We start from the raw sequence: 41,061 nt of genomic DNA on the forward strand, positions 1-41,061 counted from the left end.
CAGATACAGGCCGACCCGTTTGAGTTCATCGGGGTCCATCGTGCGGGCGGCCTCGGCCATCAACTGCTCACCCTGAGCCCACACTTCGAGGATGCCGCGGATCGTGCCGGGCAGATTCCTCAACGTGGCGTCGATGAGCCAGCGATACCTCAACGAGCCTGCGCGACAACACCTCACGGACCGCAACGACCTCTTCCGTATCAAGAGCCATGCCCTCGATACGGTTGATGAGATCTGCCACCCCCGATGCCATACAACAGTTCTATCAGCACCCACCGACAAGCCGTACCGTCCAACACTTTCGGGCCCGCTCGACGAACGGAAGGGCACGGTCAGCGGTCGTTACGGCACGCTCGGCGAAAAGGGCACGGTCAGCGGCGGTCGGACAAGAGGATCAGGAGGAGTTCGGCTCGGGTCCGGGCGTCGGTGAGGTCGACCCGGAGAAGGCGTTCGATGCGGTCGATCCGATGACGAAGTGTGTGCCGATGGACACCGATCGCCAGTGCCGCCGGTTCCCATTGGCCGTTGGCCTGCAGATAGGCCTGCAGGGTCGCAACGAGGTCGCTCCCCTGGTCCCGGTCGTGGTCGGCCAGTGGGCCCAGACGCGATACGCGGGCCCCGCTCAGCGCTTTTCGCACCGGCTCGAGCGCCAACAGCGACCGCTGGGCCAGCAAATCCACCACTTCACCCTCTGCCGCGACATCTGCGGCCAACCTGGCGTGCCGTGTTGATTCGGCTATTTCATCCACTGGCACAACCGAACCCAGCCCGCCACGACAACCCCTGGCCCCGACAACACCGAGGACGGATTCGGCAAACCGTCGCTGATCCTCCCCGCGCACCAGGACCACGATCTCCTGGCCCACGTGGTGCACAAACACCGGCCGCCACCGCGACTGCAGTTCGACGCCAACCGCCATCGCCGCCTGCTTCGCCGCCGCGACACTGACAAACGTGGCTGTCGCCACGCGCACCCGTCCCTCGCGATCGGCTGCACGCAGCACGATGTTGCGGGCCGCGGCCGGCGGTGGTCCCGCCATCGCCATCATCAGGGCATCGGCATGCAGCGACTGTTGATCACGTTGTACCTGAATCGGTTTGGCGTGTTCGAGGCTGAGCAGCGAGGACGCGTGCCCGAGCAGAACCCGTTCGAGATCACCGAGCGGCACCTCACTCAGAACCGCCAGGTAGCCGAACACGCTGCCGCCGACGCTGATCCGCTGGATCGTGACCGTGTGATCGCCGGTGATGGTGACACCGCTGGCAGCATTCGGATCACGGGTGATCTCGCCCCGCACCAACGCCAGATGGTCGGGATCAGGGTCAGCGGGGCGGGAACTCACAAGTGCCCCTTCATGATCGAGCAACAGCACGGTGGCATCGATCGCATCGGCCAGCTCCCGGACCACCGCGGGCATACCACCGGAGATGATCGCCCGGGTTATCCGGGGCTGCGTATGGGACGCACGGACGAACTGGTCGAACCGCTGCTCCGCGATCCGATCGAGAACCGCTCGTGCGATAGCCGAGAACGGCACCGGAAAGGGGACTTCCACCAACGCGATCCCGAACTCGTCTGCGGCATCGATCAGGTCGCGCGGCACGGCGTCGAACCCGAATCCCACCCCGAAGCCGACACCGGCGACGCCGATCCCTTGAAGGCCCTGCAGATAGTCGAACCGCTCAGCGCGAGTGGCCGGCAGCCGAAGGCCCGTCGTGAGCAGCAGTTCGCCGCCGGCCAGCCACTCTTGTGGCGACGGGAGTTCTGAGGTCAATGCGCAATTGATGTCGCGGTCGATTGCTTCGTGGCCCCCGACGAGCGTCAGATCGAGGTCGCGCAGGGTGAGCAACCACCTGACCGTTGTGCTCACTCTCGGCGACCTCCCGGTTTCTCCTCCGCCCGACAACGCCCCGACCTGTGACTACCTGGCTCCGATTGTACAGATTGTCCATCCGAGGGGCATGGTTTGGACATCTTGTCAGGATCGTGTCATCAACCCGGCAGCGAACACTGGAGTCCGTAGTAGTTTCCATCCGCCCGCAACCGAGAGCGACCTGGTGAAATGGCACACGAGACCCTGAAGAACTTCATCAACGGCGAGTTCGTCGCCTCTGCTTCGACCGAAACCATCAACCTCATCAACCCCACCGATGAGTCCGTGGTCGGGGTCTCGCCGATCTCGACCCAGTCCGACATCGACGCCGCGATGACCGCCGCAGCGGCTGCCTTCGAAACGTGGGGCAAGACAACACCCAAAGTCCGGCAGAAGGCACTCCTCGACCTCGCCGACGCCATCGAGGCGAACTCCGACGCACTCGTCGCGGCGCAGGCCCGCAACACCGGGCAGCCCGACGACCAGATCGCCGACGAAGAGGTCACGGTCGGCGCCGACCAGATCCGCTTCTTCGCCGGCGCCGCGCGCCTGCTCGAGGGCAAGTCGGCCGGCGAATACATGGACGGCTTCACCTCGTATGTCCGCCGCGAACCGGTGGGTGTCGTCGCACAGGTCACGCCGTGGAATTACCCGCTGATGATGGCGCTGTGGAAAGTGGGACCGGCGATCGCGGCCGGCAACACCGTGGTCATCAAACCGTCCGACACCACACCCGAATCGACCCTGGAGCTCGCGCGGATCTCGAAGGGCATCCTGCCCGACGGCGTCCTGAACGTGGTTCTCGGGAACGGTGCGACCGGAGCGGGGATCGTCGGGCACAAGACTCCGAGCATGGTCTCGATCACCGGATCCGTTCGGGCCGGCATCGCGGTGGCGGTCTCGGCAGCGCAGAACCTCAAGCGCGCCCACCTCGAACTCGGAGGCAAGGCCCCAGCCGTGGTCTTCGCCGACGCGGACCTCGACAAGGCCGTCGACGGGATCGGCGACGCATCGTTCTTCAATGCGGGCCAGGACTGCACCGCGGTGACCCGGATCCTGGTGCACTCATCGATCCACGACAAGTTCGTCGACGCCCTCATCAACAAGGCCAAGGACACCACAGTTCCCCCTCTCAACAACGTCAATCACTTCACCAAGGTCACGGGAATCCTCGATGCGGTACCCCCGCACGCCACCGTGGTGACCGGAGGAAAACGCAAGGGTGACAAGGGCTTCTACGTCGAGCCCACCGTCATCACCGGTGTGCACCAGACCGACTCGCTCGTCCAGGAGGAAACCTTCGGACCGGTGGTCACGGTGCAACCCTTCGACACCGAAGCGCAGGCACTCGAATTGTCCAACGATGTCGCCTACGGGCTGGCCTCCAGCATCTGGACCACCGACAACGCGACCGTGGGACGAATGAGCGCGGGTCTCGACTTCGGTTGTGTCTGGGTCAACTGCCATATCCCGCTGGTCGCGGAGATGCCGCACGGCGGGTTCAAGAACTCCGGCTACGGCAAGGATCTCTCGGGCTACGGCGTCGAAGACTACACCCGGATCAAGCACGTCATGAGTTCGGTGGAATGAGTATGACAACCGTGAATGCACAGTATCGCCTGCCCCAGCAGCGCAATCTGGTGACCGAGATACCCGGTCCGAAATCGACTGCACTGCAAGGGCGTCGGGCGATGGCTGTGGCCGGAGGAATCGGTTCGACGGTGCCGGTGTACGCCGCGGACGCCGACGGCGGCGTGATCGTAGACATCGACGGAAACTCCTTCATCGACTTCGGATCCGGGATCGCCGTGACCACGGTGGGGGCCAGCAACCCCGCGGTGGGCGACGCCGTCGCCGAACAGGCCCGGCACTTCACCCACACCTGCTTCATGATCACCCCCTACGAGGGGTACGTCGCAGTGGCCGAACGCCTCAACCACCTGACACCCGGTGACCACCAAAAGCGCACCGTGCTCTTCAATTCGGGCGCCGAGGCCGTCGAGAACGCCATCAAGGTGGCCCGCCTGGCAACGGGCCGAGACGCGGTGGTGGCGTTCGACCACGCCTACCACGGCCGCACCAACCTGACGATGGGGCTGACCGCCAAAACCATGCCCTACAAGTACGGATTCGGTCCTTTCGCGCCGGAGATCTACCGCGTACCGGCGTCCTATCCCTACCGCGACGGACTCAGCGGTCCAGAAGCAGCCGCCCTGGCGATATCGCAGATGGACAAGCAGATCGGGGCCGACCAGATCGCCGCGATCATCATCGAACCGGTGATGGGCGAGGGCGGATTCATCGTTCCGGCACCGGGTTTCCTGCCCGCGATCGCGAACTGGGCACGATCCAACGAGATCGTGTTCGTCGCCGATGAAGTCCAGAGCGGTTTCGCCCGAACCGGCGCGTGGTTTGCCAGCGAACACGAAGACCTCATCCCCGACCTGGTGGCGATGGCAAAAGGCATTGCCGGCGGAATGCCGTTGTCGGCGTTGACAGGTCGCGCCGACCTGCTCGACGCCGTCCACTCCGGCGGGCTGGGCGGAACGTATGGCGGCAATCCGGTGGCCTGTGCGGCGGCACTGGCGGCGTTCGATGTGATGGCAGAACTCGATCTACCCGGACGGGCCCGCGACATCGAGGTCATCGCCGGAGGGCGACTCCATGCGATGGCGGCGGTGACCGAGGAGGTCGGTGAAGTACGCGGGCGCGGTGCGATGTTGGCGATCGAGCTGGTGCACCGCGGCGGCAAGGATCCCAATCCGGAGCTCGCCCAGGCGTTGGTCACCGCATGCCTGGCCAGAGGCGTCGTGCTGCTGTCCTGCGGCACGTACGGCAACGTGATCCGGCTCCTGCCACCGCTGGTGATCAACGACGAACTGCTGCACGACGGACTCGATGTGCTCGAGGACGCACTGAACGAACTCACCAGCCGTTAGGAGCCGTGCGTGTCAACAGCATCGAAGACTCATCCGCTCGATCCGCTGCGCGAAGACGAGTTCCGGGCCGTTGCCGCTCTGCTGCAACGCGACCAGGGCGTCGGTGACGGCTGGAGATTTGCCTCGATCGAACTCCTCGAACCCGGCAAAGCCGCCCTCGCCGACCACGCTGCCGGCGGTCCGGCCCCCGCTCGCAAGGGCATCGTCACCTGCCTGGACAGCAACCGCAACGCCACCTACAAGGCGGTTGTCTCCCTGACCGACGACACCGTCGAGTCGTTCACCCACATCCCGGGGGTGCAACCCAACTTCACCGTCGATGAGTTCGAGGAATGCGATGAGGTCCTGCGCAAGCACCCCGATGTGATTGCGGCTCTGGCGGGTCGCGGCATCATCGACCTCGACCTGGTGTTCATGGACACCTGGACCTACGGCGACGCGGTGGCTCCGGAGAAGTACCGGGACCGCCGGATCGGTTGGTCCGACACCTGGGTCAAGAGCGAGGCCGGCGCCAACCCGTATGCACATCCGGTCAGCGGACTCCATTGCGTCATCGACCTGAACACCATGGAATTGCTCGAGATCGAGGACACCGGCAGTGTGGAACCGCCCGAGGTGATGGGCGAATATGTCCCCGCCCGGATCCCGGAACGTCTGCGCGCCAAGTCGACACGCGAGCCGCTGAAGCCCCTGGAGATCACGCAGCCCGAAGGCCCGTCGTTCACACTCCACGGCAATCTGCTCACGTGGCAGAACTGGTCGCTGCGAGTGGGTTTCAACCACCGCGAAGGCATGACGCTGCACGCCGTCACCTACAACGACTGCGGTCGGGTGCGGTCGGTGGCGCATCGGCTCTCGTTCGCGGAGATGATGGTCCCCTACCGGGATCCGTCCGAAGACCACTACCGCAGAACGGCATTCGACATCGGCGAGTGGGGTCTGGGTTTCATGACCACCTCGCTGGAACTCGGGTGCGACTGTCTCGGCGAGATCCGGTACCTCGACGCCGTCCTGCACAACAGCAAGGGTGAGCCCTACACCATCAAGAACGCGATCTGCATCCATGAAGAGGACAACGCCGTCCTGTGGAAGCACGTCGACCACGACGCGGGCGCGGAGGTCCGGCGGATGCGCCGGCTCACGGTCTCGTTCCACGTCACCGTGGCGAACTACGAGTATCTGGTCTACTGGCGCTTCTACCAGGACGGCAACATCGAATGTGAGGTCCGGGCCACCGGGATCATGGTGACCACACCGATCGCGGCGGGCGCAGCCCATCCCAACGGCACCCTCGTCGATGAACGGACCTACGCGCCGTATCACCAGCACTTCCTGACCGCGCGACTCGACCTCGACGTCGACGGCACCGAGAACACCGTGTACGCCAGCGAGACCGAGATCGAGCCGATGGGTCCGGGCAACCCCCACGGCCTCTCGCTCGTGCAGCGCAATACGCCGCTGCGCACGGAAGAGGAGGGCAAGCAGGACATGAACTGGGCGACGCAGCGCACCTGGAAGGTGGTGAACACCAACACCACCAACGGTTTGGGAACCCATCCGTCGTACAAACTCGTTCCCGGCGATGCCATCCCGGCCATGTTCGATCCGGCGTCCCCGATCTTCCAGCGCGCGCAGGTCATCGGGCATACCGTCTGGGTCACCCCCAACCATCCCGACGAGCGTTGGCCCGCAGGTGAATTCGTGAACCAGTCGGCCACCGACACCGGACTCGGCGAATGGACCAAGGCCAACCGCAGCATCGACAACACCGACGTGGTGCTGTGGTACACCTTCGGTGTCCACCACATCACCCGGCCCGAGGACTGGCCGATCATGCCCGCCGACACGGTGTCGTTCTGGCTCAAACCTTTTGGCTTCTTCGACCGCAACCCGTCACTGGATGTCGAACCCAGCCCCAACTCGCATTGTTCAACCGAATCCGCAGGAGGCCACTGCCATGACCGATAAGACCGCTGATCCGATCGCCGACCACCGCGACCTGCTGGCCACGGTGCCGGCCGGGCTGTGGATCAACGGCAAATCCGTGAACTCGTCCGACAACACCACGTTTTCCGTCGACGACCCTGCCACCGGCACCTCTCTGCTGCAGATTGCCGACGCGACGCCGCAGGACGCGAAAAACGCTCTGGAGAACGCCCTCTCGATCGCGGACGAATGGGCCCAAACCGCTCCACGGGTCCGCTCGGAGATCCTGCGGTCGACGTTCGAGTTGATCCGCGAGAACGCCGATGACATGGCGATGATCATGACGCTGGAGATGGGTAAGGCCCTCCCCGACTCCAAAGCCGAGATCAATTACGGCGGTGAGTTCTTGCGCTGGTTCGCCGAAGAGGCGGTTCGGATCGCCGGACGATTCACCCAGTCACCGGCCGGCACCGGAAACATCCTCGTGAAGCATGCCCCGGTCGGAGTCGCCCTGGCGATCACCCCGTGGAACTTCCCACTGGCCATGGGAACCCGCAAGATCGGCCCGGCCCTCGCCGCGGGCTGCACCATGCTGGTGAAGCCCGCGAAGGAAACCCCGCTCACGATGCTGTACCTCGCCAAACTGCTCAGCGAGGCGGGTCTGCCCGACGGCGTGCTCGCGGTCCTTCCCACCAGCAAGGCCACCGACGTCACCGAACCGCTGATCGCCGACCCTCGCGTCCGCAAGATCAGCTTCACCGGATCGACCCCGGTCGGCCGGACACTACTCGGAGATGCCGCGGAGAACGTCCAGCGCACCTCCATGGAACTCGGCGGCAACGCACCGTTCCTGGTCTTCGCGGACGCCGACATCGATCTCGCGGTCGAAGGCGCCTTCGCTGCCAAGACCCGCAACGGCGGCGAAGCCTGCACCGCCGCCAATCGCTTTCTGGTGCACGAAGATATCGCCGAGGAGTTCACCGCCGCGCTCACCGCGAAGATGAAGGCCATGGTGCTCGGCCCGGGCTACGACCCGAAGACAACACTCGGTCCGATGGTCAACAGCAAACAGCAGCAGTCGATCGCCGCCGCCGTGGCCGACGCGGTGGCTGCCGGAGCCAGGGTTCGACTGGGCGCCGATCCAGCCGACGACGCCGGCTGTTACTACCCGGCCACCGTGCTCGACCAGGTTCCCGCCGATGCCGAGATCGCCAAGAACGAGATCTTCGGGCCCGTCGCCGTGATCAGCACCTTCACCACAGAGGACGAGGCCATCAACGCCGCGAACTCCACCGAATTCGGCTTGGCCGCTTACCTTTACACCACCGACCTCGATCGGGCCCTGCGGGTGGCCGACAAAATCGAGTCCGGGATGGTCGGCGTCAACCGGGGTGTCATCTCCGATGTCGCCGCACCGTTCGGTGGCGTGAAACAGTCCGGGATCGGACGCGAAGGCGGCTCCGAGGGCATCTACGAGTACCTGACCACCAAGTACATCGCCCTGACCTAGGCCCGATGATGTGTCCTTCTGGCGGTGCCCACCTGCGCAAATGCTCGCCAGAAGGGCACATCATCGGGGGTGAGGAGAACTCATGAGCAGGTGGAGGATGCCCGCGGAAACCGCTGCGCAGGAACGGGTCTGGATGGCCTTCCCGGTCGAGGGTTATTCGCTTGGCGACACCGCGGAGGCCCGTGACCAGGCGCGCACCACCTGGGCCGCCGCCGCACATGCCATCGCGGAGTTCGAACCTGTCACGATGATCGTCGACCCCGGCGAGATCGGGCCCGCCCGCGACCACCTCTCGTCGGCGATCGAGATCGTCGAGGCTCCGCTCAACGACGCCTGGGCGCGCGACATCGGCCCGACCTTTGTCCTCGACGACAACGGCGCCCTCGGGGCGGTCGACTGGATCTTCAACGGCTGGGGCGCGGCGTCGTGGGCGCAATGGGACAAGGACCAGCACATCGGGAAGCTGATCGCCGAGCACTCCGGTGCCGAAGTGATCGATTCACCGATGATCAACGAGGGTGGTGGCATCCAGGTAGACGGCGCCGGATCCGTTCTGCTCACCGAGTCCGTGCAACTCGGGGACGGCCGCAACAGCACCTGGACCAAAGCGGAGGTGGAGGCCGAACTGGCCCGGACCATCGGCGCAGTCCGGCCGGTCTGGTTGCCCTACGGTCTGACCCGCGACAACAAGAAGTTCGGCACCCGTGGTCACGTCGACATCGTGGCCGCGTTGCCGTCGCCGGGTGTGGTGCTGGTGCACGACCAGCAGAACCCGGACCACCCCGACTTCGAGGTCAGCAAGCAGATCAAGGCCACGATCGCCGCCGCCGAACCCAACTGGGAGATCATCGGGGTGCCCGCTCCCACGGTGCTGACCGACGACGAAGGCCCCGTCGACTACAGCTACATCAACCACCTCGTTGTCAACGGCGGTGTCATCGCCTGCAGCTTCGGAGACCGCCACGACCAGCGGGCCGCCGACATTCTTGCCGAGGTCTACCCCGGGCGGACCGTCCGTAGCGTCGACGCCCGCCCTCTCTTCGAACGCGGCGGCGGGATCCACTGCATCACCCAGAATCAACCCGTCTCCCGATAATGGTGGGTTCGGGCGAGGCCGACCTGGGAGTTTGTTCACCAAGACCCACCACTTTCGGACAGATCGAACGTTGACGACGCCAAGTCAGCGGACGGACTGTCAGTTGCAGCAAAGCTCCCGCACAGGAGATTGTTGCGCAATGACATCGACGACTCCCCGCACCACTGATGAACCGGAGACTGCATCGGGCACCTACGGCGACAAGGTTCTCGCAGTGGAACCGGGTGGCAACGAGTTCATCCCACTCGATGCCCGCCACGGAAAGCCCCGCGGCCTGTTCTGGACCTGGACCGCACCCAACCTCGAGTTCGCGACGATCTTCCTGGGGATCCTGGCGGTGCTCTACTTCGGTCTGAGCTTCTGGCAGGCCATCGCCGCGATGGCCCTGGGCAACCTGCTCGGCGCCGCGGCCCACTTCGTGTTGTCGGCGCGGGGACCGCTGCACGGTGTTCCGCAAATGGTGCTCGGCCGGCTCGGATTCGGGTACCGCGGGAACATCGTGCCGGCCACTTTCATGGCGGTGATGTGCGGTATCGGCTGGTTCGCCACCAACAGTGTCAGCGGCGCTCTTGCCCTGAACACCCTGATAGGTGTGCCGTCGGTGATCGCGCTGCTCATCATCGTTCTGCTCCAGACGGGCTTCGCGTTCTTCGGCCACAACCTGGTCCAGAGCTTTGAGCGGGCCGCAGCGCCGGTCCTCGCGGTCATCTTCGTGATCGGTGGCATCTTCATCTTCAGCAAGGCCGATCTCGGGATGCCCTCCCTCGACGAGAGCGGGGGCTCGGTCGGCGGATTCCTGCTGACTGTCGGTGCGGCCTTCGGCTACACCGCGGGCTGGACGCCATACGCCGCCGACTTCACGCGCTACCTCCCGGTCAACGTCTCGAAAATCCAAACCGGACTGTTCGCTTCCGGCGGGCTGTTCATCTCCACCACCGCCCTGATGGCCATCGGTGCGGCATCGGTCACCATCGGGTTCGACGCCGACCTCAACTACACCGACGCGTTCACCTCGTCGATGCCGTCAGCCGTGGCCAACCTGACGTTGCTGGCGATCGCTGTCGGTGCCGTGGCCGCCAACGCGATCAACCTCTATTCGGGTGCCATGGCCTTTGTGACCATGGGATTCAAGTTCTCCGTCGGCATCCAGCGAGCTCTGGTCACCGCAGTGTTCGGTGTGGTCGGATTCCTGGTGGCGTGGTGGGCGCTGGCCGATGCGGCCGCGAACTACGAGACGTTCCTGCTGATCGTCGCCTACTGGATCGGACCGTGGCTGGGCATCATGTTCGCCGACCAGCTGTTGCGCCGCAACCGGCCGATCGCCGGATTCCTCTACAACACCGGCTATTCCAACTGGGGCGGGCTCGTGGCCTTCCTGGTCGCGCTGGTCACGTCGGTACTGCTGTTCGGCAACCAGGAACGATGGGTCGGCTACGTCGCCGAATCGGTACCCCAGTTGGGTGACATCGCCTTCTTCGTCGGCTTCGTGATCGCCTTCGGTGGCTACATCCTGTTGTGCAGCAAGAAGATCAGCAAGGACTACCAGAGCCTCTGATCAATCAGCACTGCGACTCAGGTCAGCACTGCGACGGCCCTGTGCGCGATACGCGCACAGGGCCATCAGCAATCCCGGATAGGTTTGTGGCGCGGTGAAATCGAATCCGATCAGCCCGCGGATGCGGTCCAGGCGCTGATAAAGACTCTGCCGCCCCAGATTCAACGCCGCCGCCGACCGCGTTGCACTGCAACCATGTCGGAGATGAGTTTCCAGCGTGTGCGTCAACTCGGAGCCGTGCTCGGTGTCCCAGGCGATCACCGGGCCGATCGCGGCGGCGGCCAACTCCGACCGCACCGCATCCGGCAGGGTCTCCACCGCCAGATCCGCGGCCAGTGCCCGCACCGAGGTCACCGCCTCCGAATGGTTGCCAGATCGCCGATCGGCCACCGCCAGCGACAATGCGTGACGAACCCGAACCAGTCCCGACGAGAGCTCGTGCGCATCGAGACGGCATGGATCCCCCACCACCACAGTCGCTTCCCCGGATCCACTCGCGTAGGCGTCCACGATCTCGGTGACGGCATCGCCATCGGGCCTCGACGGTGCGATGAGGGCATACGAGGTGGCGTGGACCTGGGCGTGCATCGATTGCGCCGAAATACGTTTGGCCGCAGATGCACTGAGCTGTGACGCCATCCGCGGTATCGGTACGTCCACCGCCACCGGCACGAGCCGCGCCGTCTTCGACGGCCGAAACCCGGCGGCCCCCAACCTCATCACCAGATCCGACCGGCGATCGATGCGGGCGTCGAGGAGATCGGAGACCAACGACGACGCAGCCCGATGCGGGAGACCGCCGAGTTCCCGCGACAACGAGAGCGTCACCCCCAGCGGTCCGGCCCCGACCTCGAGCATGCTCACCAGCGCTGCCGGGTCCAGCTGGGAGCCCGGCCCCGCCACCAAGGTTGCGACGAGTTCACCCCGCATCCCAACCGGCACCGCGGCCACCTGCGCGTCCACTGCCTGCCACGCCGAATGATCGTCGTCGACACCCTCGGCGGCCATCAATGCGTTACCGCTCCCGAGGAGTACCAGCGGGCAATCAACCGCGGCAGCAAGGCGTTTCAGAATCGACGGTGCACCGTTGCCGGCCGCCATCTCCGCGTGCAGCGCCGCACCCAGATCACTTCGTCGGCGCAACAGATCCACTTCGCCCGACACCAGATCGGTATTGGCCGAACGGCACAGATCGATGAACGGGACCACCGTGCGCAGCGCGATGAGAGGAAAGTGCACCGCCGAGGCCTCGCGCACCATCTCGTCGGGCATCTCGTCGAAGGTCCGGCCCATCTCGATGGCCACCCCGGCGACGTTGCGCTGCGCGAGTTCGCGAATGTAGTGCCTCCGGGTCCCGGCATCGACCCCGGCCAGCCCGAGGCCGGTGGTCAGCAACAGCTCGCCACCGGACAGCAGTGGCCCGATCTCGAAGATCTCACTCGAATGCACCCAGCGGACCTCGTTGTCGAGCCCGTCGTAGCCGCTCAGAACCTGCGGATCGGCCGACACGAGGTGTCGGTCGAGGACGTCGCGCAATGTCAGCACCATCGTGTCCCCTTTCGGAATCGACGTCTTTCGGAATCGGCGTCGGCGATCAGACGATTTGCACGTCCATCAGCAATGCTGCTGCGACACTATGTCAGTTGCCGAGGCGCTGCTTCCCAGGCACCGTTACTGACATGACGGCATCCCTCGATGTTTCCCCGACCACCATGCTCGAGATCGCGTACGCCGAGGCCAGGGCAGGCCTGGCCGAAGGCGGGATCCCGATCGGCGCGGCCTTGTTCGCGGCCGATGGGACGCTGCTCGGGCGCGGCCACAACCGGCGGGTCCAGAACGACGACCCCTGCGTACACGGCGAGACCGACGCGTTTCGCAACGCCGGCAGGCAGACCGACTACCGGTCGACGATCATGGTCACCACCCTGTCGCCCTGCTGGTACTGCTGCGGCCTGATCCGTCAGTTCAACATCGGCGCGGTGATCATCGGCGAGAACACCACCTTCCGCGGCGGCGAGGACTGGCTCATCGAGAACGGCGTCTCGGTGACCGTTCTCGACGATCCGCGATGCGTGTCGATGATGACCGAGTTCATCGACCGCAATCCGTTGCTGTGGAACGAGGACATCGGGGTGGCGGAGACGGAGCCGAAGGCGGAGCTCGACCCAATGATGGTGAAGACAGATCCGAAACTGGTGGAGGGCGAGTTGTGAGCAGTCCCATTCTGACGGTTGACATCTCGCAGTGGCGGTCCGGTGGCGAGGCTGCCTCGGCACTGTGTGCCGCCGTCGACAAGAGCCTTCAGCAGGCCGGATTCCTCTTGGTCACCGGACACGGCATCGACCCGGAACTCCCCACGTCGTTGCGGGCGGCCGCACGGGAGTTCTTCGCGCTGCCAACCGAAGTGAAGGAGAGGTACGCCGTGGCCGTCGGTGGCCGCGGCTGGATCGGTCCGGGCATGGAGGCCAACGGATACGCCGAAGGTACTCAGACACCACCTGACCTGAAGGAGACCTACAACTGCGGCGCGCAGACCCCGGTCGGCGATCGGGTCGTCGACGCGCTGTGGTTCCCGCCAGATGTCTGGCCCGATGAGGTCCCGCGCCTGCATGAGTTGTTCGTCGAGTACTGCCGACAGATGAAGGCCCTCTCTGATGACCTGTTGGATCTGATGGCCGCGTCACTGGGTCTGACCGGTGAGGCCAATCCTTTTCTCGGCCTGACCGATCGCGCGACATGGACGTCGAACATCAACCACTATCCCGCGATCACCGCGACCGGTCCCGTCGAGGACGGTCAGTACCGCATCGGACCACACACCGACTTCGGCACGGTGACCGTGCTCGATCGTGAGCCGGGTGCCGGCGGCCTGCAGGTCTACAGCACCCAGGGCGGATGGGCCGACGCTCCGTACGATCCGACCGCCCTGACGATCAACATCGGAGATCTCCTGGAGTATTGGACCGGAGGTCGCTGGCCCGCCGGACGCCATCGCGTCCTGCCGCCGCAGGTCGATGCGCCCGATGAGGATCTTGTCTCGCTGATCTTCTTCTATGAGGCCAATCACGATGCGGTGGTGACGCCACTGGAACCGCCGATCGGCACGGAATCCGGGCAATCGCCGGTGATCTCGGGCGATTTCATCCTCGAGCGTCTGGACGCCATCACGGTTGCCACCACTCCGTGATGGTGGGTTCCGGCGAGGTCGACCTGCCGGGTTTCCTCGGCGGAACCCACCAGTTTCGGTTTGGGTGAAGTGGCTGCCTGGGTAGCCTCGAAAACATGACTGCCATCGAAGCCGGTTCCGACGATGTATCCGCCGATCTGCCGGGCACCGAAACCCCCGACGACGACGTCGATCTGCTCGTCGACAATCTCCGGATCGCCCTCGACGGTCGGTGGCGGGGTACCCGGGAGCACGTCCGAGAACAGCTGAACCGCGCCGACCTGCTCCCCGATCCGTCGCGCACCCTGGATCAGGCCCGGGCCCGCATGCTCGAGATCATGGGAGAGCTGACCGAGTTCGGTTTCGCCCGTGCCGGATTCCTGGAACAGCACGGCGGCACCGGCGACGTCGGCGCGTCGATCACCGCCATCGAACTCCTCGGCTACGCGGATCTCTCGCTCATGGTGAAGGCCGGTGTGCAATGGGGACTGTTCGGCGGTGCCATCGAAAACCTCGGCACACAGCGGCACCACGAGAAGTACGTCGAAGGCCTGATCAACCTCGACGTCCTCGGTTGTTTCGCCATGACGGAGACCGGCCACGGTTCCAACGTCCAGGCCCTGCAGACCACGGCCACCTACGACGCGGCCACCGACGAGTTCATCATCCACTCCGAATCCCATCTGGCGCGTAAGGACTACATCGGCGGTGCAGCCGAACATGCCAAGGTCGCAGCGGTGTTCGCGCAGCTGGTCACGGGCGGTCCGGGTGAGGAGCCCACCGACCGTGGGGTGCACTGCCTGGTGGTCCCGATTCGCGATGCCGACGGCAACGACATGCCGGGCGTCACCACCAGCGATTGCGGCTACAAAGGCGGCCTCCCCGGCGTCGACAACGGGCGCATCACCTTCGACCACGTGCGTGTGCCGCGGGAGAACCTCCTGAACCGCTACGCCGACGTCACCCCGGACGGCACCTACACGTCACCGATCGACAATCAGAACCGTCGATTCTTCACGATGCTCGGCACACTCATCCGGGGGCGGGTCAGTGTCGCGGCCACCGCCGGCGCGGCCGGCCGCAAGGCGCTGACCATCGCCACCCGATACGGCCTGGCGCGCAGGCAGTTCGAATCTCCCGACTCCACCGACGAGATCATCGTCATGGACTACCTCGCGCATCAGCGCAAACTGCTCCCCCTCATCGCGAAGTCCTACGCATTGGCCTTCGCCCAGAACGAGATCATCGAAGAACTCCACGAGGTGCAGTCGGCCGAGAGTGCCGATGAGAACCGGCAACGTGAACTGGAAACCGCGGCAGCCGGTTTGAAGGCGATGACCACCTGGCACGCCTCGAACACCATCAACGTCTGCCGCGAGGCCTGTGGCGGTGCCGGCTACCTCGACGAGAACCAGCTGTCGATGATGCGCGGCGACATCGACGTGTTCACCACTTTCGAAGGCGACAACACGGTCCTGACGCAGTTGGTCGCCAAGGAACTGCTCTCGGCCTACGCCGACGACGTGCGCGGGCTCAACGCGGTGGGCTGGGCACGGTTCATCGCCGGCATGGCCCGCGACGTCTTCCTCGAGAAGTCCGCGGCGCGCCAGGTGGTGCAGACGCTGATGGACGGCAGCGACGAAGATCCCGAGCAATCCGACCTCACCAACCGTGGGACGCAGATCCGGCTCCTGCGAAACCGCGAGGACCACCTGCTCCGCACCTGCGCCAACCGGTTACGCCGCGCGACCGACGAGGACAAAGACCCCTTCGAGGTGTTCAACAACGCGCAGGACCACCTGCTCAAGGTCGGCACCGCGCATACCGAACGGGTGGTGCTCGAGGCATTCATCGAGGCGATCGATCGCTGCGACAGCAAAGCCGGCACCGATCTGCTCGGAAAGGTCTGCGACCTGTTCGTCTACTCGACGCTCGAGGCCGACCTCGACTGGTTCCTGATGCACCGTCACATCTCGGTCGAACGCGCCAAGTCCATCCGCCGTGGTGTCAACGATCTGTGTGCCGCGCTGCGTCCGCACGCCCGCACCCTGGTCGATGGATTCGCGGTACCCGAGGAACTGTTGCGGACCGTCATGCTCGAGGATCAGAACACGTGAACAGCCGGTAGGGCCCGCTCGACGGACCGTAGGGCCCGCTCGACGGTTGGGCGGGCGGCGTGGATGTGGGTGGGGGCCGGCGGTCAATCGGGGTGGCCGGTCAGTCGGGGGTGTCGGTGTCCGGGCGTTTGGGGCCGAGGCCCATCTGGACGGCCTGATGGGCCTGCTGCAGTTCCGACCGGAAGCGGTCCACGTCGCGGGCCCATGCCTGCGCCAGCCGGCCGCCGACCAGTTTGACGCCGACACCGCTACGTCGGCGGGGCACCGCTGACAATTCGCCGAGCGCCGGGGCGCTCTCCCATTTCGCGTGCTCGGATCCGTGGCTCTGCGGGAAGATCTCCTCGATCTCGTCCAGACGGATGGTCTGGGCGCCCTGGCGCAACGATCCCTCGGTGAGCCGGACGCTGACGTGGGCGCGTGCGGCGTAGACCTGCAACACCGAGAACCCGCCGATGAGAAGCGCGAAGGCCAACAACGCGGGCCAGTGCAATTTGCCCCCGCCGAAGATCTCCATGATGAACACGGTCAGACACAGCACCGGACCGATGGCCACCACCCACCAGGCACCGCCGGGCTCGTAGAAGAGCGTCTCGCCCTCCGCCGGATCAACTTCGTGTTCGTCGCTCATTTGCTTTCGAACCAGGGCTCCGACGAGGGACGGTAAGCCATCATCGACCCGGCGAGTGCGACGACACTGAACAGCAGGGGCAGCGCTGCGACCGCCTTGATCAGGAACGACGCGATGATCCCCAGAGCGACAAGCATCAGGGTGAACATCACCAGCGCCGAACGCCAGCGCTGATCACCGGGGACGACCTTTCGCGCGCCTGCGATCAGCACACCTCCGACGGCGACGAAGAAGACACCGACTGCGATGAATCCGCCGGCATCCTCCATCACGCTCGCGATGATCAGCCAGATCCCGTAGAGGGTCATCAGCGCGCCGCTGACCGTCCACAGCCAATAGGCGCGCATGACCAGTTTCGGCGGTGCGGCCGGCTCGACAGGCTTGCTGCTCACGTTCGGTCTCCCGGGTCAGAACTGTTGTTTTCTGGACTGTGGTCATCGGAGCCGCCCGGCGGCCGGTATCCCGCGGGCGGATACCCGGATCCGCCGCCGTACGGCGGGGCCTGCTGGTCGTATCGGGGTGGTCCGTACTGCGGCTGACCATACTGCTGCTGCCCGTACTGCTGCCCGTGGTAGGGCTGCTGCGGATACGGAGTGGTGTAGTACGAGGGCGGCTGCCGCTTCTTCTCCTTGCGCCACCGCGCCATGTCTTTGCAGTACTTGTCCGAGTCGCGATGCATCAGCAATACACCGGCACCGAGTGCGGCGACACCGCCGATCACATGCGGGACCATCACCCAGGTGTCGGAGCCGTCGGCGAAGAACGCCATCACCGCCTGCACCACCAGGAAAAAGCTGAAGAACCCCAGCACCAGGCGCGCCCAGTTGAACCCGATCCGGGCCACCCAGGTGAGCGCTGCGAACACCGCCGCCAATCCGACCCCGGTCACCACGATGACGGTCCAGATGACCCCATCGGGCAGCTGAGCGTCGGGATTGTCTTTGGCGACGTCGTCGGCGGCATCGAAGAACTGCTTGTATTGCGACCCGAAGACGACACACTGGGCCACGATCACCAGGATCCACAGCTCGGTGGCGATCGCCATGGCATTCGGTATGGCCGGTTTCGTGGACGAGGGCTCCGACCCGGCGCCAGGACTCTGGCCGGCCGGGGGCCCGCCGTGCGGGTTCTGGCCATAGGGCGAAGGGGGCACGGACATGCGACCCAGCCTAGTTGGCGCGTCTCACGCCGGCCTTCCCGAGTCGCCGACCAGGCCCGTGATCTGCCCTCGGCCGTCCGCCATCCAGAACCGGTAGGCATCGACGCTGACACCGAGGATCGCGGAACTGACGTCGACCGGGACCCCCTCGCCGGCCAGCAGACGCACCAACGGAAACCACCCCACCTCATTTCTGGGTGCGTCCGGCATCAGTTCCGCCGCCCGGTTCCGGACCGGCCCGTCAAATGCGCGCCGCAACTGATCGCTCGGCGGCGGATTCCGGCTTCTCCGCGTCGATGCCTGCGGCCTGGTTCCGGCCAGCGGCTGCTTCGGCGCCGAAGCACTACGAACGCGGTCCACCGGGTATTGCACCAAGGTGTCGTCGGCCAGCCACCGGCGATAGTCCATCGGATCGAAGTCGAGGACGGCGGCGGACGCCTCAACCGGTATGCCATCACCGCGCAGATGAGTCACGAACTGGTACAGGTCATCGCGGCTGCGCAGCGGGCCGGCGGCATCCCGCCTGCGTTCGATGGATCTGGCAAAAGCCACTTCAAGACGATTTGGTCGGTCAGACACAGATGTTCCCCCAGAACCCCGGTCACGCCATCGGGCCCCACCCCGACGAACGCTTTGATCAATAGCCAGCTGTCAATGTAGCGCAGACGCGACTTCGTGTGCCCAATACGTGAGCACGATGTCAGCTCCGGCCCGCCGAATGGCGAGAAGGGACTCGGCGATGGCGGCATCGCGATCGATCCAGCCCCGCTCGGCGGCCGCGGTGATCATCGAGTACTCACCGGAGATCTGATACGCGGCGACCGGCACATCCGACTCGTCGGCGATGCGGCGCAGGACGTCGAGGTACAGCATCGCCGGTTTCACCATCACGATGTCGGCGCCCTCGGACAGGTCCAGGTGCAGTTCGCGGGTCGCCTCGCGCAGATTGGCCGGATTCTGCTGGTAGGACTTGCGGTCGCCCTGCAGCGACGACCCGACCGCCTCGCGGAACGGACCGTAGAACGCGGACGAGTACTTCGCGGTGTACGCCAGGATCCCGGTGTCCAGGAAGCCGGCGTCGTCGAGCGCAGTCCGGATCGCCGCGACCTGGCCGTCCATCATCCCGCTGGGACCGACCATGTGCGCCCCCGAGCGCGCCTGGACGACGGCCATCTCGGTGTAGCGCGCGAGGGTGGCGTCGTTGTCCACAGCTCCGTCAGGACGCAGGACACCGCAGTGTCCGTGATCGGTGAACTCGTCGAGACAGGTGTCGGCCATCAACACGGTCGAATCGCCGAGGTCGTCGCGGAGCTGCCGCAACGCCACATTGAGGATGCCGTCGGGGTCGGTACCCGCGCTGCCGACAGTGTCCTTGTCCTCCGGCACCGGTACGCCGAACAGCATCAGCCCGCCGACACCCGCCGCGACCGCAGCTTCGGCGGCCGCCCGCAATGAGTCGACGGTGTGCTGGAGCACCCCCGGCATCGAACTGATCTGACGGGGCTCGTCCAGCCCGTCGGCCACGAACATCGGCAACACCAGATGGCGTGCCTCGAGCGATGTCTCGGCAACAAGCCGGCGAATGGCCGGGGTGTTGCGCAACCGACGGGGCCGATCGCGAAGGACAGGACGATCGAAAGGTGCGGTCATGAAACCAACCCTACGAGCGCGAGCGACGGGCCTTCTTGCGCGGAGGGGGCAGTGCACCCTCGGCACGCAGGCGAGCAGCGTGTTCGGCCAGCGCGTCGACGAGCTCCGGGACCGAGGCGTTCTCCGGCCGCACGTCCACACGCAATCCGAACTCGGTGGCGGTTTCGGCGGTCTTCGGGCCGATGCAGGCGACGATCGTGCGCGCATGCGGCTTGCCGGCGATACCGACCAGGTTCCGGACGGTCGAGCTCGAGGTGAAGCAGACCGCGTCGAACCCACCGGTCTTGATCATCTCGCGGGTCTCGGCCGGCGGCGGCGCTGCCCGGACGGTGCGGTACGCGGTGACGTCGTCGATCTCCCAGCCGCGGCCACGCAGGCCCTCGGACAGGGTCTCGGTGGCGATGTCGGCGCGCGGCAACAGGATCCGGTTCACCGGATCGAACACGTCGTCGTACGGCGGGAAGTCCTCGAGCAATCCCAGCGACGACTGCTCACCGGAGGGCAGCAGCTCGGGGTTGATACCGAAGCCACGCACCTTCTCAGCGGTCGCCTCACCCACGCAAGCGATCTTGACGCCACTGAAAGCTCTTGCGTCCAAACCGAATTCGGCGAACTTGTCCCATACCGCGCGAACAGCGTTGGTGGAGGTGAACACCACCCACTGGTAACGGCCGTCGACCAGACCCTTGACCGCACGCTCCATCTGAGCGGGGCTGCGGGGCGGCTCGACCGCGATCGTCGGGACCTCCATCGGGATGGCACCGTGTGTCACGAGCCGCTCCGACATGTCGCCGGCCTGGTCCTTGGTGCGCGGCACCAGCACGGTCCAGCCGTACAGCGACCGCGACTCCCACCAGTTCAGCTTCGCGCGCTGGGCGACAACCTTGCCGACGGTGACGATCAGCGACCCGGTCAGGGCGCTGCCGCTCTCGTTCAGGGTGGCCAGCGTCGCCTCGATCGTGCGCTGCTGGCAGGTGGTGCCGTTGACGGTGATCGCGGCCGGCGTCTGCGGGGCCAGACCGTTCTCGGTCAGGGCACTGGCCGTCTCGGCGAGATGACCCGACGTCGCGTGCAGCACCAGCGGACCGGGAGCGGCGGCCAGAGCCGCCCAATCGACCACTCCGCGGACATCGGCCACGGCATGGCCCGAACCCAGCGGCATACCCGCATAGCTCGGCACAGCGGCCGTGGCGGGCAATCCCGGGATGACCTCGAACTGGACCTGCGTGCGGGCCACGGCATTGACCTCGGCCAGCACCGAATCGGTGGTCAGCGGATCACCGGCGACCAGACGGACCACATCGTGGCCTTCCCGCGCGGTGGCGACCAACGTCTTGGCGACCTCGTTCGGATCACCCAGAGCCGGCCGCACGTTGTTGACCTGGTTGTTGTCGTCGTCGGCCGGGTCGGAATCAGGCTGTTGCGCACCCTGCTGATCCGCACCCTCGCCCGCGGCGCTAGTGTCTTGCTTGCTCGGTTTGACAACACCCGAACGCGACGATCCCGACTTCGAGGAGGACGGGTCACCGGATCCGGCACCGATCTGCTCGACGACCGCAGACGGCACGTCAGGATCGATGAACACCGTGACGGCGTTCTCGATCGCGGTACGTGCGCGGACGGTCAGCAACCCGGGGTCGCCGGGTCCTGCCCCGACGAAGAGGATTCGTCCGGGCGTGATGACCTTTTTGGTTCGGCTCATGTTCAGCTCTCCTGCCCCGCTCGGGGCTGTAGCTCGGCCCGCCGGTCCTAGAGAAGCTTTTTTGCTCCCAGTTCCAGCAGTTCTGCGGCAAGTTCTCGGCCGAGTTCGGTCGCTCGCGAGACCGGGCCCACCACCGAGGCCCGGACGGAATCCGATCCGTCCTCGGCCACCACCGTCGCGCGGAGCGACAGCTCGGTGAAGATGCGCCCGCTTTCGTCGATCGACTCGACCACTTCGGCCATCGCACCGATCGGTGCGGTGCACCCGGCCTCCAGGGCCGTGAGTACCGCACGTTCGGCGTCAATCGCCGCACGGGTGGACGGATCATCCAACTCGGCGAGAATGCTCACCAGTTGGGCATCGTCTTCGCGACACTCCACGGCCAAAGCGCCCTGTGCAGGCGCCGGCAGCATCTGAACCGGATCCAACGCTTCGGTGACCTCATCGGTCCGTCCGATTCGTACGAGTCCGGCCCGGGCTACTACCACCGCGTCGAGTTCGCCGCTGGCGACTTTGCCCAACCGAGAATCAAGATTGCCTCGAAGGGGGCGGATTTCCAAACCGAGACCCAATGCCCTAAGCTGCGCGGCACGTCGCGGGGCCGAGGTACCGACGGTGGCGCCGGGAAGGAGTTCTCCGAGCACCTTGCCACCCGCTGCGACCAGCGCATCTCGCGGATCTTCACGCGGCGGGATCGCTGCGATGACCAGACCCGGTTCCGGGGCGGTCGGGAGATCCTTGTACGAGTGGATCGCGACGTCGACCTCGTCTGCGGTCAACGCCTGGCGGATCGCGGTGGTGAACACCCCGACCCCGATCTCCAGCACCGGTGCGGCCGACAGGTCTCCGGCGGTCTTGATGATGACCAGCTCCGCCGGATGCCCGGCAGCGATCAACGCATCACGGACGGTGCCCGCCTGGGTGGTGGCCAGCAGAGAACCCCGGGTGCCGATCCGGATCGGATTGCGGCGCGTATCAGAACTCAATTTTCTCAAAGACCCTTTCGGGGGGCGTCGGGCTCACCAAGACCGACTTCGGGCGTGGAAACCGATTCTGCTGCACCGGGTTTGAGCTCGAACAGCTCACGCAGCGCCTCGGCGTACTGATCACCCTGCGGAGTGCTCGCAAGTTGTTTGACGCGCACCGTCGGCGCGTGCAGGAGTTTGTCGACGACCCGGCGGACGGTCTTCGCGACCTCGTCGCGCTGCGGATCGTCCAGCCCCGGCAACCGGCTCTCCAGCCGCAGGATCTCCCCTTCGACGACCTCGGCAGCACGCTGGCGCAGCGCCGTCACCGTAGGCGTGACCTCGGCCTGACGCTGATGGGTCATGTAGTCGGCCAGCTCCGCCAGCACGATCTCGCGGGCCGCCGCCTCATCGGCGTCGGCGGCCTTGGTCGACTCGTCACCGCGCAAACCCTCGATGTCGATGATCTGCACATTCGGCAGCCGTCCGGCCGCCGGATCGACGTTGCGAGGGAGTCCGAGATCACAGATCACCAGCGGGCCCGCGGCGGTCCGCTTGGCCAGTGCCGAGTGCACCTGTCCTACTCCCACCACGGCGCCGATCGTGCCGGTACAGGTGACCAACACATCGACATCCGCTAGGGCGTCGGTCAGATCATCCATCGGGACGGCACGCGCAGCGACGCCGTGATTCTTGACGACGTTGCCGGCCAGATGCTGCGCCTTGTCGTGGGTCCTGTTGACCAGCGCGATGTCGGATACCCCGGCCCGCGCCAGATGCGCGGCGGCCAGACCACCCATCGCACCGGCACCGAGCACCACCGCCGATTCGATGTCGCGGCCGAGGACGGCACGGGCACGATCCAGCGACACCGACACCACCGAGGCACCGGCCCGGTCGAGGCCGGTCTCGCTGTGGACCCGTTTGCCCACCCGCAGGGCCTGCTGAGCGAACTCATGCAGGACGCGCCCGGCCGAACGGTTGGCGTCGGCACTGGCGTACGACGAGCGGATCTGACCGAGGATCTGCTGTTCGCCGACCACCATCGAATCGAGTCCTGCCGCCACCGAGAACAGGTGCTCGACAACGGCCTCTGAGTAGCGGACATAGGCGTACCGGGTCATCTCGTTCACCGACATGCCCGAATGCCTGCCCATCACCTCACCGACCGCCTCGAGAGCCGGATGGAAGGCGTCGACAACAGCGTAGATCTCGACGCGGTTGCAGGTCGAGACGATCATGGCCTCGCTGATCTGCGAGCTCTCGAGGAGTTCGTCGATCAGCTTGGGCCGGTCGTACTCGGTGACCGCCAGCTGCTCCAGGATCGATACCGGTGCACTCCGATGCGATACGCCGAACAGGAAGATACTCACACGCCCACCGACCTCTTGTTCGATCGCGTCCGGGGCCCCTGAGCCCGTCCGCGCTGCAACTGATTGGGTTGCGCCACTTCACTTTCGGCACTCTGCCGACGCGCAGCATTGAATGCCATCACCTGTAGTTCGAGGGCGAGGTCGACCGGTCGCACGAACACGTGCCCGGGAACCTGCGGGGTGATGGCGGTGAAGTTCAGGATCTGCTGTACCCCGGCGGCCACAAAGGCGTCGCAGGTGATCTGGGCGTGGGCGTCAGCGGTGGCGAGCACCGCGATCTCCACCCCGTGCTCCACACAGATCGCGGCTATCGCGGCGAGGTCGCCCACGACCATCTCGCTCTCGTTGCCCGCGACCGTGGTCCCGACCAGATCGGGATCGGCGTCGACCAGCGCAACGATCTTGATACCGCGGCGGTCGAACCCGGCGCGGCTGACCAGTGCCCTGCCGAGATGTCCGGCGCCGGCGAGCACCACGTTGTGGCTGTGCTCGACGCCCAGCGTCAAAGCGATCCGGGCGATCAGGCGGCTCACGTCGTAGCCGACACCGCGCACGCCGCCGGATCCAACGTGGGACAGGTCTTTGCGGAGTATCGCGGGATTCACACCGGCGGCGGTCGCGAGCTGGTTCGACGAGACGACCAGGTTGCCGGTCTCGCTGATGGAGCGCAGTACATGCAGATACGTGGCAAGCCGGGCCACCGAGGCACCCGGAATGTCGGGCTGCCCCATCGTGGGACTTTTCGCCATGCCGACCGTCTTTCTGATCTGGGCTGAAGTGTCCGCGGCGCCTGCGGGCCAGAGCCCGGCCACGACCACTTTTGGTTACGCGAACGTAACCACTCGACGGTCTACGGTACCGCTTGTGAATCGATTCACAAACTCGGCTGCCACCAGGCTTTCTCCCGACCGGCAAATAGCCTGGCCATACGTCTGGACTACTGTCCAGCGCCTTGCCGCAGATCTGCTTCCAACCTCGGTATATCAACATCCCAGTAGCTGTGCTCACGTCCGTCGAGCAGGATGACCGGCAGGCGATCGCCGTATTCGGCACGGAGAGAGGGATCGGTGGCCGCGGCCTCGTCGACGTCGATCTCTTCGAACTCGGCCCCGAACTCGTCGAGAAGCGGTCGCAGATCGGCCAGGGCACGGGCGCAGGCGGCACAACCCGCCCGGGAGAGCAGCGTGATCGTCACGTAGCCAGTGTTGCACTGCGCACCGACTACGCTTGAAGCGGACCGATCAGGGAAGGCGATGGGAGTGACACACATTCCAGGCGACGGGTACACCGGCGACGAGGATTCAACGACCGCCCCCCACACAGAAGACACCCGCGACGACAACAGCGACGAGGTCGGCGGGGATCACGAGGCCCGGCATCACCAGGCCGACGGTGATCACGAGGCCGACGGGGGCATCGCTGACGACGGTGAGGACGACGAGGACGACTCATCCGACGACGACTTCGTCCCTGGGAAACCGGCCACGCCGTCAGGGCCGCTGTCGCCGCTGGCGAGCCGGGTCGGACGCTTTCGGCAGTCCGCAGCCGAGCTGCGCCAGTCACTCGCCGGTGAGGCGAGCGCCCAGGCCGCGTATTCAAAGCTCCGCGAACAGCCCCTGCGCGTCCCCGACGAGGGCATCGTCGCCACCGTCGAGGTCGACGAACCGGGTGTACCCACCGACGTCCCGCCGGACCTGACCGCGGCCGCGTTCTTCGACGTCGACAACACCCTGGTACAGGGTGCCTCGATGATCCACTTCGCCCGCGGCCTCGCCGCCCGCGACTACTTCAGCTACCGCGACATCATGGACTTCGTCTGGGCCCAGGCGAAGTTCCGCATCACGGGCCGCGAGAACTCCGACGACGTGGCCCAGGGCCGCGAGAAGGCGTTGTCGTTCATCGCCGGCCGGCAGACCGACGAGCTCGTCCGGCTCGGTGAGGAGATCTTCGACGAGTACATCGTCGACAAGATCTGGCCGGGTACGGCCTCGCTGGCGCAGATGCACATCGACGCCGGCCAGCAGGTCTGGCTGGTCACCGCGACGCCGGTGGAGCTGGCACAGACGATCGCCGACCGCCTCGGACTGACCGGGGCGCTGGGCACCGTGGCCGAGAGCGTCGACGGAGTCTTCACCGGACGGCTCGTCGGCGACATCCTGCACGGGCTCGGTAAGGCCCACGCTGTGCGGACCCTGGCGATCCGGGAAGGCCTCAACCTCAAGCGGTGTACCGCGTACTCGGATTCACACAACGACGTGCCGATGCTGTCGCTCTGTGGCACCGCGGTGGCCATCAACCCCGACACCGACCTCCGGGAGGTCGCCCGCGTGCGCGGCTGGGAGATCCGGGACTACCGCACGGCCCGCAAGGCCGCCAAGATCGGTTTACCGACTGCGATGGTCCTTGGTGCCGCCGGCGGTGGCGCGGTGGCCGCAGTCAGACGTATGCGCCGCTGACACCCCCCGCACCGCCCGGAAGTGGTGGCTTTTGGCGAGCGTTTGCCCAGGTCGACCTGACCAAAACCCACCAAAATCGGGAGTCAGCCGAAGTAGACGCCGCCTCGACGGCTGAGCATCTTGAAGAGGGTCTGCTGGATTTCTTCACGTACATGGTCGGTGAGGTCGAAGACGACCATCGGATCGTCGGCGGCCTGCTCCTCGTAGTGACCCGTCTCGATCGGCGTCCCGAAATGGATCTTCCATTTCGACGGCAGCGGCACCAGCCCCAGCGGACCGAGCAGCGGGAACGTCGGCGTGACCGGGAGGTACGGCAGACCCAGGAGCCGGGCCAGCGGCTTGAGGTCGCTCAGCATCGGATAGATCTCTTCGGAGCCGACGATCGACACCGGGATGATCGGGACGCCTGCCCGCAGTGCGGTGGTGACGAACCCACCGCGACCGAACCGCTGCAGCTTGTAGCGGTCTTTGTAGAGCTTGCCTATACCCTTGAACCCCTCGGGCCACACCCCCGTGAGTTCGCCGCCCCGCAACAACCGCTGGGCGTCGGCGGTGCAGGCCAGCGTCGAGCCGGTCCGTCGGGCGATCTCGCTGATGAACGGGGTGTTGAACACCAGGTCTGCGGCCAGCACCTTGAGGTGACGTTTGGCCGGGTGATGATCGTGCACCGCGACCGCGGTCATCAGCGCGTCGATCGGGATGGTTCCGGCGTGATTCGCGACCAGCAGTCCCCCACCGTCCATCGGCAGGTTTTCGATACCGGTGACGTCGACGCGGAACCACTTGTCGAACAGCACCCGCAACGCCGGCAGCCAGACAGACTCGGTGAAGTGCGGATCGAACCCGAAGTCGTCCACCTCGTAGTCGCCGGTGACCCGCTGCCGGACATATCCGGCCGCACCGACGATCGAGTCGGCCACCGCGCCGCGCACACCGTCGAAGCTCGGTAGCGACGACGACGGCTCCGGATCGCTGAACTCACCGGCCGCCAACTTCGCGCCGATGTCGGCACTGATCGGTGTGACCGGCGCCTGATGGAAGTCGTCGGTGTTGGGATGCCCGACGTGGGAGTGGCCGTTGGCCGACGAACTCTGTTGCGTTGGTTTGGATTTGACCCCGCCCGCAGTAGCCTGCGAAGGATGTCGGCGGCGCTCGCGGCCATTCGGCCCAGGTGAACTCGAATAGAGCTGGATCACCTTTGCCGTCCGCGCATCAGACGTTCGGTCCCTACCGGACACCAGCACACACCTCCCTCAAGCTCACCGCTTGCCTCCCCTGTATGTCGCATTCAAGACACAACATATTCGATTGTCCCCGCCTCGACGTGTTCTGCGCCACCCGAGAAGAAAGTTCACCGATACCAAATCCCGGGCGAACTCATATCAACGAGAGCGCGGCGCCACGAACCCACCGTTCCACGCGATACCAGGCGTCCGGCGAGATCACCGGTTCCAACGGTTTGCGCGACAAGAAGTCATCAAATGTTTCGATGCTCGTGTAAGCCGGGACGAAACCGAGTTCGGTCCGCATCCGCGTTGTGTCGAGGACCCGACCAAACGTCACGTAGTCGGTCTGATCCAACTGCATCGACGACACCCGCATCCCCCGGTATACACCTGCCACCGTGCCGAGCATCGCCGACGGGACCGGGAGCCCGATCCGGCCGGCGCGACGCACCGCCTGGGTCATGGTCAGCACCCCATCCGCGGCGACGTTGAAGATCCCGGGGCGAGCGGCCAGCGTGGCGTGTTCGAGAGCCGACAGCGCATCCTCCTCGTGCAGGAACTGCAACCGCGGCTCGTGCCCGATCACCACCGGGATCACCGCCGACGAGAAGTACTTGCTCATCCGGGTGGCGATCTTCGGACCGAGCATCGCGGTCAACCGCAGAATCGTGACGGTCATGTCCGGACGGCGGCGCCCCAGCCCGCGGGCATAACCTTCGACGTCGATGAGGTCGCGGGCGTACCCGTTGGTGGGTTCGACGCGGGCGGGGGTCTCTTCGGAGAAATGGGCCGGGTCGGCGGAACTGGCACCGTAGATCATCCCTGCCGACCGGACAATGAACCGCTTGACGGTCGGGCTGCGCTGCGCCGCCGCGCACAGCTGCATCGAACCCATCACGTTGAACTCCTTGATCGCGGCCGAATGCCCGACGGTGTCCATCACGGAGGTGGCGGCGTGCACGATCGTGTCGACACCGGCCTGATCGATGAGCTTGGAGATGCTCGACCGGCGGATGTCGGTGCGAACGAACTCTGCGCGGCCGAATCGCCGCTGCATGTCCTTGGACGGGACCAGCGAATCGACCGCGACAACTCGCTCGATGGCCGGATTCTGCGCCAGGCGGGTGGTGAGGTAGCCACCGAGAAATGTCGATGCGCCGGTCACCAGAATCACCCTCGGTGCCGGCTTCGCGTCGTGCTCATCCTCCGCCATGCGCCCAGCGTACGGAAGTTGGCCCCGGTCCTGCAGCGGGTTGACATCACGCTAATCCGCACTCGGTTTTCACAGCGGGGTTCAGAGCAGGTTCAGGACGTCACGTGCACGATCCGGCGAGGCCAGAAATGACAAAACCCGCCGACACAGCGGCGGGTTTCATCAAGGGCGAGAAGAACTCACTTACCGAGTTTCCTGCGCTGCACTCGCGTGCGACGCAGCAACTTGCGGTGCTTCTTCTTCGACATACGCTTGCGGCGCTTCTTGATCACTGAACCCATCTGGGAACTTCCTCACGATCTGACCTGATGGTCCTACAGGTTTTGGCCGTCCACACAGGCTGGCTCACTTACTTCGCGCGCCAGAACACCGGCGAACGGGTCGCCTGCAAACCTTACCGCCAGAGCGACCAGTGACGAAATCCACTCCGGATCCTTCGATCCGCCGAGCAGTGGCTGGAACGCATGTTGGCAGGTCAGCACTTTACGGACCGCAGATGTCTCCACGGCCCGTGTCGGGCGACTACTGCAGCCGGGGCCTAACCGGCGTCGAAGTACGACGTCTCGAGATAGTCGTGAACCGCTTTCGCGTGCACACGGAATGAGCGACCCACACGAACTGCAGGCAATTCACCGTTGTGCACCAAGCGGTACACCGTCATCTTGGAGACCCGCATCAATGTTGCGACCTCGGCGACGGTGAGGAACTGGGTTCCGCCACCGGCATTGTCACCTGGCTTGTTTGCAGATGCCATGAAAATTCCATACCTCCGGTGCACGCGTCGCGGCCGCAGGCTTCCCCTCCTGCGGACTCCAGACACGCACGTGCTTCACGCAGCTTAGCGTGGCGGGTGGGGTTAATGCGACGTGAGTGGGCAATTGTTTCCAATCGATGGCCCGAAAATGGCCATTGTCCCAACAAAAAACGGGCGGTGACCGCACCAAGACATCCGCTTGGTGTGTGGCCGCCGCCCGCGTGTCGGGGTCCGGTGAAAATCGTCAGATCAGTCGGTTTCGATCGCGGAGAGGACCGCTTTACCGATCGCTTCGCTCTTGGCCGCGCTGGCCAGGACCGCCTCGGAGACCGCATGCCGGAGTCCGAACCGCTCGAACTCGCGCAGCGCCGCTGCTGTGGTTCCGGCAGGTGAGGTGACCGCGGCCCGCAGATCCACCGGAGAGACACCGGAATCGGTGAGCAGCACACCGGCACCCCGGATGGTCTGGGCGGCGAGCTCGGTGGCCATCGCCCGGGTCAATCCCAGGCTCACACCGGCATCGGCCATCGCCTCGGCCATCAGGAACATGTAGGCAGGACCGGAACCGGACAGCGCGGTGATCGCATCCATCTGCTTTTCCGGGACGACCACCACCTTGCCGACGGTCTCGAGCAGCGAAACCACGGTCGAGACATGCTCCTCGGTGGCATAGCGGCCGCCGGACACACCGCACATCGCCTCGCCGACGAGCATCGGGGTGTTGGGCATGACCCGCACCACCGGCGTACCGGCCGGCAGCGCGTTCTCGTATTTCGCGGTCGGCAGCCCACTGACCAGGGTCACGGTCAGACGCTCCTGCTCGCCTTGGTCCTCGACCTCGGCGATCACCGCCAGCACCTCGTCGACGTCGCCCGGCTTGATGGCCAGGACCACGATCTCGGCGCTTTCCACCGCGTCGGCGATACCGGTGACGCGGACGCCGTAGTCGTCGGTCAGCTCTTTGGCCCGAGCGGCGAACTTCTCGGCCACAACGAGGTCTTTGACGGGCTTACCGGTGCGGATCAGACCGGCCAACAGGGATTCCCCGATGTTGCCGCCGCCGACGATTGCGATTCGCTTGGTCATGAAGTCACTTTCTCACGCAGAGGATTGATGGAGGGCGGGTCAGTTGGCAGCGGGGATCAGGGCCAACTGACGGGACTGCACGACCACGTTGCCGGTCGAGTCGATCACGACGTGGTCCTGTTCGAACCAGCCGTGTCCGACCTCGGTGCTCGAGGCCTCGAGCCGCAACCAGCCGGGAGCCGGATTGCGGCGCAGGTAGGTCGTCAGCTGCATGGTCGGCGCCCAGCCGAACAAGCCCAGATTCATCACGACCGGGGCACTGAGGTCGCCGGCAAGCACCGCGAACAGGCCGTCGGGTGTCGTGGTCTTCGGGCGCACCCACATCCGGAAGACCGGGTCGCCCTTCTGACCGCGGGCGAATGCGATGGACTTCTCGTCGATCGCGATGTCGAGGACGGCACCGAGATGCATGATCTCACCCATCGGGCTGTCCTCGATGTAGACCACGTCGTCACCGGGCTCTGCGGGCAGCTCGGTCAGCGACGACGGCGCCGAATAGTGGCTCTGGGTGTCGGGGGTACCGAGGGTGACCGTCGAATGGACCAGATTTCGGCCGTTCTGGTGGACCTCGACATCCACGAGCGACACCCGGCGGCCACGCTTGCGCACCCAGACCTGCAAAGTGATCACGGCGGGTTCCGGCGCGCCCAGGAAGTTCGTGGCAACGGCAACCGGCGCAAGCCCCGGCGAAGCCGGCTTGTCATCTTCACTGCCTTGTCGAGCTCCGCCTCCGGCTTCGTCTCCGGGTGCTGTCGCGATGAACCCGGCCAGCGCCGCGTTGGCGGTGAGCATCTGCAGGGTGCCGCCATGGACCTTGGGGCCGATGGTGAAGACGGGATCGATCGAAGCGGTGTACTCGATCCGGTCCGACGTCGGGGTTCCGACCTGCCGGAGGGTGTTGACAACGTCAAGGCTGGGCACAGACAACGTACAAATACTCCTGTGGTTACGCCCGCTCGAGATTCATTCTTGCGAAATCCAGTGAGCGGGAAAGGATCTCGCGGCGCTCAGCTTTGGTGTTCACCGAACTGCTGCTGACTTCCAAAATGGCCGAACCGGCGAAATCACTGTCGGCCAGTCGCCTACAGACTTCCACACAGGGTTGCGAACCTTCACCCGGGACCAAGTGTTCGTCAACTGCGGCGCCCGATCCGTCGGCCAGATGGAGGTGCCGCAGACCCGACCCCATCCGATCGAGCATGCCGAGTGCGTCGGCTCCCGCGGTGGAGGTATGGGACAGATCAAGGGTGTAATGCGCAAAACCGTCGTCGGTCGGGTCGATCGAGGTCGCGAACGCCGACACCGCCTTGCCGGGTCCCCCACCGCGGCGGAGCATCCGACCCGCCGCCTCGTCGTATTTGCCGAAGAACCGGTCAGTGCGGATCGGGAACATGTTCTCCACCGCGATGTCGACATCGGAATCGTCCTCGAGAATCCCCACCAGGTCGCGAAATCCGTTCGCGTACTTCCGCTGCCACCGAAACGGCGGATGTACCACCACGGTCTTGGCACCGAGATCCTCGGCGGCGGCCACCGACCGGGCCAGTTTCGCCGCCGGGTCACGCCCCCAAACCCGCTGTGAGATCAGCAGACACGGCGCATGCACCGACAGGACCGGCAGGTGGTAGTGCTCCGACAGACGCGCGATACGGGTGATGTCCTGGCTGACCGTGTCGGCCCAGACCATCAGTTCGATGCCGTCGTATCCCAGGTCGAGGGCGTACTGGAACGCGGCTTCGGTGTTCTGTGGATAGACCGAGGCGGTCGAGAGCCCGATCGCGATGTCACCCGGTGGAAGTTCCGGACTCTGCGGCACCTCGAGTCAGTCCCCGGCAATCAACAGCAGGACCAGCGGACCGATCGTCACCAGCAATCCCACCCCGAGCGCCAGCAAGGTGCTGATCAGGTCGTTGCTGCGACGCACGACGTGGACGAGTGTCACCAGACCGAAGATGACCGCCACCGAGAGAACCAGCGCGAACAGGACGTTCCAGCGCCACAGCTCGGTGAAACCCCAGAACAGGGCCACACCGACGGCCAGCCCGGCGATGACCTGGCCGATGAGCAGCAGCCACTGCACCGTCGGGGACTGCTCCGACTTCGTCTCCGGATCGCGACCTGATGTCGACGGTCCGGAGACCGGCTTGTCGAGTGAGGTCGTGGCGGTCTCACTGCCACCGATCTCGCGACCGGCGCTGTTGTTCTCGCCGCCCTTGCTCTCGCTGTCCTTGTCGAGATTCACCACCGGCGCAACTGGTGCGTCCGCCTGGCGAACCTGTCCGAACTGCGACGTCGGGGATTCGTCCGCGACCTTCACCGACTTCGCGGTGTCGACGTCGTCGTCCTGATCGAACCGGAGGTACCGACCGGTCCCCGCGGCCACGGCACCTGCCTGCTCCCGCGGTGGCGACATCGGATCGGGCTTCGGTCCGGGTGCGGACGGCGCTTCGGCCACCGGCACACCCGGCGCCGACTCATCGGCGACCTTCGGAATGAACTGTGTCACCGCGTGATCGCCGTTGTCGTCGAGATCACCATCGGTGGCCGGCGTCGACGCGGCTTCTGATTTGCGGCCGAAACCGAACAGACCGCGTTTCTTCTTCTTGGTACCCGACGACCCGGAATTGCCCTCGTCTCCGGTCTCGACGTCTTCGAAGTTCCGGTAACGCTCGAAATCCCGCTCGCGCTCGGCCGCGCTCAGGACGCGATGATCGTCCTCCCCGCCGTCGTCGACCTGTGAGTAGGCCTGCATCGACGCGATGACGCCGGTCGCCTCTTCATCGGCCGTCGGCTCTGACACCTCAGCGGGCGTGTCCACCGAATCGGCTGGTGCTTCGGGGTTCACCGGCTTCGCACCGAAGGGTGCCGGCCGATCGGGCGCACCCGGTGTCGGCCTGGTTGCGGGTTCCGCCGGCGCAGTCGCTCGCTTCGACACGTCCGCGGTACTGAAATCGCGGGTCGGTGGTGGTGTCGTCTTCGGTGGTGTCGCGGTCGGGGCCGGCTTCCCCTCGGCCTCGGCAGGCTCGCCCTTCGGCTGCTGCTTTTCCTCAGCCTGCGGCTGGGTCGTCTGGTCAGCCTGCGGCTGGGCATTCACCCGCGGGATCTCACCGGTCAGCTCGGCGACCGACACTGCATCCTTGCCACCACGACGGCGACGTCCGGTGGCCGCAGGTGAACTACCGACCGCCTCGGCCACATCGTCGGCGCCCTGCTCCTTTGCCCGAGCCAACAACTCGGCAACCGAGATGGGACGCGATTCGGGATCCATTCCTCTGGCCATGAGCTACTTCACCATCCTTAGTGTTGGCCCGCCGGCAATTCGGCATCACTGGACTCCAGGTCGAGCCTGCGCAGGATCACGCCCTCACGCAGGGCCCATGGGCATATCTCCAAGGTATCGACACCCAGAGCGCGCATGGTGGATTCGGCCACGAGCGCGCCGGCCACCAGCTGTCCGGCACGGTCCACGCTCACTCCCTCCAGCTCCGCCCGGTCCGAGGCGGTCATCCGCGAGATGAATGCGATCAACTGTCGCAAACCCCCACTGGTCAGTGTCCTCTTGACACGGGGTCCGGCACTGGAAGGCGCCGCTCCGGTGAGTCGCGCCAGCGAGCGGAAGGTCTTCGAGGTGCCGACGGCCATGTCCGGCTTCCCCGGTGCGATGAGCTGTTTGGACGGGACCGCCAGTTCAGCGTCGAGCCAATCCCGCAGCACGGCCACCCGGCGGCGACCGGGTGGTTCCTCCGACAACCACTCACGGGTGAGCCGGCCGGCGCCCAGGGGCAGCGACAACGCCGCGTCCGGTTCCTCGTCCACACCATTGGAGAGCTCCAGGGAGCCACCACCGATGTCGAGGGCCAGGATCCGGCCCGCACCCCAGCCGTACCAGCGGCGAACCGCCAGCGACGTCAGGCGGGCCTCGTCGACGCCGGAGAGCACCGTCACACGAACACCGGACTCGGCTTCCACCCGAGCGAGCACCTCGTCGCAATTGGTCGCGTCCCGCACCGCTGACGTGGCAAAGGCCATGACCTGTTTGCAGCCCGAGGTGTAGGCGATCTTGGTGAACTCGTCGACCGCCTCGACCAGCGTGTCGGCGCCGTATCGGGTCAACCGACCGTCGCCGTCTATCTGTTCAGCAAGTCGCAACGTCGACTTGGTCGAACTCATCGGGGTCGGGTGACCGCCACGATGAGCATCGACGACCAATAGGTGGACTGTGTTGCTGCCGACATCTAGCACTCCTAAACGCACGCTCTACAACCTAATGCGTCTACCGTTGGCGTTTGTGCACGCAGCCTTCAAAATCGCACCCAAACCTGAAGTTCCTCTCGACTTTCCCCGTGAGTGGTACGAGTTCGCCGACCCTTCTAACCCCGAGCACCTCATCAACGCAGACCTGACGTGGCTGCTGTCACACTGGACCTGCGTCTTCGGCACCCCGGCCTGCCAGGGCATCATCGAGGGCCGCGAGGACGATGGGTGCTGCAGTCATGGCGCCTATCTGTCCGACGACGACGACCGGGAGATCCTCGCCAAAGGCATGGCCATGCTCACGCCCGAGGATTGGCAGTTCTACGAAAAGGGTTCTGGCAAAAACCCTTTGGGCAAGCGCGGCTATCTGGAGGAAGACGACCTCGACGGTGAGCCCGCCCTCAAGACCCGCAAGTACAAAGGCGCCTGCATTTTCCTCAACCGTCCCGGCTTCGCCGGCGGTCAGGGCTGCGCGCTGCACTCGATGGCGCTGCGCAAGGGCATCGAGCCGCTCGAGGTGAAGCCTGAGGTGTGCTGGCAGCTCCCGGTCCGGCGCGAACAGAAGTGGGTCGAGCGTCCCGACGGGGAAGAGATCCTGCAGACCACGATCACCGAGTTCGATCGGCGTGGCTGGGGTTCAGGCGGCGCCGACCTCAAGTGGTACTGCTCGGGTTCTCCTGACGCGCACATCGGCGCAAAGCAGGTGTGGCAGTCGTACCGGCCCGAGCTGATCGCACTGATCGGCGAGCCCGCCTACGACGAACTGGCCAAGATCTGCTCGCGGCGCAGTGCGCTGGGGCTGATCGCGGTGCACCCCGCGACGGCCGCCGCGACCAAGCGGCAAGAGGGCGACATCAAGTACGCCCAGCATCCCGAAGAGCACGCCTGAGTGATCGGAAGGTGTGCGGCGCCGGTGACGGAGCCGCACACCGGCGCGATCAGGGCTCGAACTTGTAGCCCAGGCCGCGGACCGTGACCAGATGCTTCGGATTGCCCGGGTCCGATTCGATCTTCGACCGCAACCGCTTGACGTGGACGTCGAGGGTCTTGGTGTCGCCGACGTAGTCGGCACCCCAGACCCGGTCGATCAACTGGCCCCGGGTCAAGACTCGCCCGGAGTTGCGCAACAGGTACTCGAGAAGATCGAACTCCTTGAGCGGCAACGTTATCGGACTTCCGCTCGCAGTCACCGTGTGACGCTCGACATCCATCGCGACCGGCCCGGCCTCGATCAATCCGCTGTCATATTCGGTGGTGTCACCCTCGACGCCACCACGGCGGAGCACCGCCCGGATCCGGGCGATCAGTTCACGCGCCGAATACGGCTTGGTGACGTAGTCATCGGCGCCGAGTTCGAGTCCGACGACCTTGTCGATCTCGCTGTCCCGTGCGGTCACCATGATCACCGGCACCGACGAACGCTGGCGGATCGACTTGCAGACCTCGATACCCGAGACGCCCGGGAGCATCACGTCGAGCAGCACGATGTCGGGAGCCACCCGCTCGAACTCCGGCAGCGCACTGGTTCCGTCGGTGACGATCGTGGCGTCGAAGCCCTCCTTACGGAGCAAGAAGGCAAGCGGGTCCGCCAAGGACATCTCGTCCTCGACAATCAGCACATGAGTCAACGGTTCAGTTCTTTCTCTTCGAAGACCGCGAAGGCGGTCGGATCAGGGATTGTGGCCGCGGGATCTGCCGGGCGCTCGACCGGCACCTCGGCCAATGGAACGGTGAGTGTGAATGTGGACCCGGTACCCGGCTTGCTCCAGAGATCGATGGCGCCGCCGTGGTTGGAGGCCACGTGCTTGACGATCGCGAGTCCGAGTCCGGTACCACCGGTTTTGCGCGACCGGGCCCGGTCGACCCGGAAGAATCGTTCGAATACGCGCTTCTGATACTCCGGTTCGATGCCGATGCCACGGTCCGTGACCGCGATCGCCACCATCTTCTGGTCGCCGGTGGTCGTCACCCGACGGCTCACCGACACCGCGGTGCCGCTGGGCGAATAGGCGATGGCGTTCGCGACCAGGTTGTTCAATGCCGTCAGCAGCAATGTGTGGTCGCCATAGACGTGCAGGCCGGCGCTGTCGTCGGCGGTCAGTTTGATCCCGGCGGCCTCGGCGTTGATCTGCGCGCGGTCGATCACCTCGTCGATCAGCGAATCGACCTCGACATCCTCGAGATCCGGCAGGCGTTCGGCGCCCTGCAGGCGAGACAGCGCGATCAGCTCGGAGACCATGGCCCCCAGCCGCTGGGCCTCGATGCGCACGCGCTCTCCGAAGTGATCGACGGAATAGGGATCATCCGACGATTCCAGCAACGCCTCCGCGAGCAGCCCGATGGCGGCGACCGGGGTCTTGAGTTCGTGGGACACGTTCGCCACGAAGTCGCGCCGGGTCTGCTCGACGCGGGCGTTTTCGGTGTCGTCCTGGCCGTAGACCACCGCATAACGTTCGTTGCCGTCGGTGACCAGCCCACTGCGGCAGGACACGGCGAGAACCTTGCGTCCGGGGCTGATCCCGGTGGACACGAAGGCGCCGGCGCTCTGCGACGGGACGAACCGGAATTGTTCGACGTTGCCGGTATCGAGGGTGGCCTGGGCGTGCTCCCACACGTCGTCGTCCAGCAGGTGATCCCGGACCATGCCGAGGTAGACCGCGCGTTCGTTGTAGAACACGACGTCGCGCACCACGTCGACCACCGCGAGTCCCGTTTCACCCCCCTCGACGATGAGGTCGAGCAGGGTGGCGCGGGTCATCGGCAGACGATCGGTATTCGACAGCAGCACCAAGGATTCCGGCGGCGAATTCGGATGTACGGCCGCCGCCGGAGGCAGATCACGCGGACCCGATCGGCGACGGCCGAGAAACCATCCGGCCGTCCCACCGAAGAGCAGCGCCAGCAATGCCACACCAGCGATAACAATTACGGTCACAGGCGAATCTTACGGGCAGCGCAGTACTCCACTCCTGCAGAATGCTCGGCGTCCGCCTCGGATAACAAGTCGGTACGCGAGTGTTCGGGCGCTGTTCACCGGAACTTCGCCGGGACGAACTCTCACCCCGTCAAAATCCACTCGCAGTCAGGAACCTCAGCGTGTGACTTCTGTGGCCATCGCCGCGTATTCGGGGTGCTGTTCGATGAAATGACCGACATAGGAACACAGCGGCACCACGTCTTTTCCGGTCTTGGCTATGTCGTCCAGAACGTACTTGACCAGGTGCGCAGCGTATCCGTGGCCGCTGTATCGGTCATGCACCACGGTATGTGTCAACACAACCTGTTCGGTTTCGTTGACATAGTCGAGATAGCCGACGTATTCCTCGTCGACGTATATTTCGTAACGCTCCTGAGGAACCGAATGCGACACGCTGATTTTGGGCGAACGCATTTCTGCCCCCATCTCTGATGTGTTTTTGCCCACCATGGAACCAGAGTAGACCGCACATCGACGGATCAGACAGAGTTGCGACAACCGCACGGAAATTCCCTGCGGCCGCCGCCGCACAAAACGTCTATTTGTTGCCCTGCGCCGCAACCGCGGCCGCGCCCGCAGCCGCGGCTTCGGGGTCGAGGTAGGTACCACCCGGATTGAGCGGCTTGAGGTTCTCGTCGAGGTCGTACCGCAGCGGGTTTCCGGTCGGGATGTTGAGTCCGGCGATGTCCTCGTCAGAGATGCCGTCCAGGTACTTCACCAGGGCGCGCAACGAGTTGCCGTGTGCGGCAACAAGCACCGTCTTACCAGCCCGCAGGTCGGCGGCAATGGTCTCCTCGAAGTACGGGATCAGCCGCACCACAACATCTTTGAGGCATTCGGTCAGCGGGACCTCCGGCAGGTCCGCGTACCGGACATCCGCGTCTTGGCTGTACTCGCTGCCCTTTTCGATGACCGGCGGAGGGGTGTCGTAGCTACGACGCCAGAGCATGAACTGGTCGTCGCCGAACTTTTCTTTGGTCTCGGCCTTGTTGAGCCCCTGCAGTGCGCCGTAGTGCCGCTCGTTGAGGCGCCAGTCCCGGACCACCGGGATCCAGTGGCGATCGGCTGCGTCGAGGGCGATCTGAGCTGTGGAGATCGCGCGCCGCAGCAGCGAGGTGTACAGCACGTCGGGCAGCAGGTCGTGCTCGACGAGCAGCTCTCCGCCGCGGACGGCCTCGGCCTCGCCCTTCTTTGTCAAGGCCACATCCACCCAACCGGTGAACTGGTTGGAGGCGTTCCAGGTGCTCTCGCCGTGGCGCATCAGGATCAAGGTTCCGTTGCTCATGAGGCACTAGTTTTCCACAGCCCCGCCACTCGCACAGTCGTCACCGTGCGGCAGTGACCATTTACACTGACGCCATCCTGTCTGGCGCGTGGAACTTCCGTGATCTGTCCGACCTCAAAACCTACGACGGACGTTGCGTCGGTGCGGGTTTCCTCTTCCGAAGCTCCGAACTCAGCGGACTCGACGAGGTCGGCGCCAAGAGTCTGACCGATCTGGGCGTCGCCGACGTACTGGATCTGCGGGATATCGCGGAGGTGCAGCGCAGCGGCGCCGATCGGGTGCCGGCCGGGATCGAGGTCCACGCGCTGCCGTTCGGCCTGAGCCACCAGGGTAGGCCTCCCCACGAGACGACGCCCGCCGAGCATGAGGCCGCCCGTGGTCAATACATGCTCGAGGTCTACCGGTCGATACCGGCGCTTCCTCGAGACCGCCTACACAGCGATGTCCGAGGACTTCGGATCACTCGGCAACTACCTGACTGCATGTCAGATAGGCGAGGCCGATCTCGAGGCGTTGCGGGACCGCCTTCTGGTCTGAGGTCTTCCCACGTCGGTGCCCGATTTCGGCGCCCACTGTCTGACTTGTTTGTAGCCCCCACATGCATGCATGATGCAAGTAATGAAACCCAGAGACAACAAGCCGGTGAATCCGCGGGTGCTGATCGCGGTGCTGTGCTTCGGCGGCCTGCTTGCATCGTTCATGCAGACGTTGGTGATCCCGATCGTGGGCCGACTGCCCGTGTACCTGGACACCACCTCCGACAACGCTTCATGGGTGATCACCGCCACGCTGCTCACCGCTGCCGTGGCAACACCCATCGCCGGACGGCTCGCCGACATGTTCGGCAAACGCCGAATCATCCTCGTCTGCATCGGAGCGATGATCATCGGTTCGGTCATCTGCGCGATGACCTCCATGGTCGTCCCGATGATCATCGGACGCGGCATCCAGGGCCTGGCCATGGGTGTCATCCCCTGTGGCATCAGCCTGCTGCGCGACAAGCTGGATCCGGCTCGGATCCCAGGGGCCATCGCCACGATGTCGGCGACCCTCGGCGTGGGCGGCGCGATCGGTCTGCCCGTGGCGGCCTGGATCACGCAGACCTTCGACTGGCACATGATCTTCTGGACCGCTGCCGGCCTCGCCGTCTTCACCTTCGTTCTCGTCTTCACTTTGGTCGGCGAATCCGACGCACGTTCGCCCGGCACCTTCGACTTCGTCGGGGCGGCCGGACTCACCGCGGCATTGGTGAGCCTGTTGCTGGCGTTGTCGAAGGGGGCGTCCTGGGGTTGGGCCAGCGGACTGACCGTGGGCCTGACGATCTTCGGGCTGGTCACCTTCGCCGTCTGGGGCTGGTTCGAGCTGCGGACCAGGACGCCCTTGGTCGACCTTCGAGTCTCGGCGCAGCCGGTAATCCTGCTGACCAACGCGGTGTCGATCCTGGTCGGTTTCTCCTTGATGGCCATTGGCCTGGCCGCGCCTCAGCTGCTGCAGATCCCGCACATCCCCGGACTCGTCGACTACGGCATGGGGCAGACCATCCTGGCGACCGGACTCATCCTCGCGCCCGGTGGCCTGATGATGATGTTCTTCTCGCCGGTCTCGGCCCGGATGAACATCAAGATCGGCCCCAAGATCACGCTGCTCACCGGTTCCGTGGTCGTCGCCGTGGGCTACCTGATGTCGGTCTTCATGATGTCGGAGCCGTGGCAGATCTTCGTGTGCAACATCGTTGTCAGTATCGGAGTCGGTATCGGGTACTCGGCCATGCCGGCGCTGATCATGTCGGCCGCACCGCTACATCAGATGGCCGCGGCCAATAGCCTCAACTCGTTGATGCGGTCGATCGGTACCGCGATCGCATCTGCCCTTCTCTCCACGATCCTCGCGAGTTCGGTGATCGAAATCGGTGGCGGCCACCACGTCCCGACCGAATCGGCCTTCCGCCTCGTGTTCATCATCGGCAGTGGCGTGGCAGTGGTGGCAGCGCTGCTCGCGCTGAGCATCCCGTACAAGTTCGTACGACACAGCGGGGGCAGCACCACGATCGAGACCACCACGATCAGCGAGAAGGTCTAGCCGGCAAACGCCCAGCCACAAACGCTCCAGCTATACGAAGACGCTCCACATATTTGTGGAGCGTCTTCGTA

General features: G+C 65.3%; 38 protein-coding genes and 1 pseudogene. 14 read left to right on the plus strand and 25 right to left on the minus strand.

The features are described from left to right. Nucleotides 1–371 precede the first annotated feature (371 nt). Nucleotides 372–1,871: a PucR family transcriptional regulator gene (locus tag VIQ49_RS12195; RefSeq protein ID WP_331884856.1), complete on the minus strand. Its 1,500-nt coding sequence runs from the start codon at nt 1,869–1,871 to the stop codon at nt 372–374. Between the two features lie 192 nt (nt 1,872–2,063). Between VIQ49_RS12195 and VIQ49_RS12200 the strand changes: the two genes are divergently transcribed. The 6 genes from VIQ49_RS12200 to VIQ49_RS12225 all read left to right on the plus strand — a co-directional run bounded on the left by VIQ49_RS12200 (nt 2,064) and on the right by VIQ49_RS12225 (nt 10,900). Continuing rightward, the gene (locus VIQ49_RS12200) at nt 2,064–3,464 is read left to right on the plus strand and encodes an aminobutyraldehyde dehydrogenase (RefSeq protein WP_331884858.1); all 1,401 of its coding nucleotides are present in this window, start codon (nt 2,064–2,066) and stop codon (nt 3,462–3,464) included. Nucleotides 3,465–3,466: 2 nt separating this feature from the next. Continuing rightward, nucleotides 3,467–4,813 (plus strand): 4-aminobutyrate--2-oxoglutarate transaminase, encoded by a 1,347-nt coding sequence (gene gabT / locus VIQ49_RS12205; RefSeq protein WP_331884860.1) that lies wholly within the window; start codon nt 3,467–3,469, stop codon nt 4,811–4,813. 9 nt (nt 4,814–4,822) lie between these two features. Further along, nucleotides 4,823–6,781, plus strand: coding sequence for a primary-amine oxidase (locus VIQ49_RS12210; protein WP_331884862.1), 1,959 nt, complete (start codon nt 4,823–4,825; stop codon nt 6,779–6,781). Then, entirely contained in the window at nt 6,771–8,249 is a 1,479-nt protein-coding gene (locus VIQ49_RS12215) for an NAD-dependent succinate-semialdehyde dehydrogenase (protein WP_331884864.1), read from the plus strand. Before VIQ49_RS12210 ends, VIQ49_RS12215 begins: the two co-directional genes overlap by 11 nt. 82 nt (nt 8,250–8,331) lie before the next feature. Then, entirely contained in the window at nt 8,332–9,345 is a 1,014-nt protein-coding gene (locus VIQ49_RS12220) for an agmatine deiminase family protein (RefSeq protein ID WP_331884866.1), read from the plus strand. Between the two features lie 139 nt (nt 9,346–9,484). Then, nucleotides 9,485–10,900: a purine-cytosine permease family protein gene (locus VIQ49_RS12225; RefSeq protein ID WP_331884868.1), complete on the plus strand. Its 1,416-nt coding sequence runs from the start codon at nt 9,485–9,487 to the stop codon at nt 10,898–10,900. Here VIQ49_RS12225 and VIQ49_RS12230 read toward each other — a convergent pair whose 3' ends face one another. After that, entirely contained in the window at nt 10,901–12,448 is a 1,548-nt protein-coding gene (locus tag VIQ49_RS12230) for a PucR family transcriptional regulator (protein WP_331884870.1), read from the minus strand. It abuts the gene before it with no gap. 131 nt (nt 12,449–12,579) lie between these two features. Here VIQ49_RS12230 and VIQ49_RS12235 point away from each other — a divergent pair, with 131 nt between their 5' ends. From VIQ49_RS12235 to VIQ49_RS12245, 3 genes are all read left to right on the plus strand, one after another. Continuing rightward, a complete protein-coding gene (locus VIQ49_RS12235) occupies nt 12,580–13,113 on the plus strand; it encodes a nucleoside deaminase (RefSeq protein WP_331884872.1) in 534 nt (177 codons plus the stop codon). Next, a complete protein-coding gene (locus tag VIQ49_RS12240; protein WP_331884874.1) occupies nt 13,110–14,087 on the plus strand; it encodes an isopenicillin N synthase family dioxygenase in 978 nt (325 codons plus the stop codon). Before VIQ49_RS12235 ends, VIQ49_RS12240 begins: the two co-directional genes overlap by 4 nt. Before the next feature lie 95 nt (nt 14,088–14,182). Next, nucleotides 14,183–16,183, plus strand: a complete 2,001-nt coding sequence (locus tag VIQ49_RS12245) for an acyl-CoA dehydrogenase (RefSeq protein WP_331884876.1) — start codon at nt 14,183–14,185, stop codon at nt 16,181–16,183. A 100-nt stretch (nt 16,184–16,283) separates the two neighbouring features. On the opposite strand, the gene VIQ49_RS12250 is transcribed toward VIQ49_RS12245, so the two are convergent. From VIQ49_RS12250 to VIQ49_RS12295, 10 genes are all read right to left on the minus strand, one after another. After that, on the minus strand, nt 16,284–16,811 hold the full coding sequence (locus VIQ49_RS12250) for a hypothetical protein (RefSeq protein WP_331884878.1): 528 nt from the start codon (nt 16,809–16,811) through the stop codon (nt 16,284–16,286). Then, nucleotides 16,808–17,203: a hypothetical protein gene (locus tag VIQ49_RS12255; protein ID WP_331884880.1), complete on the minus strand. Its 396-nt coding sequence runs from the start codon at nt 17,201–17,203 to the stop codon at nt 16,808–16,810. Before VIQ49_RS12255 ends, VIQ49_RS12250 begins: the two co-directional genes overlap by 4 nt. Next, nucleotides 17,200–17,970 carry a hypothetical protein gene (locus tag VIQ49_RS12260; protein ID WP_331884882.1) on the minus strand — a complete coding sequence of 257 codons (771 nt, stop codon included), beginning with the start codon at nt 17,968–17,970 and terminating at the stop codon, nt 17,200–17,202. The genes VIQ49_RS12255 and VIQ49_RS12260 overlap by 4 nt, the downstream gene beginning before the upstream one ends. Before the next feature lie 24 nt (nt 17,971–17,994). Then, on the minus strand, nt 17,995–18,522 hold the full coding sequence (locus tag VIQ49_RS12265) for a hypothetical protein (protein WP_331884884.1): 528 nt from the start codon (nt 18,520–18,522) through the stop codon (nt 17,995–17,997). A gap of 99 nt (nt 18,523–18,621) precedes the next feature. Beyond that, a complete protein-coding gene (gene hemB / locus VIQ49_RS12270; RefSeq protein WP_331884886.1) occupies nt 18,622–19,620 on the minus strand; it encodes a porphobilinogen synthase in 999 nt (332 codons plus the stop codon). 10 nt (nt 19,621–19,630) lie between these two features. Next, nucleotides 19,631–21,322: a bifunctional uroporphyrinogen-III C-methyltransferase/uroporphyrinogen-III synthase gene (locus tag VIQ49_RS12275; protein WP_331884888.1), complete on the minus strand. Its 1,692-nt coding sequence runs from the start codon at nt 21,320–21,322 to the stop codon at nt 19,631–19,633. Between the two features lie 47 nt (nt 21,323–21,369). Continuing rightward, on the minus strand, nt 21,370–22,308 hold the full coding sequence (hemC, locus tag VIQ49_RS12280) for a hydroxymethylbilane synthase (RefSeq protein WP_331884890.1): 939 nt from the start codon (nt 22,306–22,308) through the stop codon (nt 21,370–21,372). 5 nt (nt 22,309–22,313) lie between these two features. Beyond that, on the minus strand, nt 22,314–23,660 hold the full coding sequence (locus VIQ49_RS12285; protein WP_331884892.1) for a glutamyl-tRNA reductase: 1,347 nt from the start codon (nt 23,658–23,660) through the stop codon (nt 22,314–22,316). Beyond that, nucleotides 23,657–24,409 (minus strand): redox-sensing transcriptional repressor Rex, encoded by a 753-nt coding sequence (locus VIQ49_RS12290; RefSeq protein WP_331884894.1) that lies wholly within the window; start codon nt 24,407–24,409, stop codon nt 23,657–23,659. Before VIQ49_RS12290 ends, VIQ49_RS12285 begins: the two co-directional genes overlap by 4 nt. A 188-nt stretch (nt 24,410–24,597) precedes the next feature. Continuing rightward, the gene (locus VIQ49_RS12295) at nt 24,598–24,855 is read right to left on the minus strand and encodes a glutaredoxin family protein (RefSeq protein WP_331884896.1); all 258 of its coding nucleotides are present in this window, start codon (nt 24,853–24,855) and stop codon (nt 24,598–24,600) included. Between the two features lie 58 nt (nt 24,856–24,913). Here VIQ49_RS12295 and VIQ49_RS12300 point away from each other — a divergent pair, with 58 nt between their 5' ends. Then, nucleotides 24,914–26,116: an HAD family hydrolase gene (locus VIQ49_RS12300; protein WP_414731624.1), complete on the plus strand. Its 1,203-nt coding sequence runs from the start codon at nt 24,914–24,916 to the stop codon at nt 26,114–26,116. 83 nt (nt 26,117–26,199) lie between these two features. On the opposite strand, the gene VIQ49_RS12305 is transcribed toward VIQ49_RS12300, so the two are convergent. The 9 genes from VIQ49_RS12305 to VIQ49_RS12345 form a co-directional block, all read right to left on the minus strand. After that, the gene (locus VIQ49_RS12305; protein ID WP_331884900.1) at nt 26,200–27,354 is read right to left on the minus strand and encodes a lysophospholipid acyltransferase family protein; all 1,155 of its coding nucleotides are present in this window, start codon (nt 27,352–27,354) and stop codon (nt 26,200–26,202) included. 139 nt (nt 27,355–27,493) lie between these two features. Next, nucleotides 27,494–28,555 (minus strand): NAD-dependent epimerase/dehydratase family protein, encoded by a 1,062-nt coding sequence (locus VIQ49_RS12310; RefSeq protein WP_331884902.1) that lies wholly within the window; start codon nt 28,553–28,555, stop codon nt 27,494–27,496. Between the two features lie 179 nt (nt 28,556–28,734). Beyond that, entirely contained in the window at nt 28,735–28,836 is a 102-nt protein-coding gene (locus tag VIQ49_RS12315) for a 30S ribosomal protein bS22 (protein WP_003402602.1), read from the minus strand. 257 nt (nt 28,837–29,093) lie between these two features. Beyond that, entirely contained in the window at nt 29,094–29,309 is a 216-nt protein-coding gene (locus VIQ49_RS12320) for a helix-turn-helix domain-containing protein (protein WP_020107812.1), read from the minus strand. A 249-nt stretch (nt 29,310–29,558) separates the two neighbouring features. Next, nucleotides 29,559–30,395, minus strand: a complete 837-nt coding sequence (proC, locus tag VIQ49_RS12325) for a pyrroline-5-carboxylate reductase (protein ID WP_331884909.1) — start codon at nt 30,393–30,395, stop codon at nt 29,559–29,561. A gap of 39 nt (nt 30,396–30,434) precedes the next feature. After that, nucleotides 30,435–31,316, minus strand: a complete 882-nt coding sequence (locus VIQ49_RS12330; RefSeq protein ID WP_331884933.1) for a thioesterase family protein — start codon at nt 31,314–31,316, stop codon at nt 30,435–30,437. Between the two features lie 25 nt (nt 31,317–31,341). Next, nucleotides 31,342–32,211 carry a sugar phosphate isomerase/epimerase gene (locus VIQ49_RS12335; RefSeq protein ID WP_331884911.1) on the minus strand — a complete coding sequence of 290 codons (870 nt, stop codon included), beginning with the start codon at nt 32,209–32,211 and terminating at the stop codon, nt 31,342–31,344. Between the two features lie 6 nt (nt 32,212–32,217). Next, complete coding sequence (locus VIQ49_RS12340; RefSeq protein WP_331884913.1) at nt 32,218–33,675, minus strand: hypothetical protein; 1,458 nt, start codon at nt 33,673–33,675, stop codon at nt 32,218–32,220. Nucleotides 33,676–33,692: 17 nt separating this feature from the next. Then, the gene (locus tag VIQ49_RS12345) at nt 33,693–34,649 is read right to left on the minus strand and encodes a Ppx/GppA phosphatase family protein (RefSeq protein ID WP_331884915.1); all 957 of its coding nucleotides are present in this window, start codon (nt 34,647–34,649) and stop codon (nt 33,693–33,695) included. Nucleotides 34,650–34,662: 13 nt separating this feature from the next. On the opposite strand from VIQ49_RS12345, the gene VIQ49_RS12350 reads away from it, so the two are divergent. Then, complete coding sequence (locus VIQ49_RS12350) at nt 34,663–35,538, plus strand: hypothetical protein (protein WP_331884917.1); 876 nt, start codon at nt 34,663–34,665, stop codon at nt 35,536–35,538. Between the two features lie 49 nt (nt 35,539–35,587). On the opposite strand, the gene VIQ49_RS12355 is transcribed toward VIQ49_RS12350, so the two are convergent. The 4 genes from VIQ49_RS12355 to VIQ49_RS12370 form a co-directional block, all read right to left on the minus strand. Then, nucleotides 35,588–36,277, minus strand: coding sequence for a response regulator transcription factor (locus tag VIQ49_RS12355; RefSeq protein ID WP_331884919.1), 690 nt, complete (start codon nt 36,275–36,277; stop codon nt 35,588–35,590). Further along, nucleotides 36,274–37,584 carry a sensor histidine kinase gene (locus VIQ49_RS12360; RefSeq protein ID WP_331884921.1) on the minus strand — a complete coding sequence of 437 codons (1,311 nt, stop codon included), beginning with the start codon at nt 37,582–37,584 and terminating at the stop codon, nt 36,274–36,276. Before VIQ49_RS12360 ends, VIQ49_RS12355 begins: the two co-directional genes overlap by 4 nt. A gap of 156 nt (nt 37,585–37,740) precedes the next feature. Beyond that, nucleotides 37,741–38,040, minus strand: a complete 300-nt coding sequence (locus VIQ49_RS12365) for a GNAT family N-acetyltransferase (RefSeq protein ID WP_331884923.1) — start codon at nt 38,038–38,040, stop codon at nt 37,741–37,743. A gap of 124 nt (nt 38,041–38,164) precedes the next feature. After that, nucleotides 38,165–38,911 carry a phosphoglyceromutase gene (locus VIQ49_RS12370; protein ID WP_331884925.1) on the minus strand — a complete coding sequence of 249 codons (747 nt, stop codon included), beginning with the start codon at nt 38,909–38,911 and terminating at the stop codon, nt 38,165–38,167. 53 nt (nt 38,912–38,964) lie between these two features. Between VIQ49_RS12370 and VIQ49_RS28935 the strand changes: the two are divergent. From VIQ49_RS28935 to VIQ49_RS12385, 3 genes and pseudogenes are all read left to right on the plus strand, one after another. Then, nucleotides 38,965–39,256, plus strand: a pseudogene (locus VIQ49_RS28935) (tyrosine-protein phosphatase); the annotation flags it as partial. Nucleotides 39,257–39,286: 30 nt separating this feature from the next. Continuing rightward, complete coding sequence (locus tag VIQ49_RS12380) at nt 39,287–39,448, plus strand: tyrosine-protein phosphatase (protein WP_331884929.1); 162 nt, start codon at nt 39,287–39,289, stop codon at nt 39,446–39,448. An 81-nt stretch (nt 39,449–39,529) separates the two neighbouring features. Further along, a complete protein-coding gene (locus tag VIQ49_RS12385; protein ID WP_331884931.1) occupies nt 39,530–40,990 on the plus strand; it encodes an MFS transporter in 1,461 nt (486 codons plus the stop codon). The last annotated feature ends 71 nt before the right edge of the window (nt 40,991–41,061 follow it).

It is taken from the genome of Williamsia sp., assembly GCF_036566845.1.
GTDB lineage: Bacteria > Actinomycetota > Actinomycetes > Mycobacteriales > Mycobacteriaceae > Williamsia.

Bases quoted from the DNA above. Each gene is read 5' to 3' on its own strand.
- VIQ49_RS12350 (WP_331884917.1), top strand. From the start codon at position 34,663: ATGCGTCTACCGTTGGCGTTTGTGCACGCAGCCTTCAAAATCGCACCC.
- VIQ49_RS12250 (WP_331884878.1), bottom strand. From the start codon at position 16,811: ATGAGCGACGAACACGAAGTTGATCCGGCGGAGGGCGAGACGCTCTTC.
- VIQ49_RS12260 (WP_331884882.1), bottom strand. From the start codon at position 17,970: ATGTCCGTGCCCCCTTCGCCCTATGGCCAGAACCCGCACGGCGGGCCC.
- VIQ49_RS12230 (WP_331884870.1), bottom strand. From the start codon at position 12,448: ATGGTGCTGACATTGCGCGACGTCCTCGACCGACACCTCGTGTCGGCC.
- VIQ49_RS12385 (WP_331884931.1), top strand. From the start codon at position 39,530: ATGAAACCCAGAGACAACAAGCCGGTGAATCCGCGGGTGCTGATCGCG.
- VIQ49_RS12370 (WP_331884925.1), bottom strand. From the start codon at position 38,911: ATGAGCAACGGAACCTTGATCCTGATGCGCCACGGCGAGAGCACCTGG.
- gabT (WP_331884860.1), top strand. From the start codon at position 3,467: ATGACAACCGTGAATGCACAGTATCGCCTGCCCCAGCAGCGCAATCTG.
- VIQ49_RS12220 (WP_331884866.1), top strand. From the start codon at position 8,332: ATGAGCAGGTGGAGGATGCCCGCGGAAACCGCTGCGCAGGAACGGGTC.
- VIQ49_RS12235 (WP_331884872.1), top strand. From the start codon at position 12,580: ATGACGGCATCCCTCGATGTTTCCCCGACCACCATGCTCGAGATCGCG.
- proC (WP_331884909.1), bottom strand. From the start codon at position 30,395: ATGACCAAGCGAATCGCAATCGTCGGCGGCGGCAACATCGGGGAATCC.
- VIQ49_RS12320 (WP_020107812.1), bottom strand. From the start codon at position 29,309: ATGGCATCTGCAAACAAGCCAGGTGACAATGCCGGTGGCGGAACCCAG.
- VIQ49_RS12245 (WP_331884876.1), top strand. From the start codon at position 14,183: ATGACTGCCATCGAAGCCGGTTCCGACGATGTATCCGCCGATCTGCCG.
- VIQ49_RS12365 (WP_331884923.1), bottom strand. From the start codon at position 38,040: ATGCGTTCGCCCAAAATCAGCGTGTCGCATTCGGTTCCTCAGGAGCGT.
- VIQ49_RS12225 (WP_331884868.1), top strand. From the start codon at position 9,485: ATGACATCGACGACTCCCCGCACCACTGATGAACCGGAGACTGCATCG.
- VIQ49_RS12215 (WP_331884864.1), top strand. From the start codon at position 6,771: ATGACCGATAAGACCGCTGATCCGATCGCCGACCACCGCGACCTGCTG.
- VIQ49_RS12300 (WP_414731624.1), top strand. From the start codon at position 24,914: ATGGGAGTGACACACATTCCAGGCGACGGGTACACCGGCGACGAGGAT.
- VIQ49_RS12275 (WP_331884888.1), bottom strand. From the start codon at position 21,322: ATGAGCCGAACCAAAAAGGTCATCACGCCCGGACGAATCCTCTTCGTC.
- VIQ49_RS12310 (WP_331884902.1), bottom strand. From the start codon at position 28,555: ATGGCGGAGGATGAGCACGACGCGAAGCCGGCACCGAGGGTGATTCTG.
- VIQ49_RS12200 (WP_331884858.1), top strand. From the start codon at position 2,064: ATGGCACACGAGACCCTGAAGAACTTCATCAACGGCGAGTTCGTCGCC.
- VIQ49_RS12340 (WP_331884913.1), bottom strand. From the start codon at position 33,675: ATGGCCAGAGGAATGGATCCCGAATCGCGTCCCATCTCGGTTGCCGAG.
- VIQ49_RS12290 (WP_331884894.1), bottom strand. From the start codon at position 24,409: ATGGCGAAAAGTCCCACGATGGGGCAGCCCGACATTCCGGGTGCCTCG.
- hemB (WP_331884886.1), bottom strand. From the start codon at position 19,620: ATGACCGCACCTTTCGATCGTCCTGTCCTTCGCGATCGGCCCCGTCGG.
- VIQ49_RS12315 (WP_003402602.1), bottom strand. From the start codon at position 28,836: ATGGGTTCAGTGATCAAGAAGCGCCGCAAGCGTATGTCGAAGAAGAAG.